Source organism: Fusobacterium sp. (assembly GCF_032477075.1).
GTDB lineage: Bacteria > Fusobacteriota > Fusobacteriia > Fusobacteriales > Fusobacteriaceae > Fusobacterium_A.
Genome location: NZ_JAWDXO010000020.1, coordinates 1 through 57,671 on the forward strand (window position 1 = coordinate 1; position 57,671 = coordinate 57,671).

The 57,671-nt window shown below is 28.8% G+C and carries 54 protein-coding genes and 7 riboswitches; of the genes, 38 read left to right on the top strand and 16 right to left on the bottom strand.

Annotated features, from left to right (window positions below; all coding sequences use genetic code 11):
* Positions 1-311 precede the first annotated feature (311 nt).
* Positions 312-1,775 carry a nucleoside kinase gene (locus E6771_RS09320; protein ID WP_316091033.1) on the top strand — a complete coding sequence of 488 codons (1,464 nt, stop codon included), beginning with the start codon at positions 312-314 and terminating at the stop codon, positions 1,773-1,775.
* Positions 1,776-1,950: 175 nt separating this feature from the next.
* Here the strand turns inward: E6771_RS09320 and E6771_RS09325 are convergent, their stop codons facing one another.
* A complete protein-coding gene (locus tag E6771_RS09325) occupies positions 1,951-3,576 on the bottom strand; it encodes an ABC-F family ATP-binding cassette domain-containing protein (protein WP_316091034.1) in 1,626 nt (541 codons plus the stop codon).
* A gap of 221 nt (positions 3,577-3,797) precedes the next feature.
* Here E6771_RS09325 and E6771_RS09330 point away from each other — a divergent pair, with 221 nt between their 5' ends.
* The 4 genes from E6771_RS09330 to E6771_RS09345 all read left to right on the top strand — a co-directional run bounded on the left by E6771_RS09330 (position 3,798) and on the right by E6771_RS09345 (position 7,280).
* Positions 3,798-4,757 carry an NADH:flavin oxidoreductase gene (locus tag E6771_RS09330; RefSeq protein WP_316091035.1) on the top strand — a complete coding sequence of 320 codons (960 nt, stop codon included), beginning with the start codon at positions 3,798-3,800 and terminating at the stop codon, positions 4,755-4,757.
* Positions 4,738-5,904, top strand: a complete 1,167-nt coding sequence (earP, locus tag E6771_RS09335; RefSeq protein WP_316091098.1) for an elongation factor P maturation arginine rhamnosyltransferase EarP — start codon at positions 4,738-4,740, stop codon at positions 5,902-5,904. The genes E6771_RS09330 and earP overlap by 20 nt, the downstream gene beginning before the upstream one ends.
* A gap of 10 nt (positions 5,905-5,914) precedes the next feature.
* Positions 5,915-6,478 carry an elongation factor P gene (gene efp / locus E6771_RS09340; RefSeq protein WP_316091036.1) on the top strand — a complete coding sequence of 188 codons (564 nt, stop codon included), beginning with the start codon at positions 5,915-5,917 and terminating at the stop codon, positions 6,476-6,478.
* A 67-nt stretch (positions 6,479-6,545) separates the two neighbouring features.
* Positions 6,546-7,280: a hypothetical protein gene (locus E6771_RS09345; protein ID WP_316091037.1), complete on the top strand. Its 735-nt coding sequence runs from the start codon at positions 6,546-6,548 to the stop codon at positions 7,278-7,280.
* Positions 7,281-7,364: 84 nt separating this feature from the next.
* On the opposite strand, the gene E6771_RS09350 is transcribed toward E6771_RS09345, so the two are convergent.
* Positions 7,365-7,691: a hypothetical protein gene (locus E6771_RS09350; RefSeq protein ID WP_316091038.1), complete on the bottom strand. Its 327-nt coding sequence runs from the start codon at positions 7,689-7,691 to the stop codon at positions 7,365-7,367.
* 323 nt (positions 7,692-8,014) lie between these two features.
* Positions 8,015-10,375: a heavy metal translocating P-type ATPase gene (locus E6771_RS09355; protein ID WP_316091039.1), complete on the bottom strand. Its 2,361-nt coding sequence runs from the start codon at positions 10,373-10,375 to the stop codon at positions 8,015-8,017.
* A gap of 327 nt (positions 10,376-10,702) precedes the next feature.
* Here E6771_RS09355 and E6771_RS09360 point away from each other — a divergent pair, with 327 nt between their 5' ends.
* Positions 10,703-11,914 carry an SAM-dependent methyltransferase gene (locus tag E6771_RS09360; RefSeq protein ID WP_316091040.1) on the top strand — a complete coding sequence of 404 codons (1,212 nt, stop codon included), beginning with the start codon at positions 10,703-10,705 and terminating at the stop codon, positions 11,912-11,914.
* 254 nt (positions 11,915-12,168) lie between these two features.
* On the opposite strand, the gene E6771_RS09365 is transcribed toward E6771_RS09360, so the two are convergent.
* From E6771_RS09365 to fabG, 3 genes are all read right to left on the bottom strand, one after another.
* Positions 12,169-12,501 (bottom strand): hypothetical protein, encoded by a 333-nt coding sequence (locus E6771_RS09365; protein ID WP_316091041.1) that lies wholly within the window; start codon positions 12,499-12,501, stop codon positions 12,169-12,171.
* Between the two features lie 88 nt (positions 12,502-12,589).
* Entirely contained in the window at positions 12,590-13,798 is a 1,209-nt protein-coding gene (locus E6771_RS09370; protein WP_316091043.1) for an acetyl-CoA C-acetyltransferase, read from the bottom strand.
* Positions 13,799-13,841: 43 nt separating this feature from the next.
* Positions 13,842-14,564 carry a 3-oxoacyl-[acyl-carrier-protein] reductase gene (gene fabG / locus E6771_RS09375; RefSeq protein WP_316091044.1) on the bottom strand — a complete coding sequence of 241 codons (723 nt, stop codon included), beginning with the start codon at positions 14,562-14,564 and terminating at the stop codon, positions 13,842-13,844.
* Between the two features lie 281 nt (positions 14,565-14,845).
* Here fabG and E6771_RS09380 point away from each other — a divergent pair, with 281 nt between their 5' ends.
* From E6771_RS09380 to E6771_RS09395, 4 genes are all read left to right on the top strand, one after another.
* On the top strand, positions 14,846-15,526 hold the full coding sequence (locus E6771_RS09380; protein ID WP_316091045.1) for a toxin-antitoxin system YwqK family antitoxin: 681 nt from the start codon (positions 14,846-14,848) through the stop codon (positions 15,524-15,526).
* Positions 15,527-15,820: 294 nt separating this feature from the next.
* Positions 15,821-16,561: a DUF4184 family protein gene (locus E6771_RS09385; protein WP_316091047.1), complete on the top strand. Its 741-nt coding sequence runs from the start codon at positions 15,821-15,823 to the stop codon at positions 16,559-16,561.
* 48 nt (positions 16,562-16,609) lie between these two features.
* On the top strand, positions 16,610-16,849 hold the full coding sequence (locus E6771_RS09390) for a hypothetical protein (protein WP_316091048.1): 240 nt from the start codon (positions 16,610-16,612) through the stop codon (positions 16,847-16,849).
* A gap of 455 nt (positions 16,850-17,304) precedes the next feature.
* Positions 17,305-20,637, top strand: coding sequence for an autotransporter outer membrane beta-barrel domain-containing protein (locus E6771_RS09395; RefSeq protein ID WP_316091049.1), 3,333 nt, complete (start codon positions 17,305-17,307; stop codon positions 20,635-20,637).
* 110 nt (positions 20,638-20,747) lie between these two features.
* On the opposite strand, the gene E6771_RS09400 is transcribed toward E6771_RS09395, so the two are convergent.
* Together E6771_RS09400 and E6771_RS09405 are read right to left on the bottom strand one after the other, a co-directional pair.
* The gene (locus E6771_RS09400) at positions 20,748-21,179 is read right to left on the bottom strand and encodes a DUF523 domain-containing protein (RefSeq protein WP_316091050.1); all 432 of its coding nucleotides are present in this window, start codon (positions 21,177-21,179) and stop codon (positions 20,748-20,750) included.
* A gap of 18 nt (positions 21,180-21,197) precedes the next feature.
* Positions 21,198-21,593: a thioesterase family protein gene (locus E6771_RS09405; RefSeq protein ID WP_316091051.1), complete on the bottom strand. Its 396-nt coding sequence runs from the start codon at positions 21,591-21,593 to the stop codon at positions 21,198-21,200.
* A gap of 247 nt (positions 21,594-21,840) precedes the next feature.
* On the opposite strand from E6771_RS09405, the gene E6771_RS09410 reads away from it, so the two are divergent.
* The 7 genes from E6771_RS09410 (at position 21,841) to eis (ending at position 29,569) form a co-directional block, all read left to right on the top strand.
* The gene (locus E6771_RS09410) at positions 21,841-23,310 is read left to right on the top strand and encodes a sigma-54 interaction domain-containing protein (protein WP_316091052.1); all 1,470 of its coding nucleotides are present in this window, start codon (positions 21,841-21,843) and stop codon (positions 23,308-23,310) included.
* 235 nt (positions 23,311-23,545) lie between these two features.
* Entirely contained in the window at positions 23,546-24,997 is a 1,452-nt protein-coding gene (locus E6771_RS09415) for a 4-hydroxyphenylacetate 3-hydroxylase family protein (RefSeq protein WP_316091054.1), read from the top strand.
* 3 nt (positions 24,998-25,000) lie between these two features.
* Complete coding sequence (locus E6771_RS09420) at positions 25,001-25,279, top strand: NifU family protein (protein ID WP_316091055.1); 279 nt, start codon at positions 25,001-25,003, stop codon at positions 25,277-25,279.
* Positions 25,280-25,283: 4 nt separating this feature from the next.
* Entirely contained in the window at positions 25,284-26,585 is a 1,302-nt protein-coding gene (locus tag E6771_RS09425; RefSeq protein WP_316091056.1) for an acetyl-CoA hydrolase/transferase family protein, read from the top strand.
* Between the two features lie 12 nt (positions 26,586-26,597).
* The gene (locus E6771_RS09430; protein WP_316091057.1) at positions 26,598-27,956 is read left to right on the top strand and encodes a hypothetical protein; all 1,359 of its coding nucleotides are present in this window, start codon (positions 26,598-26,600) and stop codon (positions 27,954-27,956) included.
* Between the two features lie 11 nt (positions 27,957-27,967).
* Positions 27,968-28,204, top strand: coding sequence for a hypothetical protein (locus E6771_RS09435; protein ID WP_316091058.1), 237 nt, complete (start codon positions 27,968-27,970; stop codon positions 28,202-28,204).
* A gap of 201 nt (positions 28,205-28,405) precedes the next feature.
* Entirely contained in the window at positions 28,406-29,569 is a 1,164-nt protein-coding gene (gene eis / locus E6771_RS09440; protein ID WP_316091059.1) for an enhanced intracellular survival protein Eis, read from the top strand.
* Between the two features lie 143 nt (positions 29,570-29,712).
* On the opposite strand, the gene E6771_RS09445 is transcribed toward eis, so the two are convergent.
* Both E6771_RS09445 and ruvC read right to left on the bottom strand, forming a co-directional pair.
* A complete protein-coding gene (locus E6771_RS09445) occupies positions 29,713-30,288 on the bottom strand; it encodes a nitroreductase family protein (protein WP_316091060.1) in 576 nt (191 codons plus the stop codon).
* A 24-nt stretch (positions 30,289-30,312) separates the two neighbouring features.
* Positions 30,313-30,885: a crossover junction endodeoxyribonuclease RuvC gene (gene ruvC / locus E6771_RS09450; protein ID WP_316091062.1), complete on the bottom strand. Its 573-nt coding sequence runs from the start codon at positions 30,883-30,885 to the stop codon at positions 30,313-30,315.
* 144 nt (positions 30,886-31,029) lie between these two features.
* Between ruvC and E6771_RS09455 the strand changes: the two genes are divergently transcribed.
* From E6771_RS09455 to E6771_RS09465, 3 genes are all read left to right on the top strand, one after another.
* Positions 31,030-31,812 (top strand): RNA polymerase sigma factor RpoD/SigA, encoded by a 783-nt coding sequence (locus E6771_RS09455; RefSeq protein WP_316091064.1) that lies wholly within the window; start codon positions 31,030-31,032, stop codon positions 31,810-31,812.
* 177 nt (positions 31,813-31,989) lie between these two features.
* Complete coding sequence (locus E6771_RS09460; RefSeq protein ID WP_316091065.1) at positions 31,990-32,883, top strand: M23 family metallopeptidase; 894 nt, start codon at positions 31,990-31,992, stop codon at positions 32,881-32,883.
* Entirely contained in the window at positions 32,823-33,260 is a 438-nt protein-coding gene (locus tag E6771_RS09465) for a polymer-forming cytoskeletal protein (RefSeq protein ID WP_316091067.1), read from the top strand. Before E6771_RS09460 ends, E6771_RS09465 begins: the two co-directional genes overlap by 61 nt.
* Before the next feature lie 82 nt (positions 33,261-33,342).
* On the opposite strand, the gene E6771_RS09470 is transcribed toward E6771_RS09465, so the two are convergent.
* On the bottom strand, positions 33,343-34,056 hold the full coding sequence (locus E6771_RS09470) for a sulfite exporter TauE/SafE family protein (RefSeq protein WP_316091068.1): 714 nt from the start codon (positions 34,054-34,056) through the stop codon (positions 33,343-33,345).
* Positions 34,057-34,240: 184 nt separating this feature from the next.
* On the opposite strand from E6771_RS09470, the gene E6771_RS09475 reads away from it, so the two are divergent.
* Both E6771_RS09475 and E6771_RS09480 read left to right on the top strand, forming a co-directional pair.
* Entirely contained in the window at positions 34,241-35,578 is a 1,338-nt protein-coding gene (locus tag E6771_RS09475) for a hemolysin family protein (protein WP_316091069.1), read from the top strand.
* A gap of 220 nt (positions 35,579-35,798) precedes the next feature.
* Positions 35,799-36,599 carry a DUF4261 domain-containing protein gene (locus E6771_RS09480; protein WP_316091070.1) on the top strand — a complete coding sequence of 267 codons (801 nt, stop codon included), beginning with the start codon at positions 35,799-35,801 and terminating at the stop codon, positions 36,597-36,599.
* 158 nt (positions 36,600-36,757) lie between these two features.
* Here E6771_RS09480 and E6771_RS09485 read toward each other — a convergent pair whose 3' ends face one another.
* Entirely contained in the window at positions 36,758-37,696 is a 939-nt protein-coding gene (locus tag E6771_RS09485; RefSeq protein ID WP_316091071.1) for a sirohydrochlorin cobaltochelatase, read from the bottom strand.
* Positions 37,697-37,820: 124 nt separating this feature from the next.
* Positions 37,821-37,998: riboswitch (cobalamin riboswitch) on the bottom strand.
* 149 nt (positions 37,999-38,147) lie between these two features.
* Positions 38,148-38,325: riboswitch (cobalamin riboswitch) on the top strand.
* A 114-nt stretch (positions 38,326-38,439) separates the two neighbouring features.
* Here E6771_RS09485 and E6771_RS09490 point away from each other — a divergent pair.
* From E6771_RS09490 to E6771_RS09535, 10 genes are all read left to right on the top strand, one after another.
* Positions 38,440-39,342, top strand: a complete 903-nt coding sequence (locus E6771_RS09490; protein ID WP_316091072.1) for an ABC transporter substrate-binding protein — start codon at positions 38,440-38,442, stop codon at positions 39,340-39,342.
* Complete coding sequence (locus E6771_RS09495; RefSeq protein WP_316091073.1) at positions 39,335-40,330, top strand: iron ABC transporter permease; 996 nt, start codon at positions 39,335-39,337, stop codon at positions 40,328-40,330. Before E6771_RS09490 ends, E6771_RS09495 begins: the two co-directional genes overlap by 8 nt.
* A 1-nt stretch (position 40,331) precedes the next feature.
* On the top strand, positions 40,332-41,111 hold the full coding sequence (locus tag E6771_RS09500; protein WP_316091074.1) for an ABC transporter ATP-binding protein: 780 nt from the start codon (positions 40,332-40,334) through the stop codon (positions 41,109-41,111).
* A gap of 82 nt (positions 41,112-41,193) precedes the next feature.
* A riboswitch (cobalamin riboswitch) is annotated at positions 41,194-41,371 on the top strand.
* Positions 41,372-41,539: 168 nt separating this feature from the next.
* Positions 41,540-42,169, top strand: coding sequence for a MotA/TolQ/ExbB proton channel family protein (locus E6771_RS09505; RefSeq protein ID WP_316091075.1), 630 nt, complete (start codon positions 41,540-41,542; stop codon positions 42,167-42,169).
* The gene (locus E6771_RS09510) at positions 42,166-42,576 is read left to right on the top strand and encodes a biopolymer transporter ExbD (protein WP_316091076.1); all 411 of its coding nucleotides are present in this window, start codon (positions 42,166-42,168) and stop codon (positions 42,574-42,576) included. Before E6771_RS09505 ends, E6771_RS09510 begins: the two co-directional genes overlap by 4 nt.
* Positions 42,577-43,266 (top strand): energy transducer TonB, encoded by a 690-nt coding sequence (locus E6771_RS09515; RefSeq protein ID WP_316091077.1) that lies wholly within the window; start codon positions 42,577-42,579, stop codon positions 43,264-43,266. It abuts the gene before it with no gap.
* Positions 43,267-43,339: 73 nt separating this feature from the next.
* Positions 43,340-43,651, top strand: coding sequence for a hypothetical protein (locus E6771_RS09520; protein ID WP_316091078.1), 312 nt, complete (start codon positions 43,340-43,342; stop codon positions 43,649-43,651).
* A 98-nt stretch (positions 43,652-43,749) separates the two neighbouring features.
* Positions 43,750-43,944: riboswitch (cobalamin riboswitch) on the top strand.
* 137 nt (positions 43,945-44,081) lie between these two features.
* The gene (locus E6771_RS09525) at positions 44,082-44,828 is read left to right on the top strand and encodes a toxin-antitoxin system YwqK family antitoxin (RefSeq protein WP_316091079.1); all 747 of its coding nucleotides are present in this window, start codon (positions 44,082-44,084) and stop codon (positions 44,826-44,828) included.
* A gap of 83 nt (positions 44,829-44,911) precedes the next feature.
* Positions 44,912-45,142, top strand: a complete 231-nt coding sequence (locus E6771_RS09530; RefSeq protein ID WP_316091080.1) for a hypothetical protein — start codon at positions 44,912-44,914, stop codon at positions 45,140-45,142.
* The gene (locus E6771_RS09535; RefSeq protein ID WP_316091081.1) at positions 45,132-45,302 is read left to right on the top strand and encodes a hypothetical protein; all 171 of its coding nucleotides are present in this window, start codon (positions 45,132-45,134) and stop codon (positions 45,300-45,302) included. The genes E6771_RS09530 and E6771_RS09535 overlap by 11 nt, the downstream gene beginning before the upstream one ends.
* Positions 45,303-45,511: 209 nt before the next feature.
* Here the strand turns inward: E6771_RS09535 and E6771_RS09540 are convergent, their stop codons facing one another.
* Together E6771_RS09540 and E6771_RS09545 are read right to left on the bottom strand one after the other, a co-directional pair.
* Positions 45,512-46,039, bottom strand: coding sequence for a hypothetical protein (locus tag E6771_RS09540; RefSeq protein WP_316091082.1), 528 nt, complete (start codon positions 46,037-46,039; stop codon positions 45,512-45,514).
* Positions 46,040-46,060: 21 nt separating this feature from the next.
* On the bottom strand, positions 46,061-48,091 hold the full coding sequence (locus tag E6771_RS09545; RefSeq protein WP_316091083.1) for a TonB-dependent receptor: 2,031 nt from the start codon (positions 48,089-48,091) through the stop codon (positions 46,061-46,063).
* Positions 48,092-48,222: 131 nt separating this feature from the next.
* Positions 48,223-48,402: riboswitch (cobalamin riboswitch) on the bottom strand.
* A gap of 281 nt (positions 48,403-48,683) precedes the next feature.
* On the opposite strand from E6771_RS09545, the gene E6771_RS09550 reads away from it, so the two are divergent.
* A complete protein-coding gene (locus tag E6771_RS09550; protein ID WP_316091084.1) occupies positions 48,684-49,277 on the top strand; it encodes a toxin-antitoxin system YwqK family antitoxin in 594 nt (197 codons plus the stop codon).
* A gap of 130 nt (positions 49,278-49,407) precedes the next feature.
* On the opposite strand, the gene E6771_RS09555 is transcribed toward E6771_RS09550, so the two are convergent.
* Together E6771_RS09555 and E6771_RS09560 are read right to left on the bottom strand one after the other, a co-directional pair.
* Positions 49,408-50,889, bottom strand: a complete 1,482-nt coding sequence (locus E6771_RS09555) for a TonB-dependent receptor (protein ID WP_316091099.1) — start codon at positions 50,887-50,889, stop codon at positions 49,408-49,410.
* Positions 50,859-51,365 carry a TonB-dependent receptor plug domain-containing protein gene (locus E6771_RS09560; RefSeq protein ID WP_316091085.1) on the bottom strand — a complete coding sequence of 169 codons (507 nt, stop codon included), beginning with the start codon at positions 51,363-51,365 and terminating at the stop codon, positions 50,859-50,861. Before E6771_RS09560 ends, E6771_RS09555 begins: the two co-directional genes overlap by 31 nt.
* A 169-nt stretch (positions 51,366-51,534) precedes the next feature.
* Positions 51,535-51,714: riboswitch (cobalamin riboswitch) on the bottom strand.
* Between the two features lie 191 nt (positions 51,715-51,905).
* A riboswitch (cobalamin riboswitch) is annotated at positions 51,906-52,078 on the top strand.
* A 78-nt stretch (positions 52,079-52,156) separates the two neighbouring features.
* Here E6771_RS09560 and E6771_RS09565 point away from each other — a divergent pair.
* The 5 genes from E6771_RS09565 to E6771_RS09585 are packed head-to-tail and all read left to right on the top strand — an operon-like array spanning position 52,157 to position 57,659.
* On the top strand, positions 52,157-53,035 hold the full coding sequence (locus E6771_RS09565) for an ABC transporter substrate-binding protein (RefSeq protein WP_316091086.1): 879 nt from the start codon (positions 52,157-52,159) through the stop codon (positions 53,033-53,035).
* On the top strand, positions 53,036-55,000 hold the full coding sequence (locus E6771_RS09570) for a TonB-dependent receptor (protein WP_316091087.1): 1,965 nt from the start codon (positions 53,036-53,038) through the stop codon (positions 54,998-55,000).
* A gap of 10 nt (positions 55,001-55,010) precedes the next feature.
* Positions 55,011-55,877, top strand: coding sequence for an ABC transporter substrate-binding protein (locus E6771_RS09575; RefSeq protein ID WP_316091088.1), 867 nt, complete (start codon positions 55,011-55,013; stop codon positions 55,875-55,877).
* Positions 55,874-56,911, top strand: coding sequence for an iron ABC transporter permease (locus E6771_RS09580; RefSeq protein WP_316091089.1), 1,038 nt, complete (start codon positions 55,874-55,876; stop codon positions 56,909-56,911). Before E6771_RS09575 ends, E6771_RS09580 begins: the two co-directional genes overlap by 4 nt.
* A gap of 1 nt (position 56,912) precedes the next feature.
* Positions 56,913-57,659, top strand: a complete 747-nt coding sequence (locus E6771_RS09585) for an ABC transporter ATP-binding protein (protein WP_316091090.1) — start codon at positions 56,913-56,915, stop codon at positions 57,657-57,659.
* Positions 57,660-57,671: the final 12 nt, after the last annotated feature.

The window sequence follows — 57,671 nt, forward strand, 5'->3', positions numbered from 1 at the left end:
TATAAGAAAGACAAGACATGCAGTAGCAGCAGGACTTTTAGCAGATCTGGCAGGATTATTAACAGCAGTATGGATTTGTAATATAATGTTTAGATAAAATAAAAATAACTGAGAATGGTTAAAATATTGAATTAGAGTCTAGGAATGTTTGAATATATATGCTAAAAAAATTCCAAAACTATATTTTTATATAAATCATTCTCTTTTTTTATTTAAAAAACAGAAAAATTTTTAAAATATCTGTTATAATATAAATGAGTTTTTAATAATATTATTAAAAAAGTTAAAATATAAAAAAATGAGGTGTTTTTATGGTAAAATTTGATCCTAAAAAGTATGCAGTAACATTAAAACTTGTTTTTCTAAAAGCAGTCTATGAAATTTTTCCAGATATCGAAGTAGAAATAGAACATTCTTTAAATAATGGAACATATGGAACTGTAACAAAGGGTGAAAAAATAACTGAAGAAGGTATTAAAAAAATAGATAAAAAAATGCAGGAAATAATAAAAAAAGATTATCCAATATTATTAGTATGTCAAGATAATGATGTTTTAAAAAGCAGAAGCAATGATATATTAAGAAAAGATATAAGAGTACTGCTTGAGAATTCTGGATGGACAGGAATGATGGAATATGAAATAAATGGATATTTTGATTTTGTTTATGAAGAACCATATCCTTCAACTGGAAATGTAAAATTATATGAAATTTCTCTATATAATGGTGGTTTTTTAATAAAATATCCAACAAAAGCTCCTGATGAACTTCCACCATATATAGATAATCCTAAAATGGCAAAAGTGTTTCAGGAAACTGGACAATGGAATAATATCTTAGATATATCAACAATTGGAACATTAAATGAAAAGATATTAAAAGGAGAAATTCCAGAATTGATTAGAATAAATGAAGCTCTTCACCATAAAAATATTAGCAAAATAGCAGATCAGATAACAGAAAATAAAGATATAAAACTGGTAACTATTGCTGGGCCTTCATCTTCTGGAAAAACAACTTTCAGTAAAAGATTATATCTTCATTTGAGAGCTAATGAAATAACTCCTATAATAATATCTTTAGATGATTATTATATTGGAAGAAAAAATGTTCCTCTTGATGAAGATGGAAATAAAGACTATGAAACTATTGAAGCTCTTGATTTGGAATTACTGAATGAAAATCTGAGAGAACTTGTGGCTGGGAAAGAGGTGGAAATACCAGAATATAATTTTGTAAGTGGAGAGAGAGAAAAAACAGGAAAATTGATGAAAGTTCCTGAACATGGACTTATAATTATAGAGGGAATACATGGGCTTAATGAAAAATTGACTGCATCAATACCTAAGAAAAATAAATTTAAAATATATATAAGTTGTTTAACACAGCTGAATATAGATAGACATAACAGAATAGCAACAAGTGATGTTAGAAAAATAAGACGTTTAGTAAGAGACAGTATGGCTAGAAATACCTTTGTTGAAGAAACTATTGCTATGTGGAATTCTGTAAGAAAAGGAGAAGAGAAATATATTTTTCCATTTCAAGAAGATGCAGATGTAATGTTTAATTCTAATCTAGTATATGAATTAGGAGTGTTAAAGAGATATGCTATAAGAGAATTGATAAAGATAAAAGTAGACAGTCCTTATTATGAAGAGGCAAAAAGACTTATGAAATTTTTGTATTGTTTTGTTGATATAGATTCTAAATATATTCCAGATGACTCAATACTTAAAGAATTTATTGGGGATAGTATTTTTTATAAATATTAAAAAAGATGATTTTAAATGAGGCTGTTGGAAGTTAGCAATTTAATTTACTAATTTCTATAGCCTCTTTTTCTTTTAGAAATCATTTTATAGATTTCTACTAATTTTTGCTCATTTAAAATGTTTTTATAATATAAAATCCTGTCAATATTTTCATAAAGACAGGATAATTATAGATTTATTCAGCATATAATTCTTCTAATCTTTGCTGCACATTTTCATCTTCAAGATATTCATCATAGCTCATCATCTTATCAAGAATTCCATTAGGAGTTATCTCAATGATTCTATTAGCAACTGTTTGAATAAATTCATGATCATGAGCTCCAAACAGGATAGTTCCTTTAAAGTTGATAAGAGCCTTATTTAATGATGTAATAGATTCTAGGTCTAAATGGTCATTTGGATTATCAAACATAAGTACATTAGCATTTGTGAGCATCATTCTAGAAAGCATACATCTTACTTTTTCTCCCCCTGAAAGAACTGTACAGCTTTTCATTGCCTCTTCACCTGTAAAAAGCATTCTTCCTAAGAAACCTCTTACAAAAACATCATGTTGATCAGGTGAATAAGGTCTTAACCAGTCTATAAGGTTAAGATTTTTATTTTCAAAGAATTTAGTATTGTCTTTAGGCATATAAGCTTGAGTTGTAGTAACTCCCCAAGTATATGTACCAGAGTCAGCTTCCATTTCTCCAGCCAATATAGATAGTAAAGTTGTTTTGACAATATCATTTTTAGCAAGAAAAACAACTTTGTCCCCTGTATTGATAGTGAATGTAAGGTTATCAAGTATTTTAATTCCATCAATAGTTTTAGTGAGATTTTCAACTTTAAGAAGATTGTTTCCAGCTTCTCTTTCTTGTTTGAATTCAATAAATGGATACTTTCTATTTGATACCTGCATATCTTCTAATTGAAGTTTATCAAGAAGTTTCTTTCTTGAAGTAGCCTGTCTAGATTTAGAAGCATTGGCACTGAATCTAGCAATGAATTCCTGTAATTCTTGTCTTTTTTGTTCAATTTTCTTATTTTTAGAAGAAAGAAGTTTTACCATAAGTTCATTTGATTCATACCAGAAATCATAATTTCCTACATACATTTTAACTTTTCCATAATCTATGTCAGTAATGTGAGTACATACTTTATTTAAAAAGTGTCTGTCATGAGATACAACTATAACAGTAGTATTATCAAGATCCATAAGGAAATTCTCCAACCAAGAGATAGCTTTGATGTCAAGTCCATTAGTAGGTTCATCTAAAAGAAGTACATCTGGCTGTCCAAACAAAGCCTGTGCCAAAAGTATTTTAACTTTTTCAGGTTCAGTAAGTTCTTTCATAAGTTTGTGATGAGAGTTGATTCCTATACCTAATCCCATCAAAAGAGTCTCAGCTTCAGTTTCAGCTTCCCAACCATTTAACTCAGCAAATTCTCCTTCTAATTCAGCAGCTCTTAAACCATCTTCATCAGTAAATTCACTTTTTGCATATATAGCATTTTTTTCTACAATAATATCCCAAAGTTTTTTATGTCCCATAAGAACTACATTAAGTACTTCATCTTCTTCATGGGCAAAGTGATCCTGCTTTAACACTGCCATTCTTTTATTTTTTTTATCAAAAATTATTTCCCCTTCTGTAGGATCAAGATCTCCAGAAAGTATTTTAACAAATGTAGATTTTCCAGCACCATTTGCTCCTATAAGACCATAACAGTTTCCAGGAGTAAATTTAAGATTGACATCTTCAAATAGTTTTCTTCCAGAAAATCTCATTCCAAGATTACTAGTAGCTATCATTTAATATATATCCTCCTATAAATTTTACTTTTATACATATTCAAAAAATCATTATATTATACCATAATTATTGACAATTTAGCAATAGAAGTTTAAGTTATATTAAAATATTTACTCAGCTTATTTTTTTAAATCTTATCTCTGAAAATGAAAAAGTTTGAAAGAAGTTATTAAAAATATGATATAATATTACATCAAAGCAAAATTTCAGAGAGGTAAAAATGCCAAAATTATTTGATAGTATAAATATAAAAAATATAAAAATAAGAAATAGAATAGTTCTTCCACCATTAGTAAGATTTTCAATGGTAGGAAAAGATGGTTTTGTCACAGACAGAGTAGTAGAATGGTATAAAGATGTTTGTGCTGGAGGAATTGGGCTGGTAATAGTAGAAGCCTCTGCTGTGGCAGAAGATGGAAAGCTGAGAGATAATCAGCTGGGGCTATGGGATGACAAATTTATAGCTGGACTTAAAAGAATAGCAGATATTTGTCATGAGTATGATGTTCCAGTCCTTATACAACTTCATCATGCAGGTTTTAAAGAGGGGATAAAAGATGTACCTGAGTATCTTTTAGATGAAATATTGGAAAGCTTTAAAAAAGCTTTTAAGAGGGCGAGAGAAGCAAGCTTTGATGGAATAGAAATTCATGGGGCACATACTTATCTTATATCACAGTTAAATTCTAGATTATGGAACTTACGAGAAGATAAATATGGTGGAACTTTTGAAAAGAGAATGTATTTTTCAAAAAAACTTATAGAAGAAACAAGAGAGATTTTTGATGATGATTTTATTTTAGGTTATAGAATGGGAGGAAATGAACCTGAATTAAAAGATGGGATAGAAATAGCAAAATATTTAGAAAAACTTGGAGTAGATATACTTCATATTTCAAGTGGTGTTCCAGATCCAAGATTTAAACAAGAAAGAAAGATAGAAATTCCAGCAGAATTTCCTTTGGATTGGGTAATATATATGGGGACAGAAATAAAAAAGAATGTAAATATACCTGTGATTGGGGTAAGAAAAATAAAGAAAGAAATAGAGGCAAGCTGGCTTATAGAAAATGAACTTTTAGATTTTGTAGCAGTGGGAAGAGCTGTAATAGCAAAGCCTAATTGGGCAGAAGCAGCCAAAAAGGAGTATGAAAAAAGAAATGGAGCTAAAAAGTCTTGATATATTTTGTGAGATAATAGATAATTTTGGTGATATTGGAGTAGTTTACAGGCTAGGAAAGGAATTTAGAAGGATATTTGGAGAAAATATAAAAATAAGAATTATACTTAACAGACTTGATGAATTTATTAATATAAATTCAAAGGTAAAAAATATTTCCAATCAAGAGATAGACGGAATTCAATATGTTACATATGAATATGTAGAGAAAAATATGTGTACTTTTTTTACTGCAAATGTTATAATAGAAGCCTTTGGGTGTACAATACCTGAGGAGTATATGAATGAAGCTTATGAGAATTCAGAACTGTTGATAAATCTAGAATATCTTTCAGCAGAAGATTGGATAGAAAGCTGTCATTTACAGGAATCACCAAGTGGAAAGGGTAAATTAAAAAAGGTATTTTTTATGCCTGGATTTACTGAAAAAAGTGGAGGAATAATAGCAGATTCACTTTATCTTGAGAGAATAAAAAAAGTAATTGAAAATAAAGAATACTATAAAAGAAAATATCTTGCAGAAATAGAAAATTTAGATAACAAAATTATAGGAACACTATTTTCATATGAGAAAAACTTTGCGCCACTGCTGAGAGATTTAAAGTCTTTAGATAAAGAAATAGTTATTTTAGCTATGGGAGAAAAGACACAGAAAGGGTTTGAAAACTTTTTTGAGAAAAATTTTATAGAAAAGCTTGGAAATATTTATAAATATGGTAAAATAGAGGTACAGTTCTACAAATTTTTAAGTCAGGAAGATTATGAAGAATTGATAAATCTGACAGATTTTAATTTTGTAAGAGGTGAGGACTCATTTATCAGGGCAGTACTCACAGGAAAGCCTTATTTATGGCATATTTACTGTCAGGAAAACTATGCCCATATGGACAAAATAGAGGGGTTCTTAGATAAATATCACAGGCAGTTAAAAGAAGCAGCTTCAGAAAAATATTTATCTGAATATAAAAAGCTTTTTAAAGATTACAATTTTAGAAGAGAAAATTCTTTAGAAGAAGGAAAAGAGGAATATTTATTTTTCTTCAATAATCTGAAGGAGATAGAAAGATACAATTCACTATTTAGAGATTTTCTTATCTCAAACTGTAATCTTATAAATAAAATAAAAGATTTTATAGAGAAATTTTAGGAGGTCAAAAATGAAAATAGCTCAAGAATTAAGAGCAGGAAGTACAATTAAAATTGGAAATGATCCATTTGTAGTTCTAAAATCAGAGTATAACAAATCAGGAAGAAATGCTGCAGTGGTAAAATTTAAGATGAAAAATCTATTAAATGGAAATATTTCAGATGCTGTTTATAAAGCAGATGAAAAAATGGATGATATCAGACTTGATAAAATTAAAACAGTTTATTCTTACAATGATGGAAGTTTCTATGTATTTTCAAATCCAGAAACTTGGGATCAAGTGGAGCTTAAGGAAGAAGATTTAGGAGATGCTATTAATTATTTAGAAGAAGGAATGGAATTAGATGTAATATACTATGAATCTACTCCAGTTGCAGTAGAATTACCTACTTTTCTTGAAAGACAAGTTGAATATACTGAACCAGGTCTGAGAGGAGATACTACTGGAAAAGTAATGAAGCCAGCTAGAATCAATACTGGATTTGAAGTTCAAGTGCCTCTATTTGTTGAACAAGGTGAGTGGATTAAAATAGATACTAGAACAAATGAATATGTAGAGAGAATCAAAAAATAATTTTAAATAAAGGCTGATCAAATGACTTGGGTCAGCTTTTTAATTATATTAATTAAGTGGGGTCAGTATGAATAGGAATAAATTTGATGCTATTTTAGAAAAAATAATAAAAGTTCATGGAGTGAAAATAGATAGGCAGAACTTTTTAAATAAAGAACTATCTAAATATTTTTCTGAAGATGTAGTAAAAAAAGCTATTCACAATAATCCAGCTATTGCAGGAATAGGAGTTTCTGAAATAAATAAAATAGCAGACAAGGTAATAGCATATGAAATAAGACAATCTACCCTTATTTCAACAATCATAGGTATTCCTGGAGGAATAGCTGTTGCAGGAACTATTGCTATTGATATTACTCAATATTTAGGACATATAATTAGAATAACTCAAAAGTTAGCTTATCTTTATGGCTGGAAAGATATGTTTGATAATAATGAGGAATTGAGCAAAGATACTATTGAGCATATGACTCTCTTTATGGGTGTGATGTTTGGAGTAGATTTGGCAGATAATGCTGTGGTCAAGCTTGCTCAAAGTGCTGCTTTAAATATTGAGAAGAAAATATTACAGAGAGCCTTGACAAGAAGTGCTGTATATCCAATAATCAAAAAAGCTGCATCTATATTAGGGATGAGAATCAGTCAGCAAAGTTTTTTTGCAGGAGTAGGAAAAACTATTCCTTATATAGGAGGTGTGGTTTCAGGAATAGTTACTTATATAACAATGAAACCCCTTGCTTTTAATTTGCAGGAAGCTTTATCTGAACTTCCTTTGGCAGATATAAGTTTTTATAAAAACTAGGTAATAAAAAGGATGATTTTTTAAGCATCCTTTTTATTTTTGATATATAAATTTTTAATGTAAAAATTTAAAAGTTATATTATTTCATAAATATTCATTATGCTTTTCATTTTCCTCATCTTCGTCCTCGTTTTCTTCACCGTATTTTTCAGGATTTAAGTAAATATGTTTATATGAAAGTTTTTTGAAAAGCTGATATAGAAATGAATTTATAAACATTCCAATAACTCCTCTGATAACAAGAATAATCATAAGCATATGTTCCAATTTAAAATTAAAATCTTGATAATATTTTAAATATTGTGCTGGTAAAATTAAAATGAGAGAGACAACAGTTGATAAAGCAGCAGAAGCCACCCAAGTTGAAACAAGAAATACTAAAAAATATGCAAATTTATAGTATCTGTCCATTTTAAAATATACAACATATGCAGCTAAAAAGAAAAATCCAAGAATAATACCAACAATATTAGTATTGTGGTAAAGGAGAAAACTGAGCCAGTAAGTCCCTGCTGTAATAAGCAGATAAATTCCTGATATTCCAAGAATAAAATAATCAAAATATTTTTCTTTTTCTCTCTCATAACATTCTTTTATATTTTTTTTTCATCATTTCTTTTTCCTCCAATTAATCTTTTATTTTAAATTATACCATTTTATTTTTTAAAATAAATCATTTTTAGTATTTCAAATGAAAAAAGATCAGATAAACTGATCCTTTTCATACTTTAAATTTAATTTCTTTTTATTCCTTGAGAAGCATTAAGAACAGCTAGTAGAGATACTCCAACATCTGAAAATATTGCCATCCACATGTTTGCTATACCAAATACTCCAAGTATCATAACTATAACTTTTATTCCAAGTGCCATAATTATATTCTGCATAACAACCTTTTTATTTTGCTTTGCTATTTTTAATAATTCAAGTATTTTAAAAGGTTCATCTTTCATTATAACAACATCAGCAGCTTCTATAGCTATATCACTACCTACTCCACCCATTGCTATTCCTACATCAGCTAGAGATAATACAGGAGCATCATTGACACCATCTCCTACAAAAACAACACCTTTATTATTTTTAGATTTGATTTCTTCAAGTTTGCTTACTTTATTTTGTGGTAATAGTTGAGAATATATATTTTCAGGATTTAATCCAAGTTTTTCTCCAACTACTGCACCTATTCTGTCACTGTCTCCAGTAAGCATATAGCTTTGAATACCAGATTTTTTTAATCCTTCTATAGTCATAGGAGAATCTTCTTTTATTTCATCTGAAATATATATATATCCTAGAAATACATTATCTTGTGCTACATAAAGAACAGTACCAGCATAGTGTTTTTCTTCAACTTCTATATTATATTCTTTCATAAGTTTATAGTTACCTATAAGTATCATTTTGCCTTCATAATAAGAAAGTACTCCAAATCCAGAAAGTTCTTTGTAACCTTCTATATATTCTTCATTTACTTCTATATTTCCATAACTTATAATAGCCTTTCCTATTGGATGATTAGAATAGAATTCACCTATTTTAGCTGTTTTTAAAAGATTATCTTCATTTCCGTTTACGGCTTCAAGTTTATCTATTTTAAATTTACCTTTAGTAAGAGTACCAGTCTTGTCAAAAACAACAGTACTTATTGCAGTAAGGGCCTCAAGGTAATTTCCACCTTTAATAAGAATACCACTTTTAGAAGCTTTTCCTATACTGCTGAAGAAAGTAAGAGGTACAGACAATACCAATGCACATGGACAAGATATAACAAGGAATATTAATGCTCTTCCAAACCACATATTGAAATTACCAAATAATGCTGGAAATCCTAGTCCAACTATCAGAGCTATTGCCACAACTATTGGAGTATAATATCTGGCAAATTTTGTAATAAACTTTTCTGATTCAGCTTTTTTATTACCTGCATTTTCTACCATTTCTATTATTTTATTGATAGTAGAATCATTGAAAAGCTTTGTGACTTTTACTTCAAGAACTCCAGCACCATTTAAACTTCCGCTTAGAACCTCACTGTTTACAGTCACATCAGCAGGAACAGATTCTCCAGTAAGAGCAGCAGTATTCAAATCACTTTCACCTTTTACAACAATTCCATCTACTGGAACTTTTTCTCCAGATTTTATAATTATAATATCTCCAATTTTTAATTTTTTTGGAGAAATTTTTATTACTTCACCATTTTTATCTCTTATATTTGCATAATCAGGTCTTATGTCTAAAAGCTTTTCAATAGATTTTCTTGAATTTTTTACAGCTGATTCTTGGAAGTATTCTCCAACCTTGTAGAAAAGCATTACTCCAACTGCTTCAGTTGTTTCGCCAAGATAAAATGCTCCAAATGTAGCAATAGTCATTAAGAAATTTTCATCAAGAAAGTTACCTTTTGTAATATTCTTAAATGATTTGAGAACTACATCACCACCTAAAATAATGTATGCTGCTATTGAAACACCTAATTTTATCATAGGAAAAGGTTTGAGAAAAATAGAAATAATAAATAAAACAGCTCCAATAATTAAAAGTAATTTTTCTCTTTTCTCTTCAGCTTTTTCTAATGCTAATTCTTTTTCTCTTTTGGCTCTTGCTTCATCATTATCAGCTTCAGTTTCAGCTTTGTATATTAGAGTTCCAGGTTCTAATTTATCAGCTATTGTATTTACTTGCTCTAAGAAACTTTCTTCATCAAAAGATGGATCAGTTTCAACAGTTATATTTTTCTTATAAAGATCAAGATTACTATTAATAACACCTTTCAGTTTAGAACTTTCATGCTGTATTTTAGCAGCACATCCAGCACAACCTAAGTTTTCTACAACATATTCTCTTGTTTTGATTTTATCATTTTCTTTTTTATATATTTTAGTTCCAGGTTCAAGTTTAGCTGCAATTTTATTGATATTAGACAAAAATTGTTTCTCATCAAAATTCTCCTCAGTTTCAATTATCATTTTTTTCTTGTAAAGATCAAGATTACTGTTCAATATACCAAACATTTTTGAACTTTCATGTTGTATCTTAGCAGCACATCCAGCACAGCCAAGATTATCAACTGCATACTCTCTTGTTTTCATATCTATCCTCCATAATATTATCTATTATTTAATTAACCTACAAGGTATATAGTATATACCCCCATACCCTATATATAAAATATCACATTTATCTCTCTTTGTCAATTGGTAATAAAAGATATTTTTATTTTCTAGTTCTCTAAAAATATATAAATTTAATTTACTCATCTTTTTGTTTTTCTTTAAATCTACAAATGAGCAGAATATTGTTCATACTTTGAACAATACTGAGTCTGTAGTTTTAAAGAAGTGGACATTATTTCTGTCATATGATAAGATTAATAGAGATCCTTTGAGGCTTAATATCAAGGTAAAGGAGTGATAGAAATGAAAGTAAATAAGGAATATATAGAGAATTTGTTCGCTGACATTATAGATAAGAATATTTTTATTAAAGGTATTATTTCAAATCCTTTAAATAAAGATTACCCATATTCAAAAATAAATATAAAGCCACTGAAAATGAAAAATGAGATATTTATACAATTTGAACAGTTTAAGGATAATAAAGCTTTTCATGAAAATATATGTATTGATTCTTCAAAAATAAAATTCTCTGAAATATTAGATAATTTTAAGCAGATACTGATATCTGTAAATGGGAGTGATTATCAAATATTGAAAGGAAAAAATGATTTTATTCTGAAAAAATCTGATAATACAAAAACTTTAAAGACTTTAGAACATAATAAAAAGAAAAATTATATACTTGAAGAGGGAAATCCAGTATCCTTTCTTATAAAACTGGGAGTAATGGGAGAAAAGGGAGAAGTTTTTAAACAGAGTTATGATAAGTTCAGACAGATAAATAAATATCTTGAATTTATAGATGATACAATAAAAGAACTTCAAAATAAAAAACTTATTAGTTCTCATGTTAAATTTGTAGATTTTGGATGTGGAAAATCATACCTTACTTTTGCACTTCACTATTATTTAAAAAATATAAAAAACTTTACTTTTGAAATAATTGGATTGGATTTAAAAAAAGATGTAATAAAGAAATGTAATGATATAGCTAAAGAGCTAAAATGTGAAAATTTGGAGTTTTTAACAGGAGATATTAAAGATTTTGACAAACTTCAAAATGTGGATATAATATTTTCTCTTCATGCTTGTAATAATGCTACAGACTATGCACTGCTGAAAGGTCTGGAATTGAATGCAAAAGCTATTCTTGCAGTTCCATGCTGTCAGCATGAATTTAATGATAAAATAAGTGCCAATAAGAAAAATAACTTTTTTACATTTCAGCTTCCTATTGGAAAACATGGAATACTTTTAGAAAAATATGCAACTATTGCTACAGATGCCTTTAGAGCCCAGGCATTAGAATTATGTGGATACAGAACTCAAGTTATGGAATTTATAGACATGGAGCATACCCCTAAAAATACTCTTATCAGAGGGATAAAAGAAAAGATAACAACAGAATCTTTAAAGAAAAAATTTGAAGAATACGGGAAGTTTAAAGAATTTTTAGGAATAGAACCGCTTTTAGACAGCCTTCTTTCACCATATTTTTTAATAAAGCTATAAAAAAAGAGGATAGTGTATAAGAGAAATATAATTTCAGAATTTTTTATTGAAAAGGTTTTTCATTTAATTAGTTTTTAAAACTTATAAAAATAAATAATTGCAACATTTTCACTGCTGTATTTTGGTAATTACAGTGATGAAAATAATTTCATTCAAGTAATATTATTTTTAAGTTTTATTTCTTTTGTTTAATTATATAAACCTTTCTAATTTCTAAAATTTACTTCACTCTTTAGCTATCCTCTTTTAAATTTTTACCACCATCTATGATGTCTTCCTATTCTGTATCCACCATAACCTATTCCTCCAATAAGAACAGTATTAACTAAATTATCTCGTCTTTGCTCTCTTTTTTCTCTTTCAATAGCTATCTGTTTTTCAAATTCCAGTTTTTCTTTCATAAGTTGTAATTCTATTTCTTCTTTACTAGGAGTATTTCTTGCTATTTCTTTTTCACGATTTGAATCAACTAACTGTTTATATTCATTAAATTGTTTTATTCTCATTTCAACACTATCTTTAGGTACAGATGCTGCAAAAGCAATACCACTCATAATGACGCATAAAAATAATATTTTTTTAAACATTATCATCACCTCTCTTATAATAATTATATCACAATTAAACAAAAAAAGAAGCTGGTTTTTTACCAGCTTCTTAATCAATAGAATTTAATTAATCAACATTTTTAAGAATTATAGCAGTTCCCATTCCTCCACCAATACATAGAGAAGCAAGTCCGTAAGTTAATCCTCTTTTCTTCATTTCATATATTAAAGTAACCATAATTCTGTTTCCAGAAGCTCCAACTGGATGTCCTAAAGCAATGGCTCCACCATTAACATTAGTTTTATCATTGAACCATTCTCTATCTACACCATGTTGTGCAGATAACTCTTTCATAACTCCTAAAGATTGAGAAGCAAAAGCCTCATTTAATTCAATAAGTTCCATATCTTGAAGTTTCATTCCAGCTTTTTTAAGGGCATTTCCAATAGCAGGAACAGGTCCCATTCCCATTATTTGAGGATCTACTCCACCTATACCAGTAGCAACTATTTCAACTAAAGGTTTTAGATTGTATTTAGCAACTGCTTCTTCAGAAGCAAGTACCATCATAGAAGCACCATCATTCAATCCAGAAGCATTTCCAGCTGTAACAGTTCCATCTTTTTTGAAAGAAGGTCTTAATTTAGCTAATTTTTCAAGATCAGTTTTTCTATTTGGATATTCATCTGTATCAACAACAATATCACCTTTTTTAGTGCTGATAGTAACAGGAACTATTTCATCTTTAAATCTTCCAGAATCAACAGCAGCTATTGCTTTTTGTTGAGAACCAAATGAGAATGTATCTTGCTCTTCTCTTGTAATTCCATACTTAGCAGCTATATTTTCAGCAGTTATTCCCATATGAACATTTGAAAATGCATCTGTAAGAGCATCAAATACCATATGATCTTTCATAACAATATCAGCCATTTTATGTCCATTTCTTACTTTTCCTGGAAGAATAAATCCAGCATTGGACATAGATTCAGTTCCACCAGCAAGGATAAGATCCGCTTCTCCTGCTTTGATATTAGCATATGATGAAATGATAGTTTTCATTCCACTTCCACATATAATATTCAAAGTATAACCAGGAACTTCTTGAGGTACACCAGCTTTTATAGCTACCTGTCTTCCTACTCCTTGTGCCTGACCTGCTTGTAATACATTTCCAATAACTACTTCATCTAGATTTGCTGGATCAATTTTTGCATCTTCAATAACCTGTTTTGCAACAACAGCTCCAAGTTCACTAGATGATAAAGGGGCTAAACTTCCTAAAAAACTTCCTATAGCAGATCTTTTTGCTGCCACAATGTATACTTTACTCATGAAATCCTCCTACATCTAAATTTTATTTTATTTATAAAAAAAATTAAATAACTAGTCCTCCAGTTACAGGTAAAACTTGTCCTGTAATGTATGAAGCTTCATCACTTGCTAAAAATAAAATAGCATTAGCCACATCTTCAGCAGTTCCAAACCTTGCTAATGGAGTTCTTTCCATCATTCCAGCAACTACTTTTTCTGACAGTACATCAGTCATTGGACTTTCAATAAATCCAGGTGCTACACAGTTTGCTCTGATAGCTCCTCTTCTTGCTAATTCTTTTGCCCAAGTTTTAGTCATAGCTATAACTCCACCTTTTGTAGCTGAGTAATTAGTTTGGGCTAAATTACCATATAATCCAACTACAGATGAAAGTGTAACTATTGATCCTGATTTATTTTTTGACATAACAGGAGCAACAGCTTGAGTCATATTAAATACTCCCTTTAAGTTAACATTGATAACTGCATCCCATTGTTCTTCAGTCATTCTTTGTAAAAGAGCATCTTTAGTAATACCAGCATTATTTATTAATATATCTATTCTTCCATATTCAGCAGCTATTTTTGCAACAAATTCTTTTATAGCAGCTCTGTCAGTAACATTCAATATTTCATGTCTTACATTTGGCTGTTCATATACAGCTTCTCCCATATCACAAGAGATAACCATTTCTGCACCTTCAGCAGCAAACTTTTCAACAACAGCTCTTCCTATTCCCCTAGCACTTCCAGTAACCAAAGCAATTTTTCCTTTTAATCTATCCACTATTTTCCTCCTTAAACTTTCAGCATAAACTTGAGCTAAATAATATTTTATTTTAAACACTTATGATAAGTATAATTTTTTTTTCATCAAAAGTCAATAAGAACATTATTCAGAATACACTGTAGATGATATATTAGGATAATTAGTTTCAGAACAATACTGATATCATATTTTTTTAAATTACAATAAATTTATTTCTGAAAGAAGTAATATAATTATTGAATAGTGACTACAATTGTTGTAAAATAAAAAGTAAATAATGGACAATTGGAGGTTTAACTATGAAGTATATTATTCTGATCATCAGTTTTTTGATGATAGGATGTACAAATATAAAAAGTAATATTTCCCCTTCCTCTAAAGAAACTATAAAAACTTATTATGAAAATGGAAGTGTAGAATCTAAAATAATATATGTGGATAACAAGAAAAATGGAAAAATGACAAGTTATTTTGAAAATGGAAAAATTGCTGTAAAAGGATTTTTTAAAGATGATAAAAGAGATAAAAAATGGGTATTCTATAATGAGGAGAATGGAAAAATATCCAGCATTGAAAAATATGTAAATGGACAGCTCGATGGAGAACAGGTATATTATCATGATAACGGAAAAATAAAAGTAAAAGGTAATTATACTAATGGTAAAAGAAGCAGTTTCTGGGAAATGTTTGATGAAGAGGGAAAACTGGAAGTACAGAATATATTCATTGATGGAGAGAATATAATAAGTATAGGAATATATCAAAAAAATGGAAAACTTCTGTGTAATGGAAATGTTGTAAATCAATTAAGACAGGGAGAATGGAAGTATTTTGATGAAGAGGGAAATATAGCCTATATTGTAAATTATGAAAGAGGAATAAGAAATGGAGAGTGGCATGCATTTGATAGAAATGGAAACCCTCTAATGAATGGAATTTATAGAAATGGCAGAATAGTAGGAATTGATATAGAAGAATAAGATATCAAATTTTAATAAGAGAAAAATTTATATTGGGAAAAATGTAAAATTAGAGCTGTGTCATCTAGTGGATTTTCATTTTAAAATAAATAATTAATGAGAAAGTTATTTAGGAAAATCAAAATTTTAAGAGCTTTCTCATTTTTTATTGAAAATAAAATTTTTAAAATAATGATAAATCTGATATAGTAAAGAAGTGAAAAGTCTTTTCATAATAGAAATGGACTGTTTAGCAGACATAAACATTATTAATTTTATTTAAAACATAAATTTGAACATGGAAAGGAGAAATTAATGCCATTCACATTTTCACACCCTGCAATTATACTACCATTAAAAAAATTACCTAAAAAATATATATCAATGACAGGACTCATTGTGGGAAGTATAGCTCCTGATTTTGAATATTTTTTGAGAATGAAAAGTAAATACAGTCATACTATGAGTGGAATATTATGGTATGATTTACCTATGGGAATTTTTTTGGCTTTTCTTTTTCATAACTTAATCAAAGAAGCCTTAATTAATAATATGCCTCTTTTTTTAAAATCACGTTTTATAAATCTTAGAGATTTTAATTGGAATAATTATTTTAAATATAATTGGGGTATTGCCATAATTTCAATTATAATTGGAATATGTTCCCATATACTATGGGATGGATTTACCCATAGAACAGGTCATTTTGTAAAAATGTTTCCAGTATTGGAATCTTCTGTAAAATTATTTGGAACAAAAATACCTGTATATAGAGGTTTACAGCATATAAGTACTCTTATAGGAGGAATAGTAGTTATTAAAGCTATCATCGATCTTCCTACTGATACAAGCTGTATATCCCAAAAAGGTAAATATAAATATTGGGTTTTATTAATTTTTTTAACACCAATAATAATGTTTTGCGGACTTTCAAAGAGAATTCCTTATTATTCTTTCTGGCATGTAATAGTGAATTTTATTACAGCTTTTCTTCTTTCTCTAATATTAACCTCTTTTATATTTAGAGAAAAAGGAAAAAAATTAAAGGATAGCTAATTTAATTTTTGAAATACAAATAAATAAAGGAATTTCTGGAGGAAGTATATGGATAAAATATCAGAAACAAAAAAATTATTGAAATTAGTTAAAGACAATGTAGAGAAAATAGCAGAGGCTAGAGTGAAAAAAGATAAAAAAGAAATAAGCCAGATAAAAAAAGAAATAATACAGTACTATGATAACGTAATGGAGAAAATAGAGATATTTGAATCAAATGAGTTATGGCTGGAAGAGGTTATTGAAAGATTGAAATTAATATTGGAGGATACAGAAGTTTTAATATAAATAAGATAAACTTTATTTTTATTATTTCTCAATAATATAGAAGGCAGACATTAAGAAAGATGTTTTTGTTAATTTTATAAGGGTATTAGTTTTATTATAAACCATTATTTTTGCAAAAAATTTATTATAAATTTAAAATTTTTTAAGCTCATGTATTTTAGAAAAAGATCTAAAATTCATGAGCTTTTATAGTTATAGAAAAAATATAAATAATACATACAGAAAAGAGTATAGAACATTAAATTATTTTAAAATAAACTAAATTTGTTGCAGTTCTTATTTATGGATTTAAGAGAACATTTGATGGTTTTAAAGAAAGTTCAACAGTAATATTACTTTATAAACTTGGAAAATGTGAAATAAAATATTTATAATAAATGAATTTTTTTACAGAGTTAATATATATTTAAACTATATTAAAGCATTTTAAAATATCAATGGGAAGGAGAAATAATATGATAGAAAAAGTGATGAAGAGAGTAAAAAGGGGAAATAAAAAAAGAGGTATAAATATAACAATAGGGGCTATCATAGGACTAATATTATCATGTACAGCAGTGATGGGAGCAGATATTGAGATTGGACATAAAATAGATAATATGAATGATTCAGAATATGATTTTATAAATAATGGAGATATATCAGTTTCTAATTCCAGTGGAAATGCTTTAGGAGTATTTGTAAATTCCTCAACAATGAGAAATATATTAAATAACAAAAGTATAAATGCCATAGGTAATCTTGGCTGTGGAATATTTATAACTTCTTCAAAAGTGGAGGAGAATATAATAAATAATGGAACTATAAGTGCTGTTGGTACTAATGGGAGTAATGGAATAAATATAAATGGGAACTCAACAGTGGGAGATATAGTAAATAATGGGAATATAAATGTCATAGGTATAAGTAATGGAAATGTAAATGGTTATGGAATATACCTTGATAACTCAACAGTGGAAGAAATAATAAACAGTGGAAGTATAAATGTCATAGGTATAAGTAATGGAAACGCAAATGGTTATGGAATATACCTAGATAACTCAATAGTGGGAGAGATAAACAACAGTGGAATTATAATAGGTTATGGAAATTCTAGTTATAGTGGTGGTTATGGTTATGGAATATCCCTAATAGGTAATTCGTCAATAAAGGGAAATATAACCAATAGTGGAAGTATAGTAGGTTTTGGTTTTGGTTCTAGTGATGGTTACGGAATATATCTAACAGGGAACTCATCAATACAGAAATATATAATCAATAGTGGAAATATAGTAGGTTTTGGTTCTGGTTTTAATTCTAGTGATGGTTATGGAATATCTCTAAGAAGTGGTTTAGCAACAAAAGGAGGTATAAACAATAATGAGAGTATAATAGCTATGGGTAGTAGTAAGGGTTATGGAATTTATAATAAGAGTGCTATAGAAAACCTAACAAATACAGGGGTTATATTTGGAACTACTAATGCTGTAAAAAATGATAGAGGAGGCTCTATAATTTCAACAAACAACTATGGAATATTAGCAACAGAAGGAAGCTCAATAGTAACTGGGACAACAGTAAAAAATTCTGGACTGCTTATATCTGGAGCCACTGGGGTGGTAACAGCAGGAATTGAAGGGATAAAAAGAGTAGTAGTAGGGCATGATGAAGAAGATAACGAATTGATAAGAACAATGACTATAAAAAATGCTGTTATACAAGGTGGTTCAGGAATAACAACAGATAGTTTCATATTTTCAGGTAATTCTATAGAATTTGACAATTCAATACTAAATGGAAAAGATAAAACATTAAAAGTTTCAGATTCAGGAGAGATAAAAGGTTCTATAATCAATGCCTATGGAACAGCAGTTCTTTTTGATGGAGCAGATAATCAGCTTACACTGTCAGGAACAATAGTAAATGGTGGAATAGATGGAACTAATACCATAATAGGAAGTGATAATGGAGATACATTAATACTTCAATCTGGAGATATTACATACTTAAATGGTACAACAGATACTCAAAATACTATAATCAATGGAAATATAGATATGAAAGATGGAGATGATATCCTAACAATAAGAAAAGGAACAATAATTAATGGAACTCTTGATGGTGGACTTGGGAATGATACTTTAAATTTTGAAGCAGCTTTAAAAACAAGTTCAAATTCAGAGATAGAAAATAGAATAAATATTTTACATAATATTTCTGGTTTTGAAAATATGAATATAAATACAAATGTAACTCTATTTGAAACAACTTTTGACAGCAGTGGAAATTCTACAGATTTAAAAGTGACAGGTGCAAAAAATATAACAATAGGAGCAAATGGAGTACTTACTTTAAGAATAGATACAAATAAGGTAGATAGTTCAAGTGGAAAAGATAAAATTATAGGTCATGTACTCTATGGAAATAATGGAGTAATATCTTCAACAGGAGGAAAACTATTACTTGCTCTAAATGGAGCTAGAAATAAAAGCATAATAAGTTTTGGAGATACTAAATTAGGTAACAGTTTAGTAACAGGAAATGAAGCAAAATATCAGGAAGATGTAACTTTTGATACAACATCACTGCTTCATTCTGTAAAGAGAGTAGAAGGAGAAAATGAAATAGAAGTTACAGCTAAAGTTAATCTTCCTGCAAAACCAATTAATCCAGATAATATAACATATGAAAAATTAAATAAGATATATCATAGTATTATTTCAGTAGATGAATTAGAAAACTTTGATGTAGATGATGATGAAAAATTGTCATTATTCTTAGGATATCTAAATGATATTTATGCAGGAAATCCATATTCATATTCAAGTGAACTTTCAAGAAAATCAATGGGAATGTTTAAAGATATAGTGACAGAAAACCAGTTCAAAGCAGATACAGGAAAATGGATGATATATGGAGGGTTAACTCATATAGATGGGGGAACAAAAGATACATACTATGGAAAAGGATATTACTCATATGATATAGGAAGTTCAGATATAGACGCAGATACAAAAATCACAGGAGCATATATACTTGGTGAATATGGAATATCTGATACATTGACTTCTGGAGTGATAGTTGGAGGAAATAAACTTAAATCTGACTTATCTAATGGTTCAAAAGTAGATGGAGATGCGCTGTATTTGGGAGCTTATGCTAAGAAGTATGTAGGGAATCTAAAAGTAACAGCAGGACTGGGCTTACAGTATGGAGATTATGATGTGGACAGACTGGGAGTAAACAGAGTAGCTTCTGATGAAACAAAAGCAGTAATGAAATATTCAGATAACTATAATGACATATCATATGATATCTACCTGAATGGAAGATACTCTAATCCAATAGGAGATAACTTATTCCTAGAACCATATGGAACACTGTCATATACATATATAGACCAAGATGGAGCAGATGAAGGAAACAAAGCTCTGGCTATAGAAACAGATTCAAAATCATTTGATTATACATCAGCTAAAGTAGGGGTTGATCTTAAAAAAGTGATACCACATGAAAAAGGAAAAAGTACATTGTCAGCTGGGGTAAGCTACACAAGAATACTTAGTGGTGCAGGAGAGGAACATATTACAGGAAGATTTAAAGGTGGAACAGACTTTGATATACTGGTAGCTCATAAGAATGAACATAATATAGGGGTAAATGCAAAATATGACCTTGAGCTTGAAAATGGAATACTATTTGATGTAAAAGGAAGTTATGCAGTAGAAAGAGATTCAAATAACAACTCTGGTAAAAACAAAACTAAAGGTGAATGGATAGTTGGAATAGGACTAGGGTATGAGTTCTAATAACAAAAATTAATATTGAAAAAATTTAAAAAATTTAAAATAATAAATTAAGAATATTAAAATATATACTAAAAAAGCCAGAAGAATATATATTCTTCTGGACTTTTTAATTATAAAAATATTTTGTTTATTCTAGATTCTCCAGTTACTTTTATTCCATTTTTTATAAGTAAATCAGCAGTAGCTCCATTTCCAGTTACAAGTGTTTTTGAAAAAGTACCATCATAAATTTTTCCACAGCCACAAGAGGGACTTCTTTCTTTTAAGATAGCAGCACTGCAATTATATAGTTTAGCTAACTTAAGAACTTCCTCAGCTCCCTTTAAATACTCTTTTGTGACATCTGCTCCAGTTTTTGTGATAATTTTATCTTCTTGTATTTCAGCTGGGTCACGTGGAGTAGGAAGTCCTCCAAGCTGTTCTGGGCATACTGGGATAAGTTCATGCTCTTTTAACAGTTTTTCTATATCTTTTTTCAGTTCGCCTTTCCCATTATAACGGCATTCTACACCTAGCATACAGGCACTGACCAGTATCTTCATAATAATCCTCCTAAATCACTAAGCCAGAGCTTCAACTTTATCTTTGAAACCTTGAGGAACTCTTTTTATTTTCTTAGCTGCATAATCATAACATACAAGCATAGTGTATCCATTGATAACTTTCTCTCCAGCATTGTTATATATTTCATAATGGCAAGTAAAATTAATTTTTTCTATTTCTACTTTAGTTATTCTTATTTCTATTTCATCATTTAAAAACAGTTCTTTATTATATTCAACGTATCCATTTTTTTGAATAACACCAATTCCATCACCTAAATCTAATTCTGTAAATCCAAGAGATTCAAAGAATGCCATTCTTGAAAACTGAAAGAAAAGAAGAGCTCTTTCATTTCCAACATGACCTCCATAGTTTATATCCTCTTGCACTATTTTATATTTGTATGAAAACATTTTACCTCCTAAGAAATCTTATTAAATTTAATCTCAATATAATAATTATATTATAAAAATCATAATAAAGAAAGAGATTAAAGAAAATGAAAATAAAATAGATAGAATAAATTAATATAAAATCAAATTTTAAGCAATATATAAAATTTTGAGATAGATAAAGATAAATTAAAAACATTGACAATAAAAGAAATTAAAGTATAAAATTGAGTTGGAAGGAAAATACATATATACTAAGGAGAAAGGAATGGGGAAAAAAGGATATGGATTTTTATTCAAAGAAAAAAAAGAAACGCAATCTTTAAAAGATGAAATTATAGAAAATAGATATATCAATAAAATGATGAAATCTATAATTGATTCATCTTATGATGGAATCTATGTAACTGATGGAGAGGCAAATACTCTTTTGGTAAATAAATCTTATGGTAGAATAACAGGTCTGAACATAGAAGAATTGATTGGGAAAAATATGAAAGACCTGGTAGCAGCAGGAGTATATGATAATTCAGGGTCTCTTGTAGTAATAGAAACGGGAAAAGAAGCTACAGTGAATCAAAAATTATCTTCTGGCAAGGAAGTACTGGTTACAAGTGTACCTGTTTTAGATGAAGATGGAACAAGAAAATATATAGTAACTAATGTAAGAGATTTATCAGATATAGAAAGGTTAAGAAGAGAACTTTTTTTGAATCAAAATTTGACTCAGAAGTATAAAGATGAGCTGGAAAATATGAAAGAGCAGCTTGTGGATATAGATGATATAACATTTAAGGATAAATCTATGTTCAATACATTAAAAATGATATTGAAAATATCAAAGATGGATACTTCTGTACTTCTCACAGGGGAAACAGGAACTGGAAAAACTCATATAGCTAAATTGATACATAAATACAGCAATAGAAGTGAACAGACATTTATTGAGATAAATTGTGGAGCTATACCAGAAAGTCTCATTGAATCAGAATTTTTTGGATATGAGGCAGGAGCTTTTACTGGAGCATCTAAAAAAGGAAAAATGGGAGTTTTTGAACTTGCAAATAATTCAACTTTGTTTTTAGATGAAATATCAGAATTAAATATAGATTTACAGGTAAAATTACTTAAAGTCTTAGAAAGTCTTGAAGTAAGACGGATAGGTGGAGAAAGGGTTATTCAGACAAATGCAAGAATAATAGCTGCTACAAACAGAGATTTGAGAGAATTAGTAAAAGAAGGGAAATTTAGAGAGGATTTATATTATAGATTGAATGTAATATCCATAAATATACCACCTTTAAAAGAAAGAAAAGATGATATAATTCCATTATGTCTGAGATTTTTAAAAGAATTTAATAAAAAATATAATATTGAAAAATTTTTCAGTCAGGAAATAATAGAAGTTTTTTATAGATATCATTGGCCTGGCAATATAAGAGAAATGAAAAATCTTATTGAACAGTTGGTAATTATATCTCAAGGAAATGAAATAACTACAGATTATCTGCCAAAATATATTTTTCAAAAAGGAACTTTGGATATTTTAGATGAAAAAACTGATGGAGCAGATGAGTTCTATCAGTATCATAAAATGAGTTTAAAAGAGGCTACTCTAAAATTTCAGCAAAATCTTATTAAAAATATGCTTAAAGAAAAAGGATCTCAAAGACAGGTTGCAAAAGCATTACAGGTAGATCCTGCAACAATTACAAGAAAACTTACAGGTTTAGAATAATTTTACTTATAAATCATGTTTATATTGCAAAAATGCAATTAATTGCAAAAATGCAAAACTTTATAAAAACTGTATTGAAAAAATGCAATACAGTTTTTTTTAATTCTTTTTGTAAAGATATCAAGTGTTAATTTGAGAAGATTTCATAAAAATAGAAAAATATATTTTATTGGCAGATGAATTGCTTACTACATATATTAAGGAATCAAAATAAATTTAAAGGGAAGTGATTTGTATGGCTTTAAAAACACCTCAGGAGTATTTGGATAGTTTAAGAAAATTAAATTTAGAAGTTTATCTTTTTGGAGAAAGGGTAAAGGATCCTGTTGATAATCCAATTATCAGACCATCTTTAAATTCAGTAATAATGACTTATGAACTTGCACAAGATCCTAAATATGCTGATCTTATGATAGTTGATTCTCATATGACAGGAGAAAAAATTAACAGATTTACACATATTCATCAAAGCACTAGTGATCTTGTAAAAAAAGTAAAAATGCAAAGATTATTAGGACAAAAAACTGCTGCTTGTTTCCAGCGTTGTGTAGGAATGGATGCTTTTAATGCAGTATATAGTACTACTTATGAAACAGATCAGAAATATGGAACAGAATATCATACAAGATTTAAAAAATTTCTTGAGTATGTACAAAGAGAAGATTTGACAGTGGATGGAGCTATGACTGATCCTAAAGGAGATAGAGGGCTTTCGCCATCAAAACAAGAAGATCCAGATTTATTTCTTCATATAGTTGAAAAAAGAGAAGATGGAATAGTAGTAAAAGGAGCAAAGGTGCATCAGACAGGAATAGTAAATTCTCACGAAGTACTTGTAATGCCGACTATATCTATGATGGAAGAAGATAAAGAATATGCAGTAGCTTTCTCAGTACCTACTGATACAAAAGGAATAAAAATTATTTATGGAAGACAATCGTGTGATACAAGAAAACTTGAAGAAGGAACATTAGATAGGGGGAATCCTAAATTTGGAGGACATGAAGCTCTAGTTATTTTTGATGATGTATTTGTACCAACTGAACGTATATTTATGTGTGAAGAATATGACTTTTCTGGAATGCTTGTAGAAAGATTTGCAGGATTCCACAGACAAAGTTATGGTGGATGTAAAGTAGGTGTTGGAGATGTACTTATTGGAGCAGCAGCACTTATTTCAGATTATAATGGAACAAAAAAAGCATCTCATATAAAAGATAAAATAATTGAAATGATACATTTAAATGAAACTTTATATTGTGCTGGAATTGCATGTTCAAGTGAAGGACATCCAACAATGGCTGGGTCATATGAAATAGATATGCTTCTTGCAAATATATGTAAACAAAATGTAACAAGATTTCCATATGAGATAGCAAGATTAGCTGAAGATATTGCTGGAGGATTATTTGTAACTATGCCTTCAGAAAAAGATTACAGAGATCCAGTATTAGGAGGATATATAGAAAAATATCTGAAAGGAGTAGCAGCAGTACCTACAATAGATAGAATGAAAGTACTTAGACTCATAGAAAATCTTACATTGGGAACAGCAGCAGTAGGATACAGAACTGAATCTATGCATGGAGCTGGATCACCTCAGGCACAAAGAATTATGATAAGCAGACAGTCTAATCTTGAAGTTAAAAAACAGCTTGTAAAAGATATACTTGATATTAAAGGGTAGTTTATGAGAGAAATAGAAAAGTTTTTAGATAAGGAGATAAGACCAGAACTGCGTAAACATAATGGAGATATATCCATTGAAGAATATGATGAAAAAAATAGCAAATTAGTTTTAAGATTGATGGGGCAGTGTTGTACCTGCCCTCATTCAATAGATACCAGTGAAAATTTTATAAAAATCAGTGTGAGAGAAAAGTTTCCAGAAATAAAAATATTACATGTGAATGCTGGAGCTTCAAAAGAATTCATAGAGATAGCTAAAGCATATTTAAGGGGGAAATAAATTTATGAATTGGAGAGATGAGTACAGGAAAAAAGTGTGCTTTCCAGAGGAAGCTGTGAAGAAAATAAAATCAGACAGCCGTGTAGTTATATGTCATGCAGCTGGAGAACCACAAACATTGGTAGATGCAATGGTACATAATTATATGGAATATAAAAATGTTGAAATTGTTCATATGGTAGCTCTTGGAAAATGTGAATATATGAAACCAGAAATGGAAGGACATTTCAGACATAATGGACTTTTTTTAGGAGGAGGAACCAGAGATGTTATAAATGCAGGAAATGGTGATTATACAACATCATTCTTTTTTGAAATACCCAAATTATTTAAAAAAGGTGGAACACTTCCAGTGGATATAGCCTTAATCCAAGTATCTCCACCTGATGAACATGGATACTGCAGTATGGGAATAACTTGTGATTATACAAAAGCAGCAGCTGAAAATGCAAAATGTGTAATAGCTCAGGTAAATAAATTTATGCCAAGAGTGCTAGGAGATAATTTTATACATATATCAGAAATAGATGTAATAGTAGAGAAAGATGAACCTATAATTATTTTAAATCCGCCTAAAATAGGAGATATTGAAAGAAAGATAGGAGAATACTGTGCAAGTTTAATAAATGATGGAGATACTTTGCAATTAGGAATAGGAGCTATACCTGATGCAGTACTTACATTTCTAAAAAATAAAAAAGATTTAGGTATACATTCAGAAATGATATCTGATGGAGTTGTAGAATTAGTAGAGGCAGGGGTTATAAATAACAGTAAAAAAACTCTGCATAAGGGTAAATCAATAGTAAGTTTTCTTATGGGAACTAGAAAATTATATGATTATGTAGATGATAATCCAAGTGTAGAAATACATCCTGTAGATTATGTAAATGATCCAAGAGTTATATCAAAAAATGAAAATATAGTTTCTATTAACTCAGCTATACAAGTAGATCTAATGGGGCAGGTAAATGCTGAAACTATTGGAACAAAACAATTCAGTGGAACTGGTGGTCAGGTAGATTTTGTGAGAGGAACAGCATTCGCTTTAAATGGAAAATCAATAATAGCAGTACCTTCAACAGCTTCTAAAGGAAAAGTTTCAAGAATAACTGCTTATTTAGACGAAGGAGCAGCTGTAACAACTTCAAGAAATGATGTACAGTATATAATTACTGAATATGGTATTGCTGATCTGAAAGGAAAGACTTTGAGAGAAAGAGCAAAAGAACTTATAAAAATAGCTCATCCTAATTTCAGAGAGGAATTGACTCAAGAGGCACTAAAAAAATTTAAAACAATTTAGGAGGGGAAAAGTATGGCAATTAAGAGAGAATACGGACAGGAACAACCATATACTCCACTGGGGATATTTAAGCTGAGGCTGCCTTTTATCCATTATAAATGGGAATGGTCAGAAGCTATGCAGGCAATACTTATGTGTGCTACTTGTCTTGGTGCTATTCCTATATTGACAGAACATCTTGGAATATCTTTTGAGCTTGCATGGTCTATGGTAATAATAAATGGAATACTATACAATCTTCATGCTCTTCTTGGAGATCCAGTAGTACCTGGTTGGATAACTCCTTCTATTCCTTTGACAATAGTTTATCTTTCTAAATTTACTATTGGATTAGACAGAATACATGCTCTTATAGCATTACAGATATTAGTTGCATGTATATTTATAATAATGGGGATAACAGGACTGGCTGGAAAACTTATGGGAATAATACCAGTATCTATTAAATCCGGAATATTATTGGGAGCAGGATTTGCAGCAGTGGTTGGGGAATTTAGTGCAAAAGGAAGATTTAATCTTTATCCTATATCAATAGCTTTTGGAGGATTGTTCTCTTTTTACCTTCTTTTCTCAGTAAAATTTAGAGATTTAAGAAAAAGAAATAAACTGGCAGATGCCTTTGGTAAATATGGAATGCTTCCAGCAATTTTTTTGAGTATAATAATAAGTCCATTGGTAAAGGAACTTCCATTTCCTAAAATAGAAATAGGATCAGTTATAAAAATACCTGAAATTGGAAATATATTGAGAGAGGTTAGTATATTTGGTGTAGGAATTCCTAAAATGGCATTTTTTATAAGTGCTGTACCTATGGCAATAATGATATATATAATTGCATTTGGAGATTTTGTTACAAGTAGTGCCTTGATAAATGAAGCTGATGAAGTAAGGCAGGATGAAAAAATAGATTTTAATTCTAATCGTTCTAATCTTATCAGCGGACTTAGAAATATAATTCAAGCAGTATTAATTCCATATGTTCCTATGTGCGGACCATTATGGGCAGCAGTTACGGCTTCTGTTTCACAGAGATATAAAGAGGGAAGAGAAGCTATGGACTCTATATATGGAGGGGTAGGAACATTTAGAATAATGACTTGTGTATCAGTTGCATTGATACCAATAGTTTCATTAGTACAGCCTATACTTCCAGTGGCGCTTTCTCTTACTATGTTAGTTCAGGGGTATATCTGTACAAGACTTGCTATGTCTATGTGTGAATCTGAACTGGATATGGGAATAGCTGGAGTAATGGCAGCAGTACTTGCAACAAAAGGAGCAGCATGGGGAATGGGGATAGGTATTATTCTTCATCTACTTCTTGCAAATGTAAAAAATAAGCAAGTTAAAGCAGCAGAAGTTCAAGAATAAGGAATCTAAACATGGAGATTAGATTTTGTGGAGGCTGTAATCCATTATATAATAGAGAAAAATTATATGAAAAACTAAAATTTTTAACATTAAATGAAGAAGTTATAATAATATTGAATGGTTGCCAAAGAGGATGTGTAAAAATTTTAGAAAATAAAAATGTGATAAATGTACAGGAATGGCTGGTACATACAGGTAAATTTGATGAAGAAGAAATATTGAAATGGATAATGGGAAAAGTAAAATAATGTGAGAGGGATATTTCCAGAGTTAAATCCCAGCAGGCTTTGGAAGTATCACTCTCTATTTTTAATTGTTTTATTTTCTGTAATATTTTTTTATGAAATAGAAATATTTTTGATTGATTTTTTTCATATATTATATAGATTTTTTTCTGTATATTATTTATAATATAAGAAGTAAGAGCTTGCAGCATAAAGGAGTATAATATGGAAATAAGATATGGAAATGAGAATGATAGAATAAAAGCTGAATATATATGGAAAGAATGCTTTACAGACAGTGAAAACGAAGTTAATTTTTATTTTAATGAAATATATAAAAAAGAGAATTTCTTACTATTGGAAGATGGTAATAATGAAATAAAAGCTTCACTTCATGAAAATCCATATGAAATAATAATAAATAACGAAAAACTTTCATCATTTTATATAGTAGGAGTAGCTGTTTCACCTCAATATAGAGGTAGAGGATATATGGGAGAGCTTATAAGATATAGTTTGAGAAATGCCAAAGAAAAAGGACTGGATTTTGTTTTTCTCAGTCCAATAAATACTGAAATATATAAAAAATATGGGTTTGGATATATGAGCAGTCTGGAAAAATATACTATATCTATAGAAAATATACCTTTTGACAAAATAGATGGAGCATATAAAATAAAGAAAGTATACGATGAAAGGAATCTCTATGAAGATTTAACAAAAGTATACAATAAAAAAATGAAAGATAATTTTGCATATTTAAAAAGAGACGAAAGTTATTATAAAAGAAATTTAAAAGAGATAGAAAATGAAAATGGAGATATTTATATATTTTACTTTGGAATTGAACCAGCTGGATATATTTCATTTTACAAAAGAGAAGAAAATATTGAAATAAGAGAATTTTTTGGACTAGATAGAAAAGTAACTGAATCAATGTATGCTTTTATAAAAACATATAAAGAGTATTATTCTGAATTAAGAATGAAAGCTCCTATTTGCAGTAATATGAATTTTTATATTCATAATCAAGTGTCTATGAAAAAGAATCAATTTCCATTTATAATGGGAAGAGTAGTCAATGCAGAAAATATGCTGAAAAGGCTTCATATAAAAGATATTGAGTTGAAAATATCTATTGTTGATAAAATAATAGAGGAAAACCATGGAGTATATGAAATTACTTCAGATGGTAATCTTATTAAGAAAAAAGAGACAGAGTATGATATGGAAATAGATATATCAGATTTTAATCAGCTGATATTTGGATATTTTTCTCTGGAAGAAATGCTGGAACTGGAAAGAGTAAAAATAAATACATTAGAGAAAACTGAAGAAATAAAAAAGATATTTCCTAGACAGAAAGTCTATATTCAGGAATATCAATAAAACAAAAAAGCTGGCAGGTTTTATATGACTGTCAGCTTTTTTGTTAATAAGTAAAAATTAAAATACTTTTAAAAAGAAAGGATTTGTATAATCATTGTATAATAACTTATTAAAAAAGTCAACAATTATTTTTAAAATATTTTTTATTTATTTCCTATTATGATTTCATTAAGAGATAATTTAGGAACAAAGTGGTTATTGAGAGTATCTCTATAATATTTTGTATCTTTATTTTCTGCTGCTACTATTTTAACCTTATCTTTTGGTTCTCCTAAAGCAAGAATAAAATAGGATTTGTATTTTTCTGGAAGAGCAATTATTCTTTCTACCTCTTTTTTATTATAAGCTCCAATAATACATCCACCAAATCCCATTTCAGAAGCACATAAAAGCATATTTTGAGAAGCTATTCCCATATCAAAATGCAATAGAGATTCAGAAGTCTGAGTAAGAGGATCACAGGCACAGAGAATAACATAAGCTCTTGGAGATTCTTCAACTACAGGATTCCAGCTGACAGCAGCAGCCCATTTAATTTGTTCAAATATTTCATCACATAATTTTTTGTCAGTAACACAAAAAAATCTTATAGATTGTGAGTTCTTAGCTGAAGCACCAAGTCTTGCTCCCTCAACTATTTTAGATAATTCAGTTTTTGTTAATGGTTTGTCAGTAAAACTTCTGTGTGAACGTACATTTTCTAAAGCCTTTAAAATCATAACACCCTCCTAAGTTTATTTATTTTATCTGTTTAAAATAAGGTCTCTGTATTCTTTAGCAGTAAGCTTTTCTTTTGGCAAAGCTTTTGTACTGATAGTAGAAGCTAAAGTCTTTCCAAAATAGTTGCTGTTTAATGAATTTATATGAGTGATAGCTATGGCTAATGCATCTGCTGCATCATCAGGCTTTGGGAGTTCTTTCATGCCTAAAAACTTTTGAACCATAAGCTGTACCTGTTTTTTTTCAGCTTTTCCATATCCAGTTATTCCAGTTTTAACTTGTAAGGGAGTATACCCATGTATCTTTAATCCATTCTGTTTTCCGCATAAGAGGAGGACACCTCTAGCCTGGCCAACTGAAATTACAGTTTTGTTATTTTTAAAGAAAAAAAGTTCTTCTATTGCCATATGCTGTGGGTTATATTTTTTTATGAGATTACCAAGTTTTTCATAAATTTGACAAAGTCTTTCTTCCATAAGAGTATCTTTATCAGTATAAAAACATCCATAATCTATTACTTTAAATTTACTTTCTTCATAATCAATTACACCAAATCCCACTATTGCTGTTCCTGGATCAATTCCCAGTACTCTCATTAAAAATCACCTCTCTAATTAAAGTGTAACATATTTGATTTTATTTTTCTATTAAATAAAAAATATAAAAAAAAATAAAGGAATCTTTTCAATTATATAGTATATGTTTTATGTAAAGTATAACTTAAAAAAGGGTGGTAAAAAATGCTGGATATTTCTGAATATATAAAAGACATAAGTCTATATCCCCTTTTGACACCTGAAGAAGAAAGGGATATTTCAATAAAAGCAAGAGCTGGAGATAAGGATTCTCAGGAAAAATTAGTGACATCCAATCTCAGACTGGTTATCAGTATAGCTAGAAAATATACAAATGTAGGAATACCAATACTTGATTTAATACAAGAAGGTAATATGGGGTTGATAAGAGCTGTTGAGAAATATGAGCCAAACAAAAATATAAGATTTTCTACTTATTCCACATTCTGGATAAAACAGAGTATACTTAGATATATAACATCAAGCAGGGGACTTATTAGATTTCCTTCATATATATATGATGGCATATCAAGAATGAAAAAATATGTACAGGATTATAAAAATAAAAATTCACATTTTCCTTCTATTGATGAGATATGCAGCAGTCTGGATATGAAAAAAAAGGAGGCTGAAAGATATATTGAAGTATTAGAAAAGGGAAATGGAATAGGAAATGAAATGTATGGAGAAATAGCAGAATACTGCAGCAATATAATTTATGATGATACTTTTGAAGACAAAGTTATTGCTAAAAATTCAAAAGCTGATTTAATGAAAAAAGTAAATAAACTTCCACCAAAAGAAAGAGAGGTTCTAATATATAGATATGGATTGCTGGATGAAAAAGTACTTACTTTAGGGGAAATAGGAGAGCGAATGAATCTTACTAAAGAGAGAATAAGGCAGATACAATTAGAGGCAATTGGTAGACTAAGAGAAACATTATAAAAAAATAAAAATTATACAATGGGTGTTTTATAACTTAAAACCCCATTTTTTTGTACCATTATGGAGAAAAATAGTAAAGTTTAAAAGCAAAAACGATTGACAGATACTGTTAAAAATTATAGAATCATTAGTGTGTGTCGAAATAACAAATCAGTATGAAAAGGGGAAGAAATACATTTGAAAAATAGATTTTATATAAGTATAACTGACTTCAGAGGAGTAAAATGCTATTCTTTTGATAAAATAATAAAAAAATATCTTTTTGTAGTTGGAAGCCTTTTCTTTACAGGACTTGTTTTGCTTGTAATAATGATCTTTGTCTTGAAAGATAAAGTAGATGAATACAGCTATTTCAAACTTGAAAATGAAAAACTTTACACTCAAATAGAAGAAAATAGAAGAAATCTGGAAGAAAAAAATCTAGAACTTGAAAATATAAGTGAGAAAATAACAGAGATTGAAAGACTTATGGGAGAAGATACTGTTGCTAATTCAGTAAATCTTAATGAGATTGAAAGATTAGATTTGACTAAGTTAAATATAATAGATAAGAAATATCTTCTTCAAATGATTCCCAACGGGAATCCGATAGCACCATTTAAAGGATATTCAAGTGGATTTGGAGGAAGATTCCATCCTGTATTAGAACAGAGAAAATTTCATTATGGATTGGATTTTGTAGCTAAAGTAGGTACAGATATATTGGCACCTGGAGATGGTATAGTAGAGTATGCAGGCTTTAATTCAGGTGGTTTTGGAAATCTTATTATACTATCACATAACTTTGGATTTAAAACATATTTTGCTCATCTAAATGAGATAGATGTAAGTGTGGGAGATTTCATAACTAAGGGAACTGTAATTGGAAAATCAGGAAATACTGGAAGATCAAGTGGCCCTCATCTGCATTATGAAATACACTATCTTGGAAAAAGGATGGATCCAAAGAATTTTGCAAAATGGAGTCTAGAGAATTATGACTATATATTTAAAAACGAAAAGGGGGTAAAATGGCAATCTTTAATAGAAATGACAAAGTTGCAGACACAGATTATTCAACAAAAGAATTAACTAAAGTATCTCAGGGAACTTCATTCACAGGAGATGTAGTAAGTGAATGTAATCTGCTTATTGATGGGGAAATCAATGGAAATATACTTTCAAAAGCATCAGTTACAATTGGAGCTAAAGGGAAAGTAGAAGGTAAAATAGCAGCTTCAAAAATTATTATAAGCGGTTTTTTCAAAGGAGAATTAGAAGGGGAGACTGTTGAACTTTCATCTACAAGTAATGTAATAGGGGATATCATCAGTGACAAACTTGTAATAGAAGATGGAGGAAACTTTGAAGGATACAGCAAGAAAAGAAAATCCAATGAATATCTGAGCATGAAAGAAGATGAAGAAGAAAAAGTAAACTCATATGATGACAAAGAAGAAGATGAATAATCAAACATTAACAGGTGATATTTTTTATCACCTGTTTTTTGTGAAATAAAAAAGGAGTGAGAAATTCACTCCAGTAATATATTTAGTTAAGAAGGAGATTCAAACCGCTAATTACGCTTATAATAACAATGAATTTTTCGAAAATACTCTGATTCATTTTTCCCACTATAAATCTTGCTATAAATATACCAATAAAGGTTGTAGGAATAGCAAATACACCTCTTGAGAGAGTAAATAAATTAATATTTTTTAAGAAAAAGAAATAGAGTAGAAATTTTGAAAAGTTAACTATGAAGTAAAACCAAGTTCTAGTCCCATAAAATTTTTCTTTATCTAAATCGATATTTAAAAGATATATGCTCATAAGAGGACCAGAAACATTTCCTATGAAAGAAGAAAATCCTCCAAGAAAACCAAAGATATGACTTAATTTTGAAAAATTGACATTGAGACTTTTCAATAAAGTAAGAATACCTATTGTTAATATGATTATTCCCATACTTTTTTTGAAAAATTCATCAGAAATATTGTTACCAAAAATTACAGCAACTATCATTCCAAGTACTGTCATTGGAAGTATTTTTTTCAGTGTTTTTAAATCCAGTTCTTTTCCATATAAATAAAGCATAGTTAGGTCAGAAATAACTACAGGGATAATAATAATACCAGCAGAGGTTTTTCCTCCATAAAGTGAAGCAAGCAGTGGAGAAAAGATTAACGCAGTTGGGATACCAAGTTTACTGAATCCAGTTCCAATTCCAAGGATAATCATTCCAAAAATCTCAATAGATGTCATAAGAAAGCCTCCAAATATTTCAATATGCAATATTAATAAAAATATGATATAATTTTATATAGATAAATAATGAAATTATACGTACTTTATAGTTATTTTAACACAAAAAAAATCAAAAAGATATAAAGAAGATTAAGTATTATGTAAATAATATTATTTACATAATAAAGTTAGGAGAGATATTATGAGTGTTTTTTTAAAAATTATTTTACTTATTATTTTAATATTAATGAGTATTTTCCTGTCTATGAGTGAAATATCTCTTGCTTCTGCAAGAAAGATGAAGCTTCAGATAATGATAGAAGAAGGAGATGAAAATGCTGAAAAAGTACTTAGAGTACAAGAGACTTCAGGGAACTTTTTTACAGCTATTCAAATAGGTATAAATGCTATTGCAATATTAGGTGGTATAATTGGAGATAATATAGCAGGACCGTGGGTAATACTTTTTATAGAAAAATGGATACCAAAACTTGCTGGAAATGCGTCCATGATAGGCAGCATAATATCATTTCTTATAATAACAGGAATGTTTATTGAATTTGCAGATTTGATACCAAAAAGATTAGCAATGGTAGCACCAGAGACAATAGCAATACATATAATCAATCCTATGTTAGTTTTGATGTGTATACTGAAACCTTTGATATTTATATTTAATGGAACTGCTACTTTTATTTTTAAATTATTTAAAATACCTTTGACAAGAAATGATATTATAACATATGATGACATATTTGCAGTAGTTGATGCAGGAGCAGAAGCTGGAGTAGTTCAAAGAAAAGAACATTATTTGATAGAGAACATATTTGAATTGGACACCAGATGGGTTTCTTCAATAATGACCACTCGAGATGAAATAATATATTTGACTTTAGAAGAAGGAGAAGAAAGTATAAAGGAAAAAATAGCTAATTATCCTCATTCTAAATTTTTAGTATGTCAAAATGAGATAGATACAATGCTGGGATATGTAGATTCTAAGGATATCCTTCCTAGAATCTTAAAAGGTGAAATGAGTGGACTTCATGATATACAGGAAATATGCAATCCCAATCTTCTAATAATTCCAAATACCTTGACATTATCAGAAGCTTTGGATAGATTTAATGAAGCAAGAGATGATTTTGCTATAATATTAAATGAGTATGGACATGTAGTAGGACTTGTAACATTAAATGATGTGGTAAATACTCTCATGGGAGATATAGTTTATCAGGATCAAAATGAACAGCAAATAATTTCAAGAGGTGAAGGTTCTTGGCTTATGGATGGAGTAACTCCTATTGAAGATGTAAAAAAGGTACTGGATATTGAAAAATTTCCAGAAGAAGATACATATGAAACAATAGCTGGATTTATGATGTATATGTTGAAAAGTATTCCTAAAAAGGCTGCTATGGTAAAATTTGAAAATTATACTTTTGAAGTTGTAGATGTAGATAACTTTAAGGTTGATCAGTTATTAGTTACAAAAAAAGCGGAACAGGAAGAAGAGTTAGGAAATATAAGTCTTGAATAATAATTAAAATAAAAAGACCACTCTTATTTTGAGGGTCTTTATTTTTTGATAGAAATTTATTTAAATATAATGTAAGTAAAAAATATAGAATAAAAAATTAATATTAAAAGTTAGAAATAATATATGAAATGAATTTATATTAATAGTAAAACTTTAATATTTTATTTGCTTTTAAGAAAAGATAGGAATATAATTTGTTATATATTATATAACAAGTGTAATGATTAAAAGTATATTTGTTATTGAAGAAATAATTGGAGGAACTGGAATGTTGTTTTGGGGGAAAAAGAAAAAAAGGCTTCCTGATATTATTGTAGGATTTGTTCTTTTGAAGAGTTTTGGTTATAATTTTAATAAACTGAAAATAAATTTAAAAAATGAATGGGGAATAGAAATAAATGATACAGCAGAAGAGGATACTATAGCTTTTAATATAGATGATATGCTTATAGCATGCAGTTTTGTACCAGAACCAATTCCAGACCATGAAGTAGAAAGCCATTATAAGGATAACTGGATGTGGAAGGATGCAGAGAAAGAGGTATCAAAACATAAGTCTCATGTTATAATTTCTATACTTAATGGAAGAGATAGCATAGAGAGATATAAAATATTTACAAAATTAGCAAGCAGTATATTAGTGGATAAGGAAGCTATTGCTGTATATATGAGTCCTATGATTATTGAAAGGGAGACTTATATATGTCTGGCTAAAGAATTAAAGATAGGAAAATTACCTGTACTTTTATGGGTATATATAGGAATAGCCAACAGTCAAAATGGAATATCAGCTTATACATTGGGACTCAATCATTTTAAGAAAAAAGAGATAGAGATATTGAATTCAGTTAGAGAATGTGAGGATCTATTTGAATTTATACTAAGAATAGTTAATGAAATAATAAAGAATGATATTAATGTAGAGAGGGGAAGTCTTTTTAGAATAGGAAAAAAAGAACTTTCTTTTAAAGTGTCTTCTGGTGTATTTGTAAATGGAAAATCTTTGAAAATAACATATTAATATATCTAGGAAACTGGACAGATTTATAAAATTAATTATTTAGAAACTAAAAAGAGATATTCAGGAGTCTAAGTTGAATATCTCTTTTCTATTTTTAACACACAGAAAGTTTAAATTGTAATTAAAGTTTAAATATTTATTTAAAAAGTTATTAATAACTAGTCTTTTTCATTCGCATATTGAATTTTTTTAGCCTGCATATCTTCTGGTTTATGTTGAGCAGCAAATTTAGCATGTTCTATATAGATGTTTTGAATATCTGGGTTTTGTCCTAAACCTTCTAATATAACTTTAGAAACTGTAAATCCAGCTTCTTTAAGGTCATTATTCCAATCTTCAGCTATATCGTTGTTAGCATGATCTCCAGCAACAAACATAAATGGCATTAAGATAACATCTTTAACATTTTTAGATTTTAGTTTAGCAACTACATTATCAAATGCAGGATATCCCTCTACTGTTCCAACTGCATAAGTATCCATTCCTTCAGCAGTGAATACATAATCCATCATAGCATAAGCAGAACCACCAAAATGATGAGTTCCATGTCCTACTAAAACTACACCTTGATTAGCTTTTAAAGGCCCTACTTTTTTAGCTATTGCTTTAGCAACAGTTTCATAATCTTCATGAGTAGTTAATAGTGGAGTTCCCATTCTTATATCTTTAAAATCTTTTTCATATCCTTTTAATTCTTCAGCAAGATTATTAGATTCAATTCCATTCATAATATGAGTACCTTGTACTAACAGATGAGTATATCCATTAGCTTTTAAATCTTTAATAACTTCTGAAGGATTTTGCTTTTCTATTCCTTTTGCTTTTAATCTTCTCATAACTATTCTTGAAGTAAAAGCTTCTTTTACATCAGCATTTTTAAATTCGTTTTTAGCCTTTTGGTTAATAGAATCAATAGTTAGAGCTCTAGTATCATCATAAGTAGTCCCAAAGTGGACCATAAGAACAGCTGCCTTGTCTCCCTTTTTCATTCCTTTGAAAAAATCATTTTCCACATATCCTCCTTCTGAATGCGCTAATGCTGCAGTTCCTGCTGCGAGAAGCAAAGCTCCTGCTAATAAATTTCTCATTTTTCCCATGATCTTCCTCCTAATAAATTTGCAGAGATTTCTTTTAAATAAAAAAAATCTCCTGAGATAGGAGATAAATGCCTTAATTAAATAAAAATAATAAAGGCCAATATCTCTCGTCCACGCAATGATATTACAGCAATACATTTGAGGCAGGTCTCCTGGCTTAGCTTCAATCTCTAGATACCCTTCCCAGATTAAATAATCCAGTGGTTATATCTTTTGTCAGCATCACAGTGGCGGGACCGCGGAGGAATCAGACCTCACTTCCCAATTATTCTAAATATAGAACCTCAAATTCAATTATTCTGTTCAGTATGAATATACTATGTTTTCTTTCAAATGTCAATACTTAAAATAAAAATTCAATTTAAAATTTGAGATAGAAAGGATATTTATATAATTCTCCATTGACAAAGAAGCAGTTAAGTAATAAAATTAAAGTATTAAAATATATTGCTATATGATGTTTATTCTAAGTTTTAATGATTAAAAGGGAATTGAGTGAAAATCTCAAACGGTCCGGCCGCTGTAAATTAGTAAATAGCTTTTAAATACCATTGGATTTGATATCTGAGAAGGAAAAAGCTGTGATTGAGCTATGAGTCAGAAGACCTGCTTAGAAAGATTATTGTACAAGCTTCCGAGGAAAGTTATGCTGCATGGAATTTTAGAGAACTTTTGTTGTAGTCTAGCATTTCTTTTTTGCTAGGTTTTTTTATTGTATAAAATTATATAATTTAGGAGAAAAAATGAAAAAAGAATATACTATTTTAATTATTGTATTCTTGTTTATAATAGGAAATATATCTTTTGGAAAGGAAAAATTTTCTATACACCAAGAAGAAGAGAATTTGCAGCTAGATTATTTTCCAAAAGCTGTTGTTACTGATTCAGCCATAATATCAAGATTTTTAGCAGCACTGGATATTGATCTAGTAGGTGTGGCAAGTTCAACAACAAAAATACCTGAAAAATATAATGATGTTCCTAGAATAGGAAGATCTGGAATACCTGATTTGGAACGGGTAAAAGCTTTAAAAACTGATTTAGTAATATCAACTGTTTACTCTAAACCAGCATTAAAACCTAAGTATGATAATCTGAATATACCAAGCTTTTATATGAAAGTAGATACATATGATGAGTCTATGAAAGCTATTGAAATATTAGGAAAAGCTTTTCATAAAGATAAAGAAGCAAAAGCTATACTTGATGATGTCAAAAAAAGAGAAGAATTGCTTGCTGAAAAATTAAAGGGAAAAGAGAAAAAAAGGATAGCTATACTGTATGGAAATGGAGAAAGTTTTTTTATGACTGGAAAAAATCATTTTTTACAAGGACTTATGGATAAAATAGGCTGTGAAAATATAGTAACCTCTATTGATAACAGTGCATTATTAAAAAGATCAGTGCCTTTTAGTATGGAACAATTAATTAAAGCTAATCCAGATGTTATATTGAGACTTCCTACAAGCCAAACTAAAAATGGAGAAGGATTTGAAGAAGTATTTTCAAGTAATCCTGTATGGAAACTTACAAATGCATATAAAAATAATAAAATACTGGACATTGATCCTACATTGTTCAGAATGAGTGCTGGGGTAAATTCCATAGATGCATTGGAGGAGTTATATAGATATGTTTATGAATAAAGATAAGAGAGGAAAAAAGATAATTCTTATCTTTATTGCTCTAATCATTTTAAGTTTTTCAATAATATTTTCAGTAAGATTTGGAAGTGTAAATTATACTTCTGAAGAGATACTGAAATCTCTTTTTATGAAAAGCTATAATGATGAGATATTAAAAGCTATTTTATGGGATATAAGAATACCACGTATTCTGATTGCTGTAATGGTAGGGTGCAACCTATCTCTGGCAGGAGTATTGCTTCAGGCTGTAATGAAGAATCCATTGGCTGATCCAGGTTTAACAGGAGTATCCTCAGGAGCCAGTGTCACAGCTTTAATTATTATGATATTATATCCAAAGGCTGTATTTTTTATGAATTTTTCTGCATTTGTAGGAGGTTCAATAGCTTGTGCAATTGTATTTATGCTGGCTTGGAGAAAAGGATTAAAACCAATAAGAGTAATATTGTCAGGAGTAGCTATAAATGCTATATTAGGAAGTGTTACAGGATTGATGTTTATACTATTCAGTGATGAGATACAGGGAGTGCTGTCATGGCTTAATGGAAGCTTGAATGGGAAAAATTGGAAACATGTAGCTGCTCTTTTACCATATACACTGATTGGTATTTTGGCGTGTTTTACAATGATCAGAGATGCTAATATACTTCAACTTGGAGATAATTTTGCTGTAAATTTAGGAATAGATATTCCTAGAAAAAGATTGAAATTATGTGCTCTTGCCTGCTTTCTAACAGGAATATCAGTTGCTAATGTGGGATTGATAGGATTTGTAGGATTAATAGTTCCTCATATAGCCAGATTGATAATAGGTTCAGATCATACATATTTGATACCTTTTGCTGGACTGCTTGGTGCTGTAGTACTGGTAGTAGCTGATACAATAGCAAGAACTATGTTTTCACCTATTGAAATACCAGCTGGTATAGTAATGGCTGTAATTGGTGTTCCATTCTTTCTTTATCTGCTGAGAAAGGTAGGTGACTAAGATGGAAAGTATAAAAGGATATAATATAGAACTTGCTTATGGAGAAAAGGTCATTATACATAATCTGGATATAAAAATAAATAAAGGAGAAGTAGTTTCCATAATAGGAACTAATGGATGTGGAAAATCTACTCTTTTGAAAGCTATATCAAGAGTTCTTCCATGTAGGAATGGAAGTATATATATAGACGGAGAAGAGATAAGCCATATAAAAAATAAAGAATTTGCTAAAAAGCTTGCATTTGTTTCACAAAATAATGAAATTCCAGATGATATAACTGTTTATGATTTTATTATGTATGGGAGAGTTCCACATAAAAAATGGTATGAAGTGTACAATCAGGAAGATAGAGATATTGTAAATTGGGCTGTTACAATATGTAAATTAGATAATTTCAGAGAGAGAAAAGTAATGAGTCTATCAGGTGGAGAAAGACAGAAAGTATGGATAGCAATGGTGCTTGCTCAAAAGACAGGTATACTTTTACTAGATGAACCTACTACATATCTTGATATATGCCATCAATTCGAAATAATGGAACTTGTAAGAGAGTTGAATCAAAACCTTAACATAACTATAATAATGGTGCTTCATGATTTGAATCAGGCAGCTCAATACAGCAACAGAATAATTGTGCTAAAAGATGGTAAGAAATATAAAGAAGGAAAATCATTGGAGGTTCTTACACCACAGCTAATAAGAGAAGTATATAGAGTAGAGTCATCAATAGAAATGGAAGAAGGAATTCCATATTTTAGATTGAAAGGGATAGTTAAATAATCTTCATAAAAAATTTTATATACAGTTATTTTTTATAGCATTTTTAATAAAATATTGACAAAAAATAATTTAAATTGTACTATTGTAGTAGATAGTATTAGGTGCCAAAAGGCTTAATAGAGGAAGTAGGGTGAAAATCCCTCACAGCCCCCGCTACTGTAAGGTGGACGAAACCAATGACCACTAGATTGTTTAATCTGGGAAGGTAGGGAGTAGAATGAAACTGAGTCAGGAGACTTACCTAAAAACTAGTTTTTTGCTTTTTCGGCGGGAAAAAGAGAGAATAAAAAATTAAATATTTATTTAAATAATATGATATTTAAGATTCTCTGATAAAAACAAAATGGGGGCTTGTAAGCACTGTTTAAAGTTTTATCAGAGATTTTTTTATTGTAATAATTAATTTTGAAAATAGATCAGGAGGCAAAATGTATACTTACTTCATAGAGGGTGGAACAATGATGTGGCTTTTAGCTGCATTATCTATAATAGGATTGGGAACGATATTAGAAAGAGCTGCTTATTTCATGAAAAATGAGCAAGGAATAACAAGAGAATTTAAAGAAGAAATAGTGACTTTAGTGAGAGCAGGAAAAGAAGATAAAGCTATAGAGTTATGCAATAAAACAAATAATTCAGTATCAAGAACAATAAAAAGTATACTTCTGGCATACAGAAATGAAAATGATCTTTATGAAAGTAAAGAAAAACTCATGAAAGAAAAAGCTCTAGAACAAATAGAGAATCTAGAAAGAAGGTTATCTATATTAGGGATAGTTGCATATATTTCTCCAATGGCTGGTCTTCTTGGAACAGTGCTTGGAATGATAAAATCCTTTAAAGCTATAGCGTTGCAGGGAGCTGGAGATCCTAATGTAGTAGCTAATGGAATATCAGAGGCATTATTGACAACAGCAGCAGGATTGCTTATAGCAATACCAGCAATAATAGCATATCAGACATTCAATAGAAAAGCTGATAAAATAATGCTTGAAATAGAAAAGACTTCTACTGCGCTTATTAATATAAAAAAGGCTGGAAAGAAGGACGAGATATGAGAGAGTTAAGAAGAAAGAAGGGGATAATCAATCCAGATCTAACACCATTGATAGATGTAGTTTTTCAGTTATTAATATTTTTTATGCTAGTAACCACATTTAGTCAATACAATAAATTTGATATGAATCTTCCTAAATCTTCTGTAGAAGAAATAAATATAACAGAAGAAGGGGTTGAACTGATAATTAATAAAGATGGAAAATATTTTTTTAAAAGTGGAGAAGATTCTGTAGAGGTAGAAAATGAAAAACTGGAAGAAACAATAAAAGAGCTGATGAAAGGAAGGAAAGAACAGACTCTTATTGTAAGTGCTGATAAAGATTTAAGATATGAAATTGTAATAGAAACTATGGGAAGATTAAAAAATATTGGATTGGAAAAATTAGAGATAAATAGTATAAAGTAGGTGATAAATTTGAAATTTTATATATTCTCTTTTTTATGTCATCTGCTGCTGCTTTTTGCTATATATACCAAACCTGTAAAAGATGTAAAATTAGATAGTAAAAATGTTCTTGTGTATCTTAGTGAACTGAAGACAGAAAATAATACTCCTGCCCCAGCACCTCTCCAGTCACTTACACAACCTGAAGAACCTAAAAAAGATGAAAAACCAAAGGAAGAAAAGAAAATTGAAAAAAAGATAGAGAATAAAGTAGTCAAAAAAATTGTTAAAAAAGAAGTTAAAAAGAACGAAGAAGTAGTAAAAGAAGAAAGTGGAAAGGAAACAGCTGCAGAAAATTCAGTACCATATAATCCGTTAGCAGGACTTATAAAAGATGGAACAGGAACATATATAGGAGATCAGAAGAACGGAGGTGGCATCAGGTACAGAATAAAAAGAGAAGTTGAACCAGAATATCCTATTCTTGCTAAAAGAGCTAACTATAGAAATGAAGTAATTATAAAAACCAAATTTCTTATAGGATTAAATGGAAAAGTAGAAGAGATAATTTTTCTTGATAATTTTACCTCTTATGGTTTTAGAAAAGAAGTGGAGAAAGCCCTTAGAAAATGGGAATTTGATCCAATAACTTATCATGGAGAAAAGATAAAACTCTATTTTTATAAAGATTTTAGATTTAATGTAAAATAATACTTTAAAAGATAGAAATGAGAAAATAAAGTAAAAATAAATATTACATAAATTTAATAAGGAGATGATAATTATGAGAATCAATTCAGAGAGTACAAATTCTATAATACCAGCTTTACTTATAAACAAGGCAGTAGAAGAAGCGAAAAATCATGAGATACCTTGCAGTATAATAGAAATGGAAATATTTACAGTGATGGATACTGTTAATCTTTATTTTTTTAAGGAAGAGAATGCTGTATATAAAATGACAGTAGATTGTATCAATAGTGGAGAAGAATATGTGAAGAAATATATGGAACTTATCAAAAATTCTTTCACTAAAGCTCTAAATGACTTTGGGAATATATCTAAAGTAGAAATAGTGAGAGGAGCAAACTCTTAAGTTAAATAGTTTTTTTATTGATTGCTGCACATTTAATAAAATTAAATGATTCAGAGTTATTATTTTAATATAAAAATGATATAGTATGTGCATACAATAAAATAAAAATATCAAAAGGTTCTAGTATTACTGGTGTTACTAGATTAAAAGGGAATTGAGTGAAAATCTCAAACGGTCCCGCCACTGTAATGAGGATGAAAGCAGATTACCACTGAGATATGAATAAATCTTGGGAAGGTGTGTGAGTAAAGCGATTCTAAGTCAGGAGACCTGCCTTTGATAGAAAATATCAACTTGCGAGGACGAGTGTGAATTTTAGAGATTATATTTTGTTAATTATTATTTTTAATACAAAATATTCAATTCCGAAATTTACATAGTTGTAAGTTTTGGAATTTTTTTATTTATGTCATAAAATGGAGGGATAAAAATGAGTATAAGAGAAGTACCTTTTTTTAATAAAACTTTGATAAATGAAATAGTATATATAACAGAAGAAAATGATCCTTTTACAGGTAAGTTAATATGTAAATATCCTACAGATATTTTGAAAGAAGAGGAAGAATACAGAGATGGAATTAAAGAGGGCATAAGTAAAAAGTTTTATCCAAATGGACTTTTGAAAGAAATGGCTGAATATAAAGAAGGAAAATTAAATGGTGATTTCTCACAGTTTTATATCAATGGAAATATAGAGGAATATATTTTTTTTAAGGATGATCAAATGGATGGAGAATGGGTAAAATATTTTGAAAATGGAAATATCAGAATGAGAGCATTTTTCAAAAAAGGGAAACTCAATGGACAAAAATTAGTTTATTATCCTAATGGAGAAATTCAAGAGAGCAGTATGTTTCAAGACAATATACTTCATGGAAGGAACATATTATATTATCAGAATGGTAAAATACAGGTAGTAAGAAATTTTGTATATGCTCAATTAGAAGGGGCAGTTACATACTATTTTGAAAATGGAGATGTGGAAATAAAGGAAGAATATAAAAAACATGATAAGAATGGAAGATATATAAGATACTATGAAAATGGAGTGATTAGTGCAATAGGAAACTTTAAAGATAATATGTTGGATGGAGATTGGAGTATGTTCTATGAAAATGGAAAGCTTTTAGGTACAGCATCATTTATAAAAGGCAAGATTATAGATGAAGCTTCATAAAATTAAGTTATTAAAACAAACTCCATGAATTATAATTCTAATAGTTTATATATTTATTATGAATATTTAAAGGGAGAGAAGAGATGAAAAAAGATTTAAAAAAAGGTTTTGATGTTGGAGAATTAGCAAAAGCAGTTGAAAATGGAGAGCATTTTAAAGGTGTAGAAAGAAAGGTTGAATTTACCTATTTAGGAAAAGAACTTCCTATAGTTCAAAAAATTGTATCATATGTTGTAACTGATGAATTTATTGAAAAAAATTTAGAAAAGCTATTAAAACTTAATATTATAAAAGGAGAGAAAAATGAAAAATAAAAAAGAAGATTTAACTAACTTAAATATCTTAGAAGAATTGAATAGAAAGGTTCAGATTAAAAAAGATGATGAAAAAGAGGAATTTCATGAAATTAATAATCTGGATATCTTAGAAAAAATAGATAGAAATATTCAAAATGAAAAAGAAAAGAAAAAATAATTATGAAGTATTAGAAAAATTTTTGAAAAGCTAGTAATGTAAATACTTTTTGAAGTGATATAGATATTTGTTATATTTATAAGATTTAAAATATTGTTTGATATTTTTTTCAAAATACTGGAAATAAAATATGGAATGTAATTAAAAATGAGATGAACTTAAATAAATTTCAGGTTCATCTCATTTTATATAAAAATTAGTTTTAATTATCAATTTACTTCATCTTTTCTAATAATTTCTCCTCTGTAATCAAAAATATTCAATATATTTTTTAATTCAGCATTAATAGCTGGAACATGATAAGTAGAACCAGCTACAGCATCCATTTTTACATTATTTTTATCTTGCCCAATTACCATTTTTTTTACAGACTCTGAATTAAGAGGAATATGTTTCTTCTTTACTTCAGGAATAGAATAATCTATTATTTTTCCATCTAAAGAAATTATAACAATGAAGGGTTCATGTCTGTCATAAACTTTTAAATGAGTTAAACAAGCATATGCAGAAATTTTATTATTAGTTTTTAATGGAATAAAATTATAATATCCAAGAATTCCATAATCTTTTACTTTTCCAAATTCATCAAATTTAAAGTTTGTTTTTATTATTTCATCTTTAAAATTTTCAATTTTGAATCTGTCTGTGGGACTTTCTTTTACTCTATAGCTATACACCTCTAAAATGAAAGATAGAAATAATATTAAAAATATAAAAATTTTATTACATTTTTTCATTGTCTCCTCCCTTTTTCAGTATTAAAATTTGTATTCTGCACTTATATAATATGTTCTTTCAGGTGAAGGAGAATAATTGATTTTTGTACCAGCGTAAGTAATATAATCACAATATATTTCATTGAAAATATTATCTATTCCAGCTGCAAGAGATACTCCATTTTCAAAATTATATTTAGCAGAAATATTCGTAACCATATAGCTATTTGTTTTAGGAACTTTATTATAATAATCATTGATTAAATAAGCTTTTCCATGATAGTTTGATTCTATATTGAAAGTAAATTGAGAAGTTATATCGTAGGTAGCTCCTAATCCAAACACTATATTGCTTACACCAGGGATATCATTTCCCTTATATGGTCCATCTACAATTTCATTATGCATATATGTAAAGTTTTCTCTCAATGTTAATTTATCAAAATATTGTTCACTAGCAAGTTCGAGTCCTATTCTCTCAGTTTTTCCATCAAGATTGTAGTAGCTTCCACTTCCAGATTTATCTATTATTTCATCTCTGTAATAGTCATACATTATTTCTTTGTTTCCTTTTATATAGAATAAAGCTCCAGATAAATAAATATTATTTATAAGAGATTTAACTCCAATTTCAAAAGTATCAACTTCTTGTGAATCTCTTGAAGCAGTTTCTCCAGTAGCTTTATCTGTTTTCCAGCTAGTATATTCAGTCAGATTAGGAGATCTATATACTCTATTCCAGCTGATATATCCAGAAGTATCTTCAGAAAACATATAGTTTGCTGTTAATTCATAGTTTGTATTAGTATTAGAATCGCTAATATTTTTTTTACTTTTAAAAGTTCCATTAGTATTATAAGATGTTTCATCTTCATCAAATTTATTTCTTTCTACTCTAATTCCTTGGGTAAAGATAAAATTGTTATAACTGTATTTATTAAGAAGATAACCACCAATGGCTTCATAATCAGTTTCTGTATATGTTTTACGATAAATTGTAGAGCCAGAAGCACTATATCCATCTTCTTTAACCTTTGCTTTTGAATAATCTCCACCAAATATTAAATGATTTTTTTCAGCATAACTATATTTTAACTGCGCATTTGTATAGATAGAATCAGTATTTTTTACTCTGCTGTGATATGATGAATATGCAGCTGTTCTAGGCTGAGAATAAGTATATTCCCTCTCTCTATATTCAGTTACAGCTGAAAGAGATAAATTATCAGACAGCTTTTTATTAAATTCAAGAATATATTTATCCTGTGTATCATGAGCTATTTTTTCTTTATAGCTTGAATCATTCTGCCTTCTATCATCATCATATTGAGCTTTAGTAAGATAACTAGAACCTGTTGATTTTCTTTCATTACGAATATATTTAAAACCTATATTTCCATCTTTTAATTTGTATTTAGCTCCTATTTCTCCAAATTCTGATTCTTTTTTAGTATAAACTCTATAACCATCTTTATCTGTATTAATATATTTTGCATCTATTGAAAGATTTTCTGTTAAATTCATTCCATAGTTTACTTTGTATTTTCGCTCATCAAATGAACCTATTTGAAGTCCAGCATTTCCCCAATATTTTTTATCTCCATGCTCTTTTGTAATAATATTTATAACTCCAGATGTGGCATTTCCTCCATATATAATAGCACCTCCAGCTGGAACTACTTCTATTTTTTCTATCTGTTCTACAGGAATAAAATCTAAATCAAACGATCTGTTATCCATTCCATTTTGAGGGATTCCATCAACCAACACAACTAGATGTTTACTTCCCATACTGGGAACTTGTCCTCTCATTGATAAGTTTCCTCCTGAGAAAGATAAACCAGGAATATTAACAAGAGCTTCTTCTACATTCTTGTAACCTCTTTTTTCAATCTCTTTTCCTGTAAGAACAGTGACATTTTTAGCAGTTTCTATAACAGGAGTTTCCTCATATCTTTCTGATGTTATAGTTGATTCATTAAGTTTTACAGCAAACTCTTCTTTTTTTATTAAATCTCCTCCATACAGAGATGAACTTAAAATTAATACTGAAATTCCAATCTTTTTATACATTTTTCCCCCTTAAAATATTAATTTTTCAAAAAATATATAAGGTTTTGTAAATAAAAAAACCTAATAAATAGAGAGTTCTACCTACTAGAGAGTCAAATTAAAAACATACAATGATTTTAAACCATTGATAAATGTATATACGACTATTTGGTAAGTCTTCTGACTCAGTTTCATCCTACTCTCACGTCTTCCCAGTTACCCAGTGACATAATGTGATTTCGTCCACTATACAGCAGCTTTCGCTGTGTGGGATTTTCACCCAGCTTCCTCTATTAAGCTTTACAAAAAGCACCTAAATATATTTTCGATTACAAAACTAATTGTACTTTATTTATTACTAAATGTCAATATTAATTTCATATATATTTTTTATAAAAGAATTTTTAAATGAAACTATTGGTGATATTTATTTTAAAAAATTATAATTTTATATTTTATTCTTTTAAAAGTATTTGTACAGAAATGTTTTGAAGTAAAATAAATAATTTATTGACAAGAATATTTCTTTTATATATCATTATAAGAAAGAAAAATACTTTTGATAAATTTAAGAATAGTGCCATAAAATAAGATATACTGGAGGAATGAATTTATGAAAAAAGTTTTAGGAGTGTTATTATTGTCAATTATAATTTTCACTGTTGCCTTTAGCAGTGATAGAAGTGAAGAATATTTTAATGTTGAAACAAAAGAAGATAATCTTTTGTATAAAAAAGAAGAGAGTGAGCCTTATTCTGGAACAGTAATTATAAAAGATGAAGGTAAAATAATTAAAAAACAAATTTATGATAAGGGAAGATTGAATTCAGAAAAAGGATATTACGAAAATGGAAATATAAAGTGGGAGTCTACAAGTTATAAAGATGGAAAATTACATGGATTGAGCAGAATTTATTATGAAAGTGGACAGCTTAAAATGGAAACTAATTATAAAAATGGGCAGAAAGATGGCATAGAGAAAGGATATCATAAAAATGGAAAAATATTAGGAGAACTGAGTTATAAAAAAAACAGCTTACATGGAATAGCAAAATTTTATGATAAAAATGGTAATTTAGAGCATGAACAAAACTATAAAGAAGATATACTTCATGGAACAGAAAGAATATATGAAGATGGAAAAGTAATTTTAGAAAGAGAATACAAAGATGGAGAGATTGTATCAAGTAAAAATTTAAAAAAATAAATTATTATAATATAAACAATAAAGAATGGTTTAAAAAATAGGAATTTTCCTCTTTAATAGACCATTCTTTAATTTATATGTCTCAATTAGAAAAATTTTTTAGTAAATAATTAAACTTTTAATTAAAATATTAGAAAGTATAATTTATTCCAACTGAAAAGTTTCTTCCAGCTGCTGGTGAATATTGACGTGTATTATTTCTATAATATCCAACATAATCTTCATAATGTTTATCAAATAGATTATTAATTCTAGCAGTTAATGCTACTCCATTTTCAAATTTATAGTTTGCAGATAAATCAACTGTTGAATAATCTCCACAATCTTTTGGTCTAACATTTTCAGGATCATCTGAATCATAATAATTTCCATAGTAAACAACATCTGCATTTAAATTCAGATTATCATTATATTTATAATTAACTGCAAAACCTAATTTCCAATTTGGAACCATAGGAATTTCTTTATTTTTTCTTGATTCAAAATCAGAATCAACAATTTTATGATTTATATATGTTACTGATTCAGTAAAAGTAAATTTGCCTAAATATTGTTCTGATAAAAGTTCCACTCCAATTCTTCTTGTATCTCCCATATTGTAATATGGAAAATTAGTTTCACTAGGCTCATCAGAATCAATAGTTCCTTGATAATAAATTTCTCCATCAGTTTTTTTGTAGAAAGTAGAAAGACTGAAATAAATATCTCCTATAAAATCTTTTATTCCTAGCTCAAAAGTATGTTGAGTTTGAGAATCTAATTTAGAAGCATTTACAGTATAGTTCATCTCTCGTATTAATGGTGTTCTAAAATCTCTTGATAATTTTCCATAGATCATTCCAGTATCTGAATAATCATATTTTAATTCTAAAGTTGCAGCATAATTTTTATACTCTTGATCTCCAGCTTCTCCTTTTTTATCAGCAGGAATAGGATTATTTGTAGACCAATAATAGTCATATTTAGCTATATTATATCTAAATCCCTGTCCAAAAGTTAATTTTCCAAATTTAAGTTCATTCATTATGAACATTCCATAATCATCTTTTACAGACTTTTTACCTGTATATTTTCCAGTTGCTAATGCTTTATCAGTTTCCTGCAGGTAGTCCAATCCAGCTATAAAATAATTTTCTTCCATATATTTATGTTTTATTTGTGTTTTTATATATTTTTTTTCATAATCTCCAGTTTTAAGTTTAGTTCTTTTATTAGTAGTATCCTTTGTATATAAATTTGCATAAGTTAGAAATTCTGTATTTTCCCCTATATTTTGTCTATAGTTAACATACCAATCATCTGATTTTGTATAAGTCCTAGTTCCAAATCTTCCTTTTGAAGATAGATGAATTTGATCTCTATCCTCATTATAATCAGACTCATCTAAATCTCCTCCATCAGCACGATACTTTTCATTTCTAGTATATTTTACTTTTAAATCTGCATTATCAAACTTATATTTAGTATCAAAAGAAATTTCTTTAGTTCTGCTTGTAAGTTTTCCTATATCATCATCGTCTCTCCAGCTATTTATTTTAGACCTTGAATAATCTACTTTTAAAGCTAATTTATCAGTAGCCTTTACACTTGAAGAAACTCCATATTTCCAGATATTTTTTTATCACTATCTTTTCCAAAAATATTTTTAGAAAGTATATTGATAACTCCTCCAGAAGCACCATCTCCATAAAGAATTCCCCCACCATTAGGAATAACCTCTATTCTCTCAATAGAACTTATAGGAATATTACTAGCTTCAGCACTTGAAATTCTTACTCCATCATATGTAATAATAGAGTTTCTTTCTGCATGAACAGAACTGTATCCACCAATATCAAAAGCAATATTTCCATAGTAATTTTTAGCCATTATTCCAGGAACCATTCTAAGAGCAGCTGCTAAATCTTGTGCTCCTTTTTCCTCAATTTCCTGTGCTGTAACTATTGTAATGTTAGCAGCAGTATTTCTTACTGTAGTTTCAAAGTTTTCAGTAGAAATAACACTTTCATTAAGTTTTGTGCTTTGTATTTCTTCAGCGTATACAGATGAGCTTAGAACCAAAGCTAAAATTCCAATTTTTTTGTACATTTCTTTCCTCCATATTTTTAATATTTAATAATAAAAATTCAGGCACTTTGGTAGAAATGATAGATATTATTTATTAGAAATAAAAAAACTCTAATAAAATAGAGTATCTACCTTACTAGAGAGTCAATTTAAAAATATGTTTAAAAAGTAAAAAAGCACTTATAAAAACAATGATATTTGACTATTTGGTAAGTCTTCTGACTTAGTTTCATTCTACTTTCACGTCTTCCCAGTTTCCCAGTGACATAATGTGATTTCGTCCACCATACAGCAGCTTTCGCTGTGTGGGATTTTCACCCATCTTCCTCTATTAAGCTTTACAAAAAGCACCTAAATATATTTTATTACACTGATGATTATACTAGAACAATTATTTAATGTCAATTAAAATTGACATATTTCAAAAATCGAAATAGAGACAAGAATAAAAGCAATAAAAAGTTATATAAAAAAATATAATTTGAAATATGGACAGCAGAAAATTTTTAATTATTCGTTTGACTAAAAAAATGAAGTATTGTATAATTAATCAAAATGTAAAAATATAATAGAATCTATGGTTCATTTAGTTGATTAAAAGGGAAACAGGTTTAAATCCTGTATGGTCCCGCCACTGTGAGATGGATGAAAGCAAATTCCACTGGCTATAGCTGGGAAGGATGTAAGTAAGATGAAGTCAAGTCAGGAGACCTACCAAAGATTTATTTATTCTATATCTGCGAGGACGGATAAGGTATTCTTATGCCGTCTTTTTATTTTAAGAACGGTTTTTTTATTTTTTGGAGAAAGATATGTTAAAAAAATTATTTTTATTAATATTTACAATAAATACAATTGTCTTTGGAAAAGTTCCACAAAGAGCTGTGTCAGCATCACAATTTACTACTGAAATTCTTCTTGCCATAGGAGCAGAGAACCAGATGGCAGGAACAGCTTTCCTTGATAATGCAATACTTCCAGAATTGGAAGAAAAGTATAAAAAGATTCCTATATTATCAAATAAATATCCAAGTAAAGAAACATTTTATTCAGTAAATCCTGATTTTGTTACAGGATGGAAATCACTAAGTGCACCAGCTAATTTAGGAACAGTAGAAGAATTAAATAGCAATGGAGTAGAAGTATTTTTTATGAAGTCTTTGGAAAGCAGTGATATAAATGATGTATTCAGCGATATTACGGAATTGGGAAAGATATTTGATAAAGAAAAAAATGCTGAAAATATTGTTTTCACTATGAAAGAGAATCTTGAAAAAATAAAAGAAAAACTCCCAAAAGAGAAGATAAGAATATTCCCATATGATGGAGGAGAAACAGCTCCCTTTGTTGTTGGAGGAAGTGGAATAGGAAATACTGTTATAGAACTGGCTGGAGGAGAAAATATATTTAAGGATATTAGGGCAAGTTTTGGAAATGGAACTTGGGAAAAAGTATTGATAGAGGATCCTGATATGATATTGATTATAGATTATGGAGATAATACTATTGATAAAAAAATAGAATATTTGAAAGAAAAATCACCTATAAAAGAATTGGATGCAGTAAAAAATGAGAGATTTGCAGTGATAGGGTTAGTAGATATATCAGCAGGAATAAGAAATATAGATGCAGTTAAAAAACTAGCAAAAATGTTTCATAATGTGGAGATAAGTATCAAAGGGGAGATTTAGATGAAAAAAACAGTAGTATTATTCTTTGTGTTATCAGCAATGAATTTTGCCTCATCAGAAGATTTATCAGTAAAATTGGAAGATTCAGTTATATCAGGGGAAGGTTTTTATAACACTGTGAGAAATACATCTAAAACTATTTATACAGTGACTTCTGATGATATTCAAGAAAGTGGAGCACAATCAATACCAGAAGCTTTAAAAATGGTACCTGGAATAAAAATAGCAGAAGGGTATGATGGAAATGGAGTAGTGGATATCAGAGGGCAAGGGAAACAATATAATAGAAATACAGCTGTTATTGTAGATGGGATAAGAATAAATCCTTTTGATTGGGGAGCACCAGATTTATATTCTATCCCTATTGAATCTATTGAAAAAATAGAAGTAATACCAGCTAATACTTCAGTAGTATATGGAGATAATACAGTTGGAGGAGTAATAAATATCATAACTAAAAATGGAATTGGAAAAGATAGGCTTGTTCTAGGAACACAGATTGAATCACACAAAGGTGCTAAGGGAACAGTTGATTTTAATACTGTTGTAGGTAATACAGCAATATTTGGAAATTATCTAAATAAAAAAAGTGATGGATATAGAGAAAATTCAAGATCAAAATATGAAAATGTAGAATTAGGTATAAATAGTCAGCTTGATGAAAAAAATAGTATATTATTTAAATATAGCTACAACAATAGCTATAAAAGATTGCCAGGAAAATTAACTCAAGAGAAATTAGATGAAAACAGAGAACAGGCAGAAAATTTAAATGATTGGATGTTTAGTGAAACCAATAGATTTTTAGGAGCATACACATATAAAAATGAAAATCTGGAAATTTCAGAGCAATTAAGCTATCAAGAAAAACATATAGATGGGAAAAGTGATACACTGCAAAAAGATCTTTCTGACTTAAATAATATTTTGAAGTTTAAATATACACAGGGAAAGAATAAGGTGATATCAGGAATAGACTATACTTATGGGAAAGTAGACATTCCCAAATATTTAAATAAAAAATTAATAGGTAAGGCAGAGAAAGAGGGAATAGGAATATTCATCTCAAATACTTATTCTATAACAGATAAATTAGACTTGCAAGGTGGGATAAGGTATCAGAAAACAGAGTTCAAATATACTAAAAATTCAGAGTATACAGGAAATAAAAAAGTATTAAAAGATAAGAATGATTACTCAATAACTGTATTTAATGTAGGAGCAAACTATAAATATTCAGATATAGGGTCTGCATATTTAACTTTTGGAAAAGACTTCAGAACACCATTAGCTAATGAAATGCTTTCAGGAAATGGGTGGTTTGAGGATATTAAACCTCAGGAATCATATACTGCTGAATTAGGAATAAGAGATTTCTATAAAGATATTTATATAAATTCAAGTGTTTTTTATACTCTAATTGAAGATGAGATATATTTTAAAACTGGAGGATATAATACTGTTGGAGATAGTGGTATCAATACTAACTATGATGGTAAAAGTGAAAAGATTGGATATGAATTATTTTTAGAAAAAATAATGACTGAAAAATTAAGACTAAATGGAAGCTATTCTTTTATATATTCAAAATTTAAAACAGGAGAATACAAGAATAACTATATTCCAGGAGTATCAAAGAATAAAGCAGCTATAGGAGTAAATTATAAAGTTACAGATGATTTAGGAATAAATTTAACAGGTAATTATTATGGAAAATCATATGCTTTGTCAGATGAAAAAAATAAACAGAAAAAAGTAGATTCATATATAAATATTGATTTGAGCATGAGTTATGAAGTTAATGAGAGCTTTAGAATTTATGGTGGAATTAAAAATCTAACAAATGAACATTATAATGAAAGTGTAGAAGAAACTATACCCTGGGGAAAGACAGAGCCTGTGAGATATTACTATCCAGCTATGGAGAGAAGGTATTTTTTAGGATTTGAATATAGAGCAATTTAGGGAGATAATGGTGAAAAAAGTATTAATTTTCTTTATAATAATATTTAGAATAAGTGTAAGTCAAGAGAATATTAGAATCATATCTTTATCTCATTTTTCTACAAGAATACTGATAGAATTGGAACAGGAAAAGAAAATAGCAGCACAAGGCTGGAATAACAATATAGAATTTCCAGAAGATATAGAGGAAAAATTAAAAGATATTCCTGATATCTCAGTAGGAGTACCAACTAAAGAAAAAATCTATCAATATGCTCCTACTCATATAATAGGATGGGAAAGCGCATTTACTGATAAAAATATTGGTTCTAAAGAAGAATTGAAAAATAATGGAATAAAAATTTTCTCATTTGAATCAGCTTCAACAAATGGAACAATAGAAATATTATTTGATGATTTGAGAAAACTTGGAAAACTTCTTTTAATAGAAAATAAAATAGAGGAAGAAATTAGAAAAATAAGTGAGAACTTAAAAAAATTTGAATATCCAAATAAAGGAGAAAATATATTATTTATAAGTAATGTAGATAAAAATCCAAGTTTAATTGGTGGAAATGGTCTGATACAATCAATAAGTGAAAAAGCAGGATATAGAAATGTATTTGGAGATATTAATAAAAATTATTTTACTGCTGATTGGGAAAATATAATAGAGAAAGATATTGATAATATAATTATATTAGCTATTGATGAAAAGGATTTTAAAAATAAATATAATAAGCTATTGAATAAAGGCTATTTTAATGATAAAAAAGCTTTTAGTAAAAATAATATTTTTTATCTGAACTATATAGAGACTGCTCCAAGTCTTCATATAGCAGAAACAGCAGAAAAAATAGCATTAAAAAAATTGTACAGAGTGGAGAAAAATAAATGAAAAAATTGCTGAATAATTACAAAATATTATGCCTAATATTATTTATATTATTACTGATATGTTCTACTTTAGTAGTAACAATAGGCTCTGTATCTCTTAAAGGAACTGATGTATGGAAAATAATAGTGAATAAGAGTCTAGGAAGAGAAGTTTTTCAGAAAGAATGGAAAAATAGTATAGAGATAATAGTATGGAATTTAAGAGTTCCAAGAATAATAATGGGAATGACAGCAGGTGGAGCTTTGGCATTAGTTGGAATACTTATGCAGTGTCTTACTAAAAATCCTCTGGCAAGTCCATACATATTAGGAATATCAGCTGGGGCAAGTACAGGAGCAGTAATGGCTATTCTGTTTTTAGGAGGAACGTTTTTTTCTGTTCCTATTGGAGCTTTTGTATTTGGAACTTTAACAGCTTTTATAGTGTTTTATTTTGCAGGAGCAGGGGGATTTTCTAGTACAAGATTAGTGTTGATAGGAGTTGCAGTATCCTCTCTTTTTTCTGGAATAACAACACTAATGATAATGATGGCACCTAATGAAAGAGAACTGCAAGGAGCTATATTTTGGATGTCAGGAAGTCTTGGAGGTTCTAATTGGAAATATATACCTTTTGCAGTGACAAGTTTAGGAATATCTTTTCTATTAATATATCCTAAATACAGAGAACTTAATATACTTGTGACAGGAGATGAAAATGCTGTTGCTTTAGGAGTAGACATAAAAAAGATTAGAATATTAATTGTATTGATATCAACATTTTTGACTGGAGTTATAGTATCAAATACAGGAATAATAGGGTTTGTAGGATTAGTAATACCTCATATTACAAGAGGATTGGTAGGAGGAAATCATAAGAGAGTTATACCATGTGCCATACTCATGGGAGGAGTATTTTTGATTTTAACAGATGCAGTTACCAGAGGTCTTTTCGTTTCACAAGAAGTACCAATAGGAGTTATAACTTCTATGTTTGGGGCTCCTTTTTTTCTAAATATGTTGAGAAAGAAAGCATATAGATTTGGAGGAGAATAGTATGATAAAAGTGAAGAAGCTTGAATATTCTATAGATGATGAAAAAATACTTAAAAATATATCTCTCACAGTAAAAGAAAAGAAATTTGTTGGAATAATAGGGGCTAACGGCTGTGGAAAAAGTACACTTTTAAAGAATATATATAGATTTTTGAAATATAAAAGTGGAGAAATAATAGTTGACAGCATTGAGCTAAATGATTATAAATCTAAAATTCTTGCAAAAAAGATGGCTGTACTAGCTCAGAAACAAAATATGAACTTTGACTTTACAGTAGAGGAAATAATAGAAATGGGAAGATATGCTCATCATGACTCATTATTTACTACAGAGAAAAAAGAAATAATAAAAAAAGCTTTACAATCAGTAGAATTAGAAAAAATGAAAGATAGAAGTTTTCTTACCCTTTCAGGTGGGGAGATGCAAAGGGTGTTAATAGCAAGGGCACTAGCTCAGGATAGTGATATACTGGTGTTAGATGAACCTACTAATCATCTGGATATAAAATATCAGATACAGATAATGGAATTAGTAAAAAAAACTGAAAAAACTATTTTAGCAGTTATACATGATATGAATATTGCCAGTTCATATTGTGACTATATATATGGAATGAAAAAAGGAAAAATTGAAATTGAAGGAAAACCAGAAGATATATTTACTAAAGAAAATATAAAAAAAGTTTTTGATATAGAATGTGAAATAGCAAAACATCCAAAAACTGGCAGACCACTTATAATATTCTAGGAGATGCAGTAT

What these genes read in the sequence shown, in the direction of transcription:
- E6771_RS09320 (WP_316091033.1), top strand. Translation starts at nt 312, where the DNA reads ATGGTAAAATTTGATCCTAAAAAGTATGCAGTAACATTAAAACTTGTT.
- E6771_RS09325 (WP_316091034.1), bottom strand. Translation starts at nt 3,576, where the DNA reads ATGATAGCTACTAGTAATCTTGGAATGAGATTTTCTGGAAGAAAACTA.
- E6771_RS09330 (WP_316091035.1), top strand. Translation starts at nt 3,798, where the DNA reads ATGCCAAAATTATTTGATAGTATAAATATAAAAAATATAAAAATAAGA.
- earP (WP_316091098.1), top strand. Translation starts at nt 4,738, where the DNA reads ATGGAGCTAAAAAGTCTTGATATATTTTGTGAGATAATAGATAATTTT.
- efp (WP_316091036.1), top strand. Translation starts at nt 5,915, where the DNA reads ATGAAAATAGCTCAAGAATTAAGAGCAGGAAGTACAATTAAAATTGGA.
- E6771_RS09345 (WP_316091037.1), top strand. Translation starts at nt 6,546, where the DNA reads ATGAATAGGAATAAATTTGATGCTATTTTAGAAAAAATAATAAAAGTT.
- E6771_RS09350 (WP_316091038.1), bottom strand. Translation starts at nt 7,691, where the DNA reads ATGGACAGATACTATAAATTTGCATATTTTTTAGTATTTCTTGTTTCA.
- E6771_RS09355 (WP_316091039.1), bottom strand. Translation starts at nt 10,375, where the DNA reads ATGAAAACAAGAGAGTATGCAGTTGATAATCTTGGCTGTGCTGGATGT.
- E6771_RS09360 (WP_316091040.1), top strand. Translation starts at nt 10,703, where the DNA reads ATGAAAGTAAATAAGGAATATATAGAGAATTTGTTCGCTGACATTATA.
- E6771_RS09365 (WP_316091041.1), bottom strand. Translation starts at nt 12,501, where the DNA reads ATGTTTAAAAAAATATTATTTTTATGCGTCATTATGAGTGGTATTGCT.
- E6771_RS09370 (WP_316091043.1), bottom strand. Translation starts at nt 13,798, where the DNA reads ATGAGTAAAGTATACATTGTGGCAGCAAAAAGATCTGCTATAGGAAGT.
- E6771_RS09380 (WP_316091045.1), top strand. Translation starts at nt 14,846, where the DNA reads ATGAAGTATATTATTCTGATCATCAGTTTTTTGATGATAGGATGTACA.
- E6771_RS09385 (WP_316091047.1), top strand. Translation starts at nt 15,821, where the DNA reads ATGCCATTCACATTTTCACACCCTGCAATTATACTACCATTAAAAAAA.
- E6771_RS09390 (WP_316091048.1), top strand. Translation starts at nt 16,610, where the DNA reads ATGGATAAAATATCAGAAACAAAAAAATTATTGAAATTAGTTAAAGAC.
- E6771_RS09395 (WP_316091049.1), top strand. Translation starts at nt 17,305, where the DNA reads ATGATAGAAAAAGTGATGAAGAGAGTAAAAAGGGGAAATAAAAAAAGA.
- E6771_RS09400 (WP_316091050.1), bottom strand. Translation starts at nt 21,179, where the DNA reads ATGAAGATACTGGTCAGTGCCTGTATGCTAGGTGTAGAATGCCGTTAT.
- E6771_RS09405 (WP_316091051.1), bottom strand. Translation starts at nt 21,593, where the DNA reads ATGTTTTCATACAAATATAAAATAGTGCAAGAGGATATAAACTATGGA.
- E6771_RS09410 (WP_316091052.1), top strand. Translation starts at nt 21,841, where the DNA reads ATGGGGAAAAAAGGATATGGATTTTTATTCAAAGAAAAAAAAGAAACG.
- E6771_RS09415 (WP_316091054.1), top strand. Translation starts at nt 23,546, where the DNA reads ATGGCTTTAAAAACACCTCAGGAGTATTTGGATAGTTTAAGAAAATTA.
- E6771_RS09420 (WP_316091055.1), top strand. Translation starts at nt 25,001, where the DNA reads ATGAGAGAAATAGAAAAGTTTTTAGATAAGGAGATAAGACCAGAACTG.
- E6771_RS09425 (WP_316091056.1), top strand. Translation starts at nt 25,284, where the DNA reads ATGAATTGGAGAGATGAGTACAGGAAAAAAGTGTGCTTTCCAGAGGAA.
- E6771_RS09430 (WP_316091057.1), top strand. Translation starts at nt 26,598, where the DNA reads ATGGCAATTAAGAGAGAATACGGACAGGAACAACCATATACTCCACTG.
- E6771_RS09435 (WP_316091058.1), top strand. Translation starts at nt 27,968, where the DNA reads ATGGAGATTAGATTTTGTGGAGGCTGTAATCCATTATATAATAGAGAA.
- eis (WP_316091059.1), top strand. Translation starts at nt 28,406, where the DNA reads ATGGAAATAAGATATGGAAATGAGAATGATAGAATAAAAGCTGAATAT.
- E6771_RS09445 (WP_316091060.1), bottom strand. Translation starts at nt 30,288, where the DNA reads ATGATTTTAAAGGCTTTAGAAAATGTACGTTCACACAGAAGTTTTACT.
- ruvC (WP_316091062.1), bottom strand. Translation starts at nt 30,885, where the DNA reads ATGAGAGTACTGGGAATTGATCCAGGAACAGCAATAGTGGGATTTGGT.
- E6771_RS09455 (WP_316091064.1), top strand. Translation starts at nt 31,030, where the DNA reads ATGCTGGATATTTCTGAATATATAAAAGACATAAGTCTATATCCCCTT.
- E6771_RS09465 (WP_316091067.1), top strand. Translation starts at nt 32,823, where the DNA reads ATGGCAATCTTTAATAGAAATGACAAAGTTGCAGACACAGATTATTCA.
- E6771_RS09470 (WP_316091068.1), bottom strand. Translation starts at nt 34,056, where the DNA reads ATGACATCTATTGAGATTTTTGGAATGATTATCCTTGGAATTGGAACT.
- E6771_RS09475 (WP_316091069.1), top strand. Translation starts at nt 34,241, where the DNA reads ATGAGTGTTTTTTTAAAAATTATTTTACTTATTATTTTAATATTAATG.
- E6771_RS09480 (WP_316091070.1), top strand. Translation starts at nt 35,799, where the DNA reads ATGATTAAAAGTATATTTGTTATTGAAGAAATAATTGGAGGAACTGGA.
- E6771_RS09485 (WP_316091071.1), bottom strand. Translation starts at nt 37,696, where the DNA reads ATGGGAAAAATGAGAAATTTATTAGCAGGAGCTTTGCTTCTCGCAGCA.
- E6771_RS09490 (WP_316091072.1), top strand. Translation starts at nt 38,440, where the DNA reads ATGAAAAAAGAATATACTATTTTAATTATTGTATTCTTGTTTATAATA.
- E6771_RS09495 (WP_316091073.1), top strand. Translation starts at nt 39,335, where the DNA reads ATGAATAAAGATAAGAGAGGAAAAAAGATAATTCTTATCTTTATTGCT.
- E6771_RS09500 (WP_316091074.1), top strand. Translation starts at nt 40,332, where the DNA reads ATGGAAAGTATAAAAGGATATAATATAGAACTTGCTTATGGAGAAAAG.
- E6771_RS09505 (WP_316091075.1), top strand. Translation starts at nt 41,540, where the DNA reads ATGTATACTTACTTCATAGAGGGTGGAACAATGATGTGGCTTTTAGCT.
- E6771_RS09510 (WP_316091076.1), top strand. Translation starts at nt 42,166, where the DNA reads ATGAGAGAGTTAAGAAGAAAGAAGGGGATAATCAATCCAGATCTAACA.
- E6771_RS09520 (WP_316091078.1), top strand. Translation starts at nt 43,340, where the DNA reads ATGAGAATCAATTCAGAGAGTACAAATTCTATAATACCAGCTTTACTT.
- E6771_RS09525 (WP_316091079.1), top strand. Translation starts at nt 44,082, where the DNA reads ATGAGTATAAGAGAAGTACCTTTTTTTAATAAAACTTTGATAAATGAA.
- E6771_RS09530 (WP_316091080.1), top strand. Translation starts at nt 44,912, where the DNA reads ATGAAAAAAGATTTAAAAAAAGGTTTTGATGTTGGAGAATTAGCAAAA.
- E6771_RS09535 (WP_316091081.1), top strand. Translation starts at nt 45,132, where the DNA reads ATGAAAAATAAAAAAGAAGATTTAACTAACTTAAATATCTTAGAAGAA.
- E6771_RS09540 (WP_316091082.1), bottom strand. Translation starts at nt 46,039, where the DNA reads ATGAAAAAATGTAATAAAATTTTTATATTTTTAATATTATTTCTATCT.
- E6771_RS09545 (WP_316091083.1), bottom strand. Translation starts at nt 48,091, where the DNA reads ATGTATAAAAAGATTGGAATTTCAGTATTAATTTTAAGTTCATCTCTG.
- E6771_RS09550 (WP_316091084.1), top strand. Translation starts at nt 48,684, where the DNA reads ATGAAAAAAGTTTTAGGAGTGTTATTATTGTCAATTATAATTTTCACT.
- E6771_RS09560 (WP_316091085.1), bottom strand. Translation starts at nt 51,365, where the DNA reads ATGTACAAAAAAATTGGAATTTTAGCTTTGGTTCTAAGCTCATCTGTA.
- E6771_RS09565 (WP_316091086.1), top strand. Translation starts at nt 52,157, where the DNA reads ATGTTAAAAAAATTATTTTTATTAATATTTACAATAAATACAATTGTC.
- E6771_RS09570 (WP_316091087.1), top strand. Translation starts at nt 53,036, where the DNA reads ATGAAAAAAACAGTAGTATTATTCTTTGTGTTATCAGCAATGAATTTT.
- E6771_RS09580 (WP_316091089.1), top strand. Translation starts at nt 55,874, where the DNA reads ATGAAAAAATTGCTGAATAATTACAAAATATTATGCCTAATATTATTT.
- E6771_RS09585 (WP_316091090.1), top strand. Translation starts at nt 56,913, where the DNA reads ATGATAAAAGTGAAGAAGCTTGAATATTCTATAGATGATGAAAAAATA.